48 protein-coding genes, 3 tRNA genes and 2 pseudogenes (1 of these 53 only partly in view) are annotated in these 57,474 nt (G+C 70.0%); 18 read left to right on the top strand and 35 right to left on the bottom strand.

Annotated elements, in window-relative coordinates:
• On the top strand, positions 1–135 hold the final stretch of the coding sequence (locus KQY30_RS17305) for an Lrp/AsnC family transcriptional regulator (RefSeq protein ID WP_254407183.1). The gene continues 513 nt to the left of window position 1, outside the view; 135 of the gene's 648 nt are visible here — the last part of the coding sequence; the start codon falls outside the window, past its left edge; it ends in the stop codon at positions 133–135.
• Positions 136–239: 104 nt separating this feature from the next.
• Here KQY30_RS17305 and KQY30_RS17310 read toward each other — a convergent pair whose 3' ends face one another.
• Together KQY30_RS17310 and KQY30_RS17315 are read right to left on the bottom strand one after the other, a co-directional pair.
• Positions 240–854, bottom strand: coding sequence for a TetR/AcrR family transcriptional regulator (locus KQY30_RS17310; RefSeq protein ID WP_217307608.1), 615 nt, complete (start codon positions 852–854; stop codon positions 240–242).
• Complete coding sequence (locus KQY30_RS17315) at positions 851–2,410, bottom strand: 3-hydroxyacyl-CoA dehydrogenase (protein ID WP_217307609.1); 1,560 nt, start codon at positions 2,408–2,410, stop codon at positions 851–853. The genes KQY30_RS17310 and KQY30_RS17315 overlap by 4 nt, the downstream gene beginning before the upstream one ends.
• Positions 2,411–2,578: 168 nt before the next feature.
• Here KQY30_RS17315 and paaN point away from each other — a divergent pair, with 168 nt between their 5' ends.
• Positions 2,579–4,297, top strand: a complete 1,719-nt coding sequence (paaN, locus tag KQY30_RS17320) for a phenylacetic acid degradation protein PaaN (RefSeq protein ID WP_217307610.1) — start codon at positions 2,579–2,581, stop codon at positions 4,295–4,297.
• Between the two features lie 26 nt (positions 4,298–4,323).
• Here paaN and KQY30_RS17325 read toward each other — a convergent pair whose 3' ends face one another.
• The 7 genes from KQY30_RS17325 to KQY30_RS17355 form a co-directional block, all read right to left on the bottom strand.
• Entirely contained in the window at positions 4,324–5,046 is a 723-nt protein-coding gene (locus tag KQY30_RS17325; protein ID WP_217307611.1) for a TrmH family RNA methyltransferase, read from the bottom strand.
• Complete coding sequence (locus KQY30_RS17330; protein WP_217307612.1) at positions 5,043–6,239, bottom strand: HTTM domain-containing protein; 1,197 nt, start codon at positions 6,237–6,239, stop codon at positions 5,043–5,045. Before KQY30_RS17330 ends, KQY30_RS17325 begins: the two co-directional genes overlap by 4 nt.
• A 194-nt stretch (positions 6,240–6,433) precedes the next feature.
• Positions 6,434–7,141: a DUF5819 family protein gene (locus tag KQY30_RS17335; RefSeq protein ID WP_217307613.1), complete on the bottom strand. Its 708-nt coding sequence runs from the start codon at positions 7,139–7,141 to the stop codon at positions 6,434–6,436.
• A 117-nt stretch (positions 7,142–7,258) separates the two neighbouring features.
• Positions 7,259–7,603 (bottom strand): rhodanese-like domain-containing protein, encoded by a 345-nt coding sequence (locus tag KQY30_RS17340; protein WP_217307614.1) that lies wholly within the window; start codon positions 7,601–7,603, stop codon positions 7,259–7,261.
• A gap of 102 nt (positions 7,604–7,705) precedes the next feature.
• Positions 7,706–8,599 carry a J domain-containing protein gene (locus KQY30_RS17345; RefSeq protein ID WP_254407184.1) on the bottom strand — a complete coding sequence of 298 codons (894 nt, stop codon included), beginning with the start codon at positions 8,597–8,599 and terminating at the stop codon, positions 7,706–7,708.
• Between the two features lie 141 nt (positions 8,600–8,740).
• Positions 8,741–10,282 (bottom strand): DUF2252 domain-containing protein, encoded by a 1,542-nt coding sequence (locus KQY30_RS17350; protein ID WP_217307615.1) that lies wholly within the window; start codon positions 10,280–10,282, stop codon positions 8,741–8,743.
• A 387-nt stretch (positions 10,283–10,669) separates the two neighbouring features.
• Positions 10,670–11,020, bottom strand: a complete 351-nt coding sequence (locus KQY30_RS17355) for a helix-turn-helix domain-containing protein (RefSeq protein ID WP_217307616.1) — start codon at positions 11,018–11,020, stop codon at positions 10,670–10,672.
• Positions 11,021–11,150: 130 nt separating this feature from the next.
• Between KQY30_RS17355 and KQY30_RS17360 the strand changes: the two genes are divergently transcribed.
• Positions 11,151–11,768 (top strand): FMN-dependent NADH-azoreductase, encoded by a 618-nt coding sequence (locus KQY30_RS17360; RefSeq protein WP_217307617.1) that lies wholly within the window; start codon positions 11,151–11,153, stop codon positions 11,766–11,768.
• 164 nt (positions 11,769–11,932) lie between these two features.
• Here KQY30_RS17360 and KQY30_RS17365 read toward each other — a convergent pair.
• Positions 11,933–12,019, bottom strand: a tRNA-Leu gene (locus KQY30_RS17365).
• Positions 12,020–12,459: 440 nt separating this feature from the next.
• Between KQY30_RS17365 and KQY30_RS17370 the strand changes: the two genes are divergently transcribed.
• From KQY30_RS17370 to pknB, 6 genes and pseudogenes are all read left to right on the top strand, one after another.
• Complete coding sequence (locus KQY30_RS17370; RefSeq protein WP_217307618.1) at positions 12,460–13,335, top strand: DUF3662 and FHA domain-containing protein; 876 nt, start codon at positions 12,460–12,462, stop codon at positions 13,333–13,335.
• A 10-nt stretch (positions 13,336–13,345) separates the two neighbouring features.
• Positions 13,346–13,858, top strand: a complete 513-nt coding sequence (locus tag KQY30_RS17375) for an FHA domain-containing protein (RefSeq protein ID WP_046507034.1) — start codon at positions 13,346–13,348, stop codon at positions 13,856–13,858.
• A gap of 141 nt (positions 13,859–13,999) precedes the next feature.
• On the top strand, positions 14,000–15,508 hold the full coding sequence (locus KQY30_RS17380; protein ID WP_217307619.1) for a Stp1/IreP family PP2C-type Ser/Thr phosphatase: 1,509 nt from the start codon (positions 14,000–14,002) through the stop codon (positions 15,506–15,508).
• Between the two features lie 25 nt (positions 15,509–15,533).
• Positions 15,534–16,952, top strand: a complete 1,419-nt coding sequence (locus tag KQY30_RS17385) for an FtsW/RodA/SpoVE family cell cycle protein (protein ID WP_217307620.1) — start codon at positions 15,534–15,536, stop codon at positions 16,950–16,952.
• Positions 16,949–18,414, top strand: a pseudogene (locus KQY30_RS17390) (peptidoglycan D,D-transpeptidase FtsI family protein). The gene KQY30_RS17385 and the pseudogene KQY30_RS17390 overlap by 4 nt, the downstream one beginning before the upstream one ends.
• A 168-nt stretch (positions 18,415–18,582) precedes the next feature.
• Entirely contained in the window at positions 18,583–20,601 is a 2,019-nt protein-coding gene (gene pknB, locus KQY30_RS17395; protein ID WP_217307621.1) for a Stk1 family PASTA domain-containing Ser/Thr kinase, read from the top strand.
• 175 nt (positions 20,602–20,776) lie between these two features.
• Here the strand turns inward: pknB and KQY30_RS17400 are convergent, their stop codons facing one another.
• From KQY30_RS17400 to KQY30_RS17420, 5 genes are all read right to left on the bottom strand, one after another.
• A complete protein-coding gene (locus tag KQY30_RS17400) occupies positions 20,777–21,487 on the bottom strand; it encodes a class E sortase (RefSeq protein ID WP_254407612.1) in 711 nt (236 codons plus the stop codon).
• A gap of 172 nt (positions 21,488–21,659) precedes the next feature.
• The gene (locus KQY30_RS17405) at positions 21,660–23,081 is read right to left on the bottom strand and encodes a class E sortase (RefSeq protein WP_217307623.1); all 1,422 of its coding nucleotides are present in this window, start codon (positions 23,079–23,081) and stop codon (positions 21,660–21,662) included.
• Positions 23,078–23,716, bottom strand: a complete 639-nt coding sequence (locus tag KQY30_RS17410; RefSeq protein WP_217307624.1) for an aminodeoxychorismate/anthranilate synthase component II — start codon at positions 23,714–23,716, stop codon at positions 23,078–23,080. The genes KQY30_RS17405 and KQY30_RS17410 overlap by 4 nt, the downstream gene beginning before the upstream one ends.
• Complete coding sequence (locus KQY30_RS17415; protein ID WP_046507056.1) at positions 23,713–23,886, bottom strand: hypothetical protein; 174 nt, start codon at positions 23,884–23,886, stop codon at positions 23,713–23,715. Before KQY30_RS17415 ends, KQY30_RS17410 begins: the two co-directional genes overlap by 4 nt.
• Before the next feature lie 147 nt (positions 23,887–24,033).
• Positions 24,034–24,801: a DUF881 domain-containing protein gene (locus tag KQY30_RS17420; RefSeq protein ID WP_217307625.1), complete on the bottom strand. Its 768-nt coding sequence runs from the start codon at positions 24,799–24,801 to the stop codon at positions 24,034–24,036.
• A gap of 137 nt (positions 24,802–24,938) precedes the next feature.
• On the opposite strand from KQY30_RS17420, the gene crgA reads away from it, so the two are divergent.
• Entirely contained in the window at positions 24,939–25,196 is a 258-nt protein-coding gene (gene crgA, locus KQY30_RS17425; protein ID WP_046507063.1) for a cell division protein CrgA, read from the top strand.
• Between the two features lie 362 nt (positions 25,197–25,558).
• Here the strand turns inward: crgA and KQY30_RS17430 are convergent, their stop codons facing one another.
• Positions 25,559–26,488 carry a rhomboid family intramembrane serine protease gene (locus KQY30_RS17430; RefSeq protein ID WP_217307626.1) on the bottom strand — a complete coding sequence of 310 codons (930 nt, stop codon included), beginning with the start codon at positions 26,486–26,488 and terminating at the stop codon, positions 25,559–25,561.
• Positions 26,489–26,673: 185 nt separating this feature from the next.
• Positions 26,674–27,201: a peptidylprolyl isomerase gene (locus KQY30_RS17435; protein WP_217307627.1), complete on the bottom strand. Its 528-nt coding sequence runs from the start codon at positions 27,199–27,201 to the stop codon at positions 26,674–26,676.
• 436 nt (positions 27,202–27,637) lie between these two features.
• Here KQY30_RS17435 and KQY30_RS17440 point away from each other — a divergent pair, with 436 nt between their 5' ends.
• Positions 27,638–28,333 carry a DUF5324 family protein gene (locus KQY30_RS17440; protein WP_217307628.1) on the top strand — a complete coding sequence of 232 codons (696 nt, stop codon included), beginning with the start codon at positions 27,638–27,640 and terminating at the stop codon, positions 28,331–28,333.
• A gap of 38 nt (positions 28,334–28,371) precedes the next feature.
• Here KQY30_RS17440 and KQY30_RS17445 read toward each other — a convergent pair whose 3' ends face one another.
• Both KQY30_RS17445 and KQY30_RS17450 read right to left on the bottom strand, forming a co-directional pair.
• Entirely contained in the window at positions 28,372–28,866 is a 495-nt protein-coding gene (locus KQY30_RS17445) for a DUF6344 domain-containing protein (RefSeq protein ID WP_254407185.1), read from the bottom strand.
• A 180-nt stretch (positions 28,867–29,046) separates the two neighbouring features.
• Positions 29,047–31,203, bottom strand: coding sequence for an acyltransferase family protein (locus KQY30_RS17450; protein ID WP_254407186.1), 2,157 nt, complete (start codon positions 31,201–31,203; stop codon positions 29,047–29,049).
• A gap of 280 nt (positions 31,204–31,483) precedes the next feature.
• On the opposite strand from KQY30_RS17450, the gene KQY30_RS17455 reads away from it, so the two are divergent.
• Positions 31,484–32,458, top strand: coding sequence for a ParB N-terminal domain-containing protein (locus KQY30_RS17455; protein WP_217307630.1), 975 nt, complete (start codon positions 31,484–31,486; stop codon positions 32,456–32,458).
• Positions 32,459–32,559: 101 nt separating this feature from the next.
• Here KQY30_RS17455 and KQY30_RS17460 read toward each other — a convergent pair whose 3' ends face one another.
• A complete protein-coding gene (locus tag KQY30_RS17460; protein WP_217307631.1) occupies positions 32,560–33,096 on the bottom strand; it encodes a peptidoglycan-binding protein in 537 nt (178 codons plus the stop codon).
• 402 nt (positions 33,097–33,498) lie between these two features.
• Between KQY30_RS17460 and KQY30_RS17465 the strand changes: the two genes are divergently transcribed.
• The gene (locus KQY30_RS17465) at positions 33,499–34,248 is read left to right on the top strand and encodes a D-Ala-D-Ala carboxypeptidase family metallohydrolase (RefSeq protein WP_217307632.1); all 750 of its coding nucleotides are present in this window, start codon (positions 33,499–33,501) and stop codon (positions 34,246–34,248) included.
• A gap of 88 nt (positions 34,249–34,336) precedes the next feature.
• Positions 34,337–35,722, top strand: a complete 1,386-nt coding sequence (locus KQY30_RS17470; RefSeq protein ID WP_217307633.1) for an ABC transporter substrate-binding protein — start codon at positions 34,337–34,339, stop codon at positions 35,720–35,722.
• Positions 35,723–35,818: 96 nt separating this feature from the next.
• On the opposite strand, the gene KQY30_RS17475 is transcribed toward KQY30_RS17470, so the two are convergent.
• Together KQY30_RS17475 and KQY30_RS17480 are read right to left on the bottom strand one after the other, a co-directional pair.
• On the bottom strand, positions 35,819–36,286 hold the full coding sequence (locus KQY30_RS17475; RefSeq protein ID WP_217307634.1) for a peptidoglycan-binding protein: 468 nt from the start codon (positions 36,284–36,286) through the stop codon (positions 35,819–35,821).
• Positions 36,287–36,397: 111 nt separating this feature from the next.
• Positions 36,398–36,841, bottom strand: coding sequence for a peptidoglycan-binding protein (locus tag KQY30_RS17480; RefSeq protein ID WP_217307635.1), 444 nt, complete (start codon positions 36,839–36,841; stop codon positions 36,398–36,400).
• A 584-nt stretch (positions 36,842–37,425) separates the two neighbouring features.
• Between KQY30_RS17480 and KQY30_RS17485 the strand changes: the two genes are divergently transcribed.
• Positions 37,426–37,878 carry a peptidoglycan-binding protein gene (locus KQY30_RS17485; protein WP_217307636.1) on the top strand — a complete coding sequence of 151 codons (453 nt, stop codon included), beginning with the start codon at positions 37,426–37,428 and terminating at the stop codon, positions 37,876–37,878.
• Between the two features lie 224 nt (positions 37,879–38,102).
• Positions 38,103–38,306, top strand: coding sequence for a hypothetical protein (locus KQY30_RS17490; protein ID WP_217307637.1), 204 nt, complete (start codon positions 38,103–38,105; stop codon positions 38,304–38,306).
• Between the two features lie 134 nt (positions 38,307–38,440).
• Here the strand turns inward: KQY30_RS17490 and KQY30_RS17495 are convergent, their stop codons facing one another.
• On the bottom strand, positions 38,441–39,436 hold the full coding sequence (locus KQY30_RS17495; protein WP_217307638.1) for a helix-turn-helix transcriptional regulator: 996 nt from the start codon (positions 39,434–39,436) through the stop codon (positions 38,441–38,443).
• 232 nt (positions 39,437–39,668) lie between these two features.
• Positions 39,669–39,741, bottom strand: a tRNA-Ala gene (locus KQY30_RS17500).
• Between the two features lie 187 nt (positions 39,742–39,928).
• Between KQY30_RS17500 and KQY30_RS17505 the strand changes: the two genes are divergently transcribed.
• Positions 39,929–40,477 (top strand): transcriptional regulator, encoded by a 549-nt coding sequence (locus KQY30_RS17505; protein ID WP_046504124.1) that lies wholly within the window; start codon positions 39,929–39,931, stop codon positions 40,475–40,477.
• Between the two features lie 185 nt (positions 40,478–40,662).
• Positions 40,663–42,188: pseudogene (locus KQY30_RS17510) on the top strand (serine/threonine-protein kinase).
• A 45-nt stretch (positions 42,189–42,233) separates the two neighbouring features.
• On the opposite strand, the gene KQY30_RS17515 reads toward KQY30_RS17510, so the two are convergent.
• The 11 genes from KQY30_RS17515 to dnaA form a co-directional block, all read right to left on the bottom strand.
• Positions 42,234–43,646: a hypothetical protein gene (locus tag KQY30_RS17515; protein ID WP_217307639.1), complete on the bottom strand. Its 1,413-nt coding sequence runs from the start codon at positions 43,644–43,646 to the stop codon at positions 42,234–42,236.
• Between the two features lie 328 nt (positions 43,647–43,974).
• Entirely contained in the window at positions 43,975–44,109 is a 135-nt protein-coding gene (locus KQY30_RS17520; protein WP_208857699.1) for a DLW-39 family protein, read from the bottom strand.
• Between the two features lie 181 nt (positions 44,110–44,290).
• A tRNA-Ile gene (locus tag KQY30_RS17525) sits at positions 44,291–44,364 on the bottom strand.
• 58 nt (positions 44,365–44,422) lie between these two features.
• Complete coding sequence (locus KQY30_RS17530) at positions 44,423–45,034, bottom strand: DUF3566 domain-containing protein (RefSeq protein WP_217307640.1); 612 nt, start codon at positions 45,032–45,034, stop codon at positions 44,423–44,425.
• A gap of 87 nt (positions 45,035–45,121) precedes the next feature.
• Positions 45,122–47,776 carry a DNA gyrase subunit A gene (gene gyrA, locus KQY30_RS17535; protein ID WP_302185320.1) on the bottom strand — a complete coding sequence of 885 codons (2,655 nt, stop codon included), beginning with the start codon at positions 47,774–47,776 and terminating at the stop codon, positions 45,122–45,124.
• A gap of 86 nt (positions 47,777–47,862) precedes the next feature.
• Positions 47,863–49,941: a DNA topoisomerase (ATP-hydrolyzing) subunit B gene (gyrB, locus tag KQY30_RS17540; RefSeq protein WP_302185321.1), complete on the bottom strand. Its 2,079-nt coding sequence runs from the start codon at positions 49,939–49,941 to the stop codon at positions 47,863–47,865.
• A 571-nt stretch (positions 49,942–50,512) separates the two neighbouring features.
• The gene (locus KQY30_RS17545; protein ID WP_254407187.1) at positions 50,513–51,106 is read right to left on the bottom strand and encodes a DUF721 domain-containing protein; all 594 of its coding nucleotides are present in this window, start codon (positions 51,104–51,106) and stop codon (positions 50,513–50,515) included.
• Positions 51,103–52,320, bottom strand: coding sequence for a DNA replication/repair protein RecF (gene recF, locus KQY30_RS17550; protein ID WP_217307642.1), 1,218 nt, complete (start codon positions 52,318–52,320; stop codon positions 51,103–51,105). The genes KQY30_RS17545 and recF overlap by 4 nt, the downstream gene beginning before the upstream one ends.
• Positions 52,321–52,415: 95 nt before the next feature.
• Entirely contained in the window at positions 52,416–53,303 is an 888-nt protein-coding gene (gene gnd, locus KQY30_RS17555) for a phosphogluconate dehydrogenase (NAD(+)-dependent, decarboxylating) (RefSeq protein ID WP_046494339.1), read from the bottom strand.
• Between the two features lie 78 nt (positions 53,304–53,381).
• Complete coding sequence (gene dnaN, locus KQY30_RS17560; RefSeq protein WP_046494338.1) at positions 53,382–54,512, bottom strand: DNA polymerase III subunit beta; 1,131 nt, start codon at positions 54,510–54,512, stop codon at positions 53,382–53,384.
• A 959-nt stretch (positions 54,513–55,471) separates the two neighbouring features.
• Positions 55,472–57,232, bottom strand: a complete 1,761-nt coding sequence (dnaA, locus tag KQY30_RS17565; RefSeq protein ID WP_217307643.1) for a chromosomal replication initiator protein DnaA — start codon at positions 57,230–57,232, stop codon at positions 55,472–55,474.
• Positions 57,233–57,474 lie beyond the last annotated feature (242 nt).

The raw sequence follows: 57,474 nt of genomic DNA on the forward strand, positions 1-57,474 counted from the left end.
CCGGACAACCGATCACTGCGCGAACTGGTCCTGACCAGGCTCCAGTCGATCCCCGAGGTGCTCTCCACCCGCACGCTGCTGGTCTTCGAGGAAACGGACCTGGGGTCCGGGACGACCGCCGGTCCGACGCTCTAGAGAAGACCCGCCCCGCCCAGAAGCGCCCCGCCCAGGAGCCGCCCGTCCAGAAGCACCCCGTTCGGGAGTGGCCCGTCCAGGACGGCCCGTCCAGGAGGGCTCGTTCAGGACAGGCCTTCGGCGCCCTCGCGTTCGGTGCGCAGCCCGGCGAAGGCCATCCGTACCACCGCTTCCGCCACCTCTTCGCGGCTGTACCCGCCCGCCGCGTGCGGCCGGTACCACTCCACCAGGGAGTTGACCATCCCGAAGAGCAGCCGGGTCGCCAGCCGCGTGTCCATGTCGGCCCGCAAATCCCCGTCCGCCGCGGCCGCCTTGAGCAGATCCGCGACCCGGTGGTCGAACTCCCGGCGCCGCTCCATGGCCCAGCGCTCGGTCTGGGTGTTGCCCCTGACCCGCAGCAGCAGCGTCACATAGGGCAGCTCGGCCATCAGCACCTCGACCGTACGGCGGGTCACGTACTCGACGCGCTCGACGGCCCGCCCACGGGTCGCGCCGTCCTCGTCGAGGATCCCGAAGAGCCCGTCCAAGGCGCGGCTGACTGCCCGGCGCAGCAGCTCCTCCTTGCCGACCACATGGTGGTATATCGAGGACTTGGAGATCCCGGCGGCCTTGGAGAGATGCTCCATGGAGGTGCCGTCGTAGCCGCGCTCGTTGAAGACCTGGACCGCGACGGTCAGCAGGGTCTCGGGCGTATAGGTGTCACGTTTGGCGGTGGTCATGCTCCATCCTCCTCCCCGTGCTCGCCCTGCTCGCCCCGCTCTTCTCGCTGTTCCTGCGCGACGGCCAGCCGGCGCAGTGCCTGGGAGGGGGCGTAGCGGCCGGTGGGGTACTCCTCGTGCAGGGCCTCCAGCGCGTACAGCACCCATCGCGCGCCCAGTTCCTGGCCCCAGTCGAGAGGGCCGCGCGGGTAGTTGACGCCCAGTCGCATCGCGGTGTCGATGTCCTCGGGGGTGGCGACCGCGCGGGCCGCCGCGTCGAGCGCGAAGTCCACGAGCATCGCCACCGTACGGGTGACGATCATGCCGGGGATGTCGGCGATCACGCTGACGTCCTTGCCCAGTGCCTGGAAGAGCCCGATGGCCTCGTTCAGGGCCGCCTCGTCGACCTCGGCGGCCGGCGCCAGGGCGATCCGGGTCGCCGTACGGTAGTCCAGCGCGAGATCGAAGTGGATGACGGGCATGTCGGCGTCGTCGGCGGCCGTACCGTCCGACAGGAAGAGCCGCGTGCCGTCGGACAGCTCGATCCAGCCCGGATGGCCGGGGACGGCGTCTTCTTTGAAGAGGACCTCGATTCCCGCCTCCTCGATCAGGCCGGGCAGCGCATCCGCGGCGAAGAGCTCGCCCTGGACGGTGACGGACGAGGGAGCGGGCGCGGGTCCGGCCGTCCGTGCCTCCACGGACGGCGCGTCCTCGCCGTACGGGAACCATCCCCGGCCCGACTTGCGGCCCAGCCGCCCCGACTCCACAAGCCTGCGCTGCGCGAGGGACGGCGTGAACCGCACATCCTGGAAGAAGGACTCCCATACGGACCGGGTGACGGCCTCGTTGACGTCCTGGCCGATCAGATCGGTCAGCTCGAAGGGGCCCATCGGGAAGCCGCCGCTCCCGCGCAGCACCGCGTCGATGGTGGCCGGATCAGCGGCGCCCTCCTCGTACACCCGGAAGGCCTCGGCGTAGTACGGACGGGCGATGCGGTTGACGACAAAGCCGGGGGTGTCGGCGCAGCGCACGGGCGTCTTGCCCCAGGCGCGCGCCGTCTCGAACGCGGTCAGCGCCACCTCCTCGTCCGTCGCGAAGCCGCTGACGACCTCCACGAGCGGCAGGAGGGGCGCGGGATTGAAGAAGTGCAGTCCGACCAGGCGGCCGGGGACGCGCAGGGCGCCCGCGACGGCGGTGACCGAGAGGGAGGAGGTGTTGGTGGCGAGGAGGCAGTCGTCGGAGACGAGGTCCTCCAGGGCCGCGAACAGTTCGCGCTTGACGGAGAGCTGCTCCAGTACGGCCTCCACGACCAGCGCGGAGTCGGCCAGCTCGGCGAGTTCCGCGGCCGGGCGGAGCCGGGCCACCGCGGCATCGCGCGCCGCGGCGTCGAGCCGGCCCTTCTCGACCAGCCGGCCGAGCCGTCCCGCGAGGGCGGTGGCGGCCTGCTCCGCACGGCCCGGCACGGCGTCGTAGAGCCGTACGGGATGTCCGGCGACCAGCGCCACCTGGGCTATTCCCTGCCCCATCGTCCCGGTGCCGACGACCGCGACAACACGGCCGGGCTCAATTGCTGTCATGGGAGCAATCCTTCCGTATGAGCGGGCACCGGCGGGGCCATGAGTCTCCCCGGGGTGAGTTGTCCACAGGTTCGCCGGGCCCCCTTGTCCCGACCGATCGTTCGGTTACTCTAACCCTGTCCGTCAGCACATGTCCCCGTCTCAGCCCGACCGAGGAGTGGGTCCGTCATGGCCGCCCAGCTCAGCCCCCAGCAGCTCTCAGAAAAGCACCGGCCCACACTCGACCGGGCCCTTGAGGCGATCCGCAGCCGCGCCTACTGGTCGCCGCACCCCGAACATCCCAAGGCGTACGGCGAGACCGCGCCGGCCGAGGGTCTGGCCGCCTTCCAGGCCCTGCGCGGCACCCGCTTCGAGCTGGACCAGCCGGGCACGGACGGCTGGACCGGCGGCGAGATCTCGCCGTACGGCCCGGCGCTGGAGATCGAGTATCCGCACGCGGACGTGGATGTCCTGCTGCCCGCCATGCGCGTGGGCATGGGCGCCTGGCGCGACGCCGGGCCCGAGACCCGCGCCCTGGTCTGTCTGGAGATCCTCGCGCGGATCAGCGCCCGCACGCACGAGTTCGCGCACGCGGTGATGCACACCAGCGGGCAGGCGTTCATGATGGCGTTCCAGGCGGGCGGGCCGCATGCCCAGGACCGCGGCCTGGAGGCGGTGGCGTACGCGTACGCGGAGCAGACGCGCACCCCGGCCGCCGCCGACTGGTCCAAGCCGCAGGGCAAGCGTGACCCCCTGGAGCTGCGGAAGACCTTCACCGCCGCCCCGCGCGGCATCTCGCTGCTGATCGGCTGCAACACGTTCCCGACGTGGAACGGCTATCCGGGCCTGTTCGCCTCCCTGGCCACCGGCAATCCCGTCCTGGTCAAGCCCCATCCGCGCGCGGTGCTGCCCCTGGCGCTGACCGTACGGGCCGCCCGCGAGGTGCTCGCCGAGGCCGGCTTCGACCCGAATCTGGTGGCGCTGGCCGTGGAGCGGCCGGGCGAGGGCATCGCCAAGCCGCTGGCCACGCGCCCGGAGATCCGGATCATCGACTACACCGGCTCCACCGCCTTCGGTGACTGGCTGGAGACCCACGCCCGCCAGGCGCAGGTCTACACGGAGAAGGCCGGTGTCAACACGATCGTCATCGAGTCCACCGACGACTACAAGGGGATGCTGTCCAATCTGGCCTTCTCGCTGTCGCTCTACAGCGGCCAGATGTGCACCACCCCGCAGAATCTGCTGATCCCCCGGGACGGCATCACGACGGACGCGGGCGAGAAGTCGTACGACGAGGTGGTGGCCGATCTCGCGGCCTCGGTGAGCGGGCTGCTGGGCGACGACGCCCGTGCCGCCGGGCTGCTGGGCGCGCTCGTCAACCCGGATGTGAAGGCCCGGCTGGAGGCCGCCGCCGCGCTGGGCGATGTCGCGCTCCCCTCGCGCGAGATCAGCAATCCGGACTTCCCGGACGCCGTGGTCCGTACGCCCGCGATCGTCAAGGCCGACGGCTCCCGCAAGTCCTGGGAGAAGGCGGGGGAGAGCGGGGCCGAGGGCGCCGCGGAGGTGCCGTATCTCACCGAGTGCTTCGGCCCGGTGTCGTTCGCGGTCGCCATGGACTCCACGGACGACTCGGTGGAGCTGCTGCGCCGCACGATCCGCGACCGGGGCGCCATGACGGTCGGCGCGTACACGACCTCGCCGGAGACGGAGCGCGCGATCGAGGAGGTCTGTCTGGAGGAGTCGGCGCAGCTCTCGCTGAATCTCACGGGAGGCGTGTTCGTGAACCAGACCGCGGCCTTCTCGGACTTCCATGGCTCCGGCGGCAATCCCGCGGCGAACGCGGCACTGTGCGACTCGGCGTTCGTGGCCAACCGCTTCCGGATGGTGGAGGTCAGGCGCCAGGCATAGGGCGGCGCTCCGGGGCCGCCCGCGGATCAGGGTGCGGGCGGCGCCGGGGTGTCGGAAGCGGCGGTGTCCGGGATGACGGCATGCCGCTGGATCCAGGCGTGCATGGCGATCGCCGCGGCGGCTCCTGCGTTGATCGAGCGGGTCGAGCCGAACTGCGCGATCGAGCACACCATCGCGGTGTGCTCACGGGCCTCCTCGGTCAGACCGGGGCCCTCCTGCCCGAAGAGCAGCACACAGCGGCGCGGCAGCTCGGTCCGCTCCAGCGGTACGGACCCCGGCAGATTGTCGATCCCGATGACCGGCAGCCCCTCCGCCGCCGCCCAGGCGGTCAGCCCTGCGGCGTCGGAGTGGTGGCGCACGTGCTGGTACCGGTCGGTGACCATCGCACCGCGCCGGTTCCAGCGCCGCCGCCCGACGATATGGATCTCCTTCGCAAGGAAGGCGTTGGCGGTGCGGACCACCGACCCGATGTTGAAGTCGTGCGTCCAGTTCTCCACCGCCACATGGAAGTCATGGCGCCGGGTGTCGAGATCGGCGACAACGGCCTCGCGCGTCCAGTACCGGTAGCGGTCGACGACATTGCGCCGGTCCCCGGCCGCCAGCAGCTCCGGGTCGTACCGCTCGCCGCGCGGCCAGGGGCCGGGATGCGGCCCGACGCCGATCTCCGGGCCGAAGCCCTCGTCGTACTGGACGGGTTCCAGGTCCTCCGGGGCCGGCCCGCGGACCTCCGCCGTTGTCTCACTGCTCACCCGACGAGAGTACGGGTCTGCTCCGGACTGTCGCTCCGCTGCTCGGGCAGGGACACTCCGGGCCGGGCGAACAGCCGCTTCCCCAGACCCGAGACCCGGTCGCCCAGCCACCGCAGGAAGGGCGTCGGCAGGAACACCGCGTCGGCGGCGATCATCGCGAGCGAGAAGAAGGGCAGTCCGAGCACCACGGCGATGGCGGCGTGCTCCAGCATCATCAGGGCCAGCAGTACGTTCTTGACGCGCCGGTTGAGGAGCGTGAAGGGGAACGCGACCTGCACCATGACCGTGCCGTAGGTCACCAGCATCACGATGACACCGCTGGCCGCGAGCAGGGAGGAAAGCTCCGGCCAGGGGCTGAAGTAGTCCAGTTTGAGCGGATAGTAGAGGGCGGTTCCGTCCTGCCAGCGCGAACCCTGGATCTTGTACCAGCCCGCTGTGGCGTACACCAGACAGACCTCGGCCATGATCACCACAAGTGCGGCATTGTGGAGGAGGTTGGCGAGGACATCCAGCAGGGCACGCGGCTCACCGTCCGGCGCGTAGCGGTTGGCCGCCCACCACAGGCCCTGCCCGACCCAGACGCCCCAGAAGACGATCACCAGCCACAGGTCGGCGTGGATCCGGTCCGTCGCCGAGCCTATGACCAGGAACACCCCGAGACAGCTCCACAGCACCGGTCCGATCCGGTCCCGCCGGACGCCGTCCGCCCCGCGCGCCGCCCGCCTGGCGTCCAGCGACCAGACCTGGCCGCAGCGCGTCAGCACGAGATAGATCGCCATGAGATGGATGACGTTGTCCCCGCCGTCGCCCATGAAGATGCTGCGGTTCTGGAGCGACAGCACGCCGAACATGAAGAGCACGGACATGGTCCGGGTGCGCCAGCCGATCAGCAGCAGCGCGCTGGACAGCACGGCGACGGCGAAGACGATCTCGAACCACACCACGCTGTCCGACCACATCAGCCCGGTGAAGGCGCCGTTCTTCGCGATGAGCTGCTGGGCCATGTCCCAGCTCCACGGGCCGTCAGGTCCGTACAGCTCACGCCGGTGGGGCAGTTCGCGCAGCAGGAACAGCAGCCAGGCGCCGGCGAAGCCGATCCGGACGACGGCGCTCTGGTACGGGCCGAGGGCGGCGGCGGTGACGCGCTGGACGGCACGGACGGCCGGCCCGGCCACCTGTAGCGGCCTCCCCACGGCCCGTGGGCCCGGCTGCGGGCCCGGCCGGCCGGCCGACCGCTGATCGGTCGGCTGCTGATCGGTCGGCTGCTGATCGGGCCGCCCGGCCGGCGGCTCGTGCTGCCGGTCATCGGGGTGGCCACCGGACCCTCTTGGCTGGTCCGTCGGCTGGCCGGCCGGCTGGTCCGTCGGCCGTTCGGCCGGGTGCGCGCTCACTGTTCCGCCTCCGTACGGCCGTTCCGTACGCCCTCGGGAAGGTCCGTGGCGCTCACCGTCCACCAGGGATAGAGCCGGTACGTCGGACGCGTATCGGTCTTCTCGGTGCTCCAGGGGGGCGCCGCGACCGTGGTGGCGGCGGACCTGAGCTGAATGCGTTCCACGGGACCACCCAGGTCGTGATCCTCGAGGCGCAGCATCACGATGCGGCGGACATAGCTCTCGGAGAGCTGCCCGCGCAGGCCGTTGGGGCGGTTGTCGTTGTCGTGCGAGCCGGTGAAGAAGTCCCAGGCGCGGCGCAGTTCGTTCTGGTCGACATGGCTGGGAAGGAGATTGCCGCGGATCGCCTCACCGTCCTCGGCGGAGAGATCGATCCAGCCGGTGGTCGTCCGGGCGCCGTCGGGCTTCGCCACCTCGGCGCGCGCCTGGACGGCGATGTTCTGCTGGAGCGGGTTGGGCGCGAAGAGCTTCCAGTTCTGTTCGAACTCGGGGTAGACCCACTCGTCGACGGCCTTGCCGTGCTGTTTGGTGATCGTGTTGGACGGGGCGGCATGCAGAAAGACCATGGCCAGATGCGTGCAGGCCAGCAGTCCGAGGACCGCGAGCCCCGCGGCGGCCACCACCTGGCCGGGAAGGGACAGGCCGGCTATCCCGGCGCCGGGTGGCGGCCCGGCCTTCACACCCTTGTCGTCGTACGAATCCATCCCGCCCCGATCCCCGCCCGCGCCCACTCAGTCGTCCAGAGGGTTGACACCCTACGGGCCGGGCCCAGGCCCTGTCCGGGTCCGGGTCCGGAGTCCCGAACCGGGACCGGCAGGGGCTCAGAGCACAAATGCCGCGGTGCCGTTGTCCGTGACCATCGGCCGTCCCGCGCCGTCCCAGGCGAGCATGCCGCCGTCCACGTTGACCGCGTCCAGGCCCTGCTGCACCAGATACTGGGTGACCTGTGCGGAGCGCCCGCCGACCCGGCACATCACATAGGCCTTCCGGCCCCCGGCCACCGCCTCGGTCACCTCGCCGAAGCGCGCCACGAAGTCGCTCATCGGCACATGCAGCGCGCCCTCGACATGACCGGCCGCCCACTCGTCGTCCTCCCGGACGTCCAGCACCAGTCCGTCGGACGGGACCGCCGCGACATCGACCGAGGGCAGCGGGGCGAAGTTCATGAGCTGTGCCTTCTCTCGTACGGGCCGGGACCAGGACCGGGGCGTGGACCACGCCGGGTGTGCGGAACAGAACCCGGCCAGGTGTGCCGGACTCCGGAAAACCTACTCCACCAGCCCGGCCAGTTCCGTCTCACGTCCGGCGACCTCGGCGAGCAACTGCTCGGCGATCTCCTCCAGCAGCCGGTCCGGGTCGTCCGGCGCCATCCTGAGCATCGCGCCGATCGCGCTCTCCTCCAGCTCCTTGGCGACCAGCGTCAGCATCTCCTTGCGCTGTGACAGCCACTCCAGCCGGGCGTAGAGCTCCTCGCTCTCGCTCAGGCGCGGCGCCTTCAGCACCGGCCCCGCGGCCCACTCCGCGGCCAGCTCCTCCAGCAGCGTCTCGTCCCCCCGCCCATAGGCCGCGTTCACGCGAGTGAGGAACTCCTCACGTCTGGCGCGCTCCGCGTCGTCCCGTGCCAGGTCCGGGTGGGCCTTGCGCACCAGCTCGCGGTAGATCTTGCGCGCCTCGTCGCTCGGCCGGACCCGCTTGGGTGGACGTACGGGCTGCTCGGTCAGCATCGCCGCCGCCTCCGGCGAGAGGCCGTCGGAATCGAGCCAGTCGTGGAACAGCTCCTCGACCCCCGGCATCGGCTGCACCATCGCGCGGGCCTCCCGCGCCTTGCGCAGATCCTCGGGGTCGCCGCTCCTGGCCGCGCGGGCCTCGGCGATCAGCGCGTCCAGCTCGTCGAGTCGCGCGTACATCGGGCCGAGCCGCTGATGGTGCAGCCGGGAGAAGTTCTCCACCTCGATCCGGAAGGTCTCCAGCGCGATCTCGAACTCGATCAGCGCCTGCTCGGCAACGCGCACGGCCCGCTCCAGCCGCGCTTCGGGCCGGTCCGCCCCGGCGGTCTCGCCGACGCCCTCCGCCGTACCCGCCGAGTCGTCCGCCCTGTCCGCCCCGTCCGGCGTGTCCGCCGCGCCGGGCCCGCCCTCCGGGGCCTCCGCCGCATCGCTCATGCCCGCCGCCACCGTGGATTCCGTCGCATCCGGCACGTCTCGTACATCCCGTTCGTCGTCGTTACGGATCGTCGGCTCCCGTCCCGCGTCACCCGTCCAGCGTACGGGGCGAGCCGCGGCGGTCCGCTCCGCTGCCGGCCGTCACACACCCAGCTCGGCCGCTATCCGCCCATTCCGCACAGCCGCCACCAGCTCGGCGTGGTCCGCCTCCGTGCGGTCCGCGTACACCACGGCGAAGCCGGCCACAGCCGTGTCCAGCTCGTCGTTCTTACCGCAGTAACCGGCTATCAGCCGGGGGTCCACGCTGTGCGCGTGGGCCCGGGCCAGCAGCGCTCCGGTCATTCTTCCGTAGTCGTCTATCTGGTCGGCCGGCAGTGCCGCGGGGTCGACGCTCCCCTTCCGGTTCCTGAACTGCCGCACCTGGAAGGGCCTGCCCCGCACGGTCGTCCACCCCAGCAGGCTGTCGCTCACCACCTGCATCCGCTTCTGTCCCAGCACCACCCGACGCCCCTCGTGCGCCACCACGGGCGCCTCGAATCCGGCGGCCGGCAGATGGGGCAGCAGGGCCGAGGGCCGTGCCTCCTTCACCTGGAGCACCAGCGGCTCGCCCCGGTGGTCGAGCAGCAGCACCACATACGACCGGGTCCCGACGCTGCCGGTGCCGACCACCCGGAACGCCACGTCGTGTATCGCGTACCGCGCGAGCAGCGGCAGCCGGTCCTCGGGGAGCGTGCCGAGATACTCCTCCAGTGAGGCGGCCACCGCCGCGGCCTCCGCGTCCGGCACCCGCCGCAGCACGGGCGGCGCGTCCACGAAGCGCCGCTGGGCGTCCGCGCCGACGGCCCCGCTCGCGTCCGGCACCGCCTCGGTCGACCTGGCCGCGAACCGCGCGCTCGTGTTGTTCCGCGCCTTCCCCGCCACGCGCTCCAGAGTGCCGGCCAGATCACGCGCGTCCGCGTGCGAGACCAGCTCCTCGTCGGCTATCGCGTTCCACGCGTCGAGGACGGGGAGCTTGGCCAGCAGACGCATGGTGCGCCGGTAGGCGCCCACCGTGTCGTACGCCCCGCGCCGGCAGGTGTCCTCGTCCGCGCCCGCCGCACGGCCGGCCAGCACCAGCGAGGTGGCGAGCCGCTTGACGTCCCACTCCCAGGGGCCCGTCACGGTCTCGTCGAAGTCATTGAGATCGATCACGAGCCGACCGCGCGCGTCCCCGTACAGACCGAAATTCGCCGCGTGCGCGTCGCCGCATATCTGCGCGGCGGCGCCGGTGACCGGGGTGCCCACCAGGTCATGGGCCATCAGTCCGGCCGCGCCGCGCAGAAAGGCGAAGGGACTGGTGGCCATCCGCCCGACCCGCAGCGGCGCCAGCTCGGGCACCCGGCCACGGCTCGACTCCTCGACGGCCCGCACGGCGCCGGGCCGGCCCGCGGCGAACACGACGGAGTCGTGCGAGGACCTCGGCACCCGGGCCCGCAGCGCCTTGCCCAGCTCCTTGGACGTCCGCGCCACCGCGTCCCCCCGAGCCCCGTGCCCCCGAGCCCCGTCCACCCCGGCCCCGCTCGCCTGCGCGCCCTCCCCGGCCCCCGTCGCCGTACGCGTCGCGAAACCCGGCACCACCGGAATGCGCCCGCCCGCGGACACCAGCGCGGACACCACCGCCGACTCGACCCCGACACCGCCCATGGCGTGCCGCCTCCCCCGTACTCGAACCCGCCGAACTCGCAGCACTCGGCACTGGCTTGAAAATCGCTTGAGATCAACCGCAGACGACGGTACCGCCGGGCCGTGACAGCCGTCTCCCCCTGTGGATAACCCCGAAGCCCCGCCGGGGACCCGCCGCACGCGCGCCCGATGCCCTGCCGCACGCCCCGCCGAACGCCCCGCGCCGAACGCCCGCGCCAAGCCACGCCCCGCGCCTCAACCCCTCAGACGCGCACCCTCAGCCCCGCCCAGCCAACGCCCCACCCAGCCAACTCCCGGCCCGGCCAACGCCCGGCCCGCCCAACACCCCACCCGCCCAACGCCTCAGAACCGCCGCACCCGCCACAACCGCCCCGAACGCCCTACGCCCTAACACCCGCCCTCGGACGGCTCCCGCAGATTCGATTCGGCCCACAGCCGCAGCTCCTTCAGCGCCGGCTCCATCGCCGCGCCCGCGTCCGTCAGCCGGTACGCGACCCGCAGCGGCGGCCCCTCGTCGACCTCGCGCACCACCAGGCCTGCCGCCGCCAGTTCGGTCAGCCGGTCCGAGAGCATGCGCTCGCTGATGCCGGGAACCGCCCGCCGCAGCTCGGCGAAGTAGACCGCCCGCTGCATGAGTACGGAAATGATCGGGCCCGACCACCGCTTGCCGAGCAGTTCGAAGACGCGCGTGATGCTCACGTCGACCTTCTTGCACTCCTCCGCGCCATGGTCCGCCATGCCCACAGCGTACCGGTTTTCCGAGCCGGGATGAAAAAAAGTAAGTGACTGTGTTATCCATAGGTGCGAACGGAAACTCCGCTCGCCTACCCATTCGGTACGCCGTTTCAAGCCCCCCATGGAGAACGTCATGGCCACGCTTCTGCACATCGATTCAGCCGTCTTCCCGGAAGGCTCCGCCTCGCGCGACATCACCGCGACCTTTGTCACGTCCTGGCTCGAGCAGCACCCCGAGGGCAAGGTCGTCTACCGCGATCTGGCCGCCTCCCCGCTGCCCCACCTGGACATCACCGCCGCGTCGTCGGGCGCTGGCGATGCCCTGCGCGCCGAACTTGCCGCCGAACTGGCCGAGGCGGACGCGGTCCTCATAGGCGCGCCGATGTACAACTTCTCGATTCCGTCGACCCTGAAGGCCTGGCTGGACCAGGTGATCATCGTCGGCCACAACGCGGGCCTCCCCGACAGCCCGCTGGCCTCCACGCCGTTCACCATCGTGGCCAGCCGCGGCGGTTCGTACGCTCCCGGCACCCCGCGCGCGGACTTCGAGTTCGTCCAGAACTACCTGGAGAAGGTGCTGACCGGGATGTTCGGCGCCACGGAGATCGACTTCATCGTCCCGGAGCTGACGCTCGCGCACACCAAGCCGGAGATGGCCGAACTGGTCCCGCTCGCCGAGGCGTCCCGCGCCAAGGCCCAGGAGGAGGCCACCCAGAAGGCCAAGGCGCTCGCCGCCCGCCTCGCCGCCTGACCGCGCGGCCTTTCCGGGAGAGCCCGCCCCGCCGCCCGGCCCCGCCGGGCTTCCGGGAGAGCGGGCCTCCCGGAAAGGCAGCAGGCACGACACGCAGCGGGCATGGCACATGGCCGGCACAACGAAGAACCCCCGCTCCGGAGAGATCCGGAGCGGGGGTTCTGTGGTGCGCGAGGGGGGAGTTGAACCCCCACGCCCTTGCGGGCACTGGAACCTGAATCCAGCGCGTCTGCCTATTCCGCCACCCGCGCATTGGGTGTGTCGTCCGGTCCCTCACCTGCTGGTGTGTGTCCCTGGCGACATCGAGAAGATTAGCACGGTGGGGCGGGTGGCTTCACATCCCTTTGTTCGCGCGACCCCGGGACGACCCCAGCACGACCCCAGGACGACGCCGGGGCGACCCCGGCGCGGTCCCGGCCCCGGAACCGCCGCGTCCCGGCCCCCGGAACCCCGCCGTACCCCGCCCCGTACCCACCCCCGACCCGCCCCCCGGACAACGATCGGCCAACCGTCGCCCCCCGCTCCTCCTGAGTGCACCCCGGGTGCGGGACACTGTCATGAAGCCGCCTCTACGATCCGTGTGAGAGGGGACACTCATCGACGGGGCAGACAAGGGGAACCAGCCGATTTCCCGACGCGTGGATACGATCAGTAAGCAGTACCAGGACGGCAACGACGGAGGAGGTGCCACATGGGAGTCATGAAGCGTTTCGAACAGCGTCTCGAAGGTTTGGTCAACGGCACCTTCGCGAAGGTGTTCAAGTCCGAGGTCCAGCCCGTGGAGATCGCGGGTGCCCTCCAACGCGAGTGCGACAACAACGCGACGATCTGGAACCGTGAGCGGACGGTCGTCCCCAATGACTTCATCGTGGAGCTGAGCGCGCCGGACTACGAGCGCCTCAGCCCGTACTCCGGCCAGCTCGGTGACGAACTGTCCGGGCTGGTCCGCGATTACGCGAAACAGCAGCGCTACACCTTCATGGGCCCGATCAAGGTCCATCTGGAGAAGGCCGAGGACCTCGACACCGGTCTGTACCGGGTACGGAGCCGCACGCTGGCGTCGAGTACGTCACAGCCGCAGGCACCCGGCGGCGGGGCTCCCCTCGGCGGTCCCGGCGGATACGCGGGCTCCGCGCCCTCCGCCGCTCCTCCCGGCCGCGCCCCCGGTGGGTACGGCTATCCGCCCGCCGCCGCGCCGCCGATGCCGACCGCACCGCCCCCAGGCGGCCACGCCCCCGCCGCGAGCCGCCTCCCCGGGGCCGGGCCGGGCGCTCTGCCGGGGGGTCAGGTGCGGCGCTGGATCGAGATCAACGGCACCCGCCATCAGATCTCCCGCGCCACGCTCGTACTGGGCCGCAGCACCGACGCCGACGTACGGATCGACGATCCCGGGGTCTCGCGCCGGCACTGCGAGATCCGGACCGGAACGCCCTCGACGATCCAGGACCTCGGGTCCACCAACGGCATCGTGGTAGACGGACAGCACACCACCCGCGCTACGCTCCGCGACGGCTCGCGGATCGTCGTGGGCAACACCACCATCGTTTACAGGCAAGCCGAAGGGTGAAGCGGGGGCAATGTCAGAGCTGACCCTGACGGTCATGCGGCTAGGTTTTCTGGCCGTTCTGTGGCTGTTCGTGATCGTGGCCGTCCAGGTCATCCGCAGTGATCTGTTCGGGACACGGGTCACCCAGCGCGGCTCGCGCCGCAGCGGCGACGCCCGCCCGCAGCAGGCCCGCCAGTCGGCGGCGCCGCCCCAGCAGCGCCAGCAGCAGGGCGGCAGGCAGCGCCGCGGCGCGCCCACCAAGCTGGTCGTCTCCGAGGGCAGCCTCACCGGCACCACGGTGGCCCTCCAGGGCCAGACCATCACCCTGGGCCGCGCGCACGACTCGACGATCGTGCTGGACGACGACTACGCGTCCAGCAGGCATGCCAGGATCTACCCGGACCGGGACGGCCAGTGGATCGTCGAGGATCTCGGGTCCACCAACGGCACGTATCTCGACCGGACCCGGCTCACGACACCGACACCGATCGCGCTGGGCGCTCCTATCCGCATCGGCAAGACCGTCATCGAGCTGCGGAAGTAGTACGACAATGAGCGAGCGGAGCGAGCGAGCCGCGGCGGTCCCGGCAGCGGACCGCAGCAGGCTCCCGACCGGAGGGTGGGCAGTGTGGCTCGAGACCGGCTGGCGCGACAGTCGACGGGCGAGCCGACGGGCGAGGTGCGCATGAGTCTGTCTCTGCGCTTCGCCGCCGGATCGCACAAGGGCATGATCCGGGAGGGCAACGAGGACTCCGGCTATGCCGGACCGCGGCTGCTTGCCATCGCCGACGGCATGGGCGGCCAGGCCGCCGGTGAGGTCGCGTCCTCCGAGGTGATCTCCACCCTCGTCCAGCTCGACGACGACGTTCCGGGCTCCGACATCCTCACCTCGCTCGGTACGGCGGTGCAGCGGGCCAACGACCAGCTCCGGGTGATGGTCGAGGAGGACCCCCAGCTCGAAGGCATGGGCACCACGCTCACCGCCCTGCTGTGGACCGGCCAGCGGCTCGGCCTCGTCCATGTCGGCGACTCCCGCGCCTATCTGCTCCGCGACGGCGTCCTGACCCAGATCACCCAGGACCACACCTGGGTGCAGCGGCTGGTCGACGAGGGCCGGATCACCGAGGAAGAGGCCACCACCCATCCGCAGCGCTCCCTGCTGATGCGCGCGCTGGGCAGCGGCGACCATGTCGAGCCGGATCTCTCCATCCGCGAGGTCCGCGCCGGGGACCGCTATCTGATCTGCTCCGACGGCCTCTCCGGCGTCGTCTCCCACCAGACCATGGAGGAGACCCTCGCCAGCTACCAGGGCCCGCAGGAGACCGTACAGGCCCTCATCCAGCTCGCGCTGCGCGGCGGCGGCCCCGACAACATCACCTGCATCGTGGCCGACGTCCTGGACGTCGAGTCCAACGACACCCTGGCCGGGCAGCTCAACGACACCCCGGTCGTCGTCGGCGCGGTCGCCGAGAACCAGCTTCCGCTGAACTCCGCCGAGAACGCCGCCGCGATGCAGACCCCCGCGGGCCGCGCGGCCGGCCTGGGCCGCTCCGTACCGCCGCAGCCCGGAGGCGGCTTCGGCCCGCCCGGCAGCGGCGGGGACGCCGGTTACGGAGGCATGCCCGCCGACGGGGCCTTCGGCGCGTACAGCGACGACGACTTCGTCAAGCCGCGCGGCGGCCGCAAGTGGCTCAAGCGGTCCTTCTACACGGTGCTCGCCCTGGCCGTCGTCGGCGGCGGACTGTACGGCGGCTACCGCTGGACGCAGACCCAGTACTACGTGGGTGCCAACGAGGAGCATGTGGCGCTCTACCGGGGCATCAGCCAGGATCTCGCCTGGCTCTCCCTCTCGGAGATCGAGAAGGACCACCCCGAGATCGAACTCAAGTACCTCCCGCCCTACCAGCGCAAGCAGGTCGAGGAGACCATCGCCGAGGGCAGCCTCGCCAACGGCCGCGACAAGATCCAGGAACTCGCCACCCAGGCGTCGGCCTGCAAGAAGGACGAGCAGCGCCGTCAGGCCGACCGAGAGGCCGATGTGGTCACCGGCGAAGGCCAGGCCGGCGGCACGACCGGTACGAACACCTCCGGCCGGACCACCACCATCAAGCCGAAAGCCGCGACTCCCACTCCGGGCCCCAGCCTCTCGGAGGAGGAGCAGAAAGTGGCCTCGAACTGCGGGAAGCAGCAGTAGCCGGCCGTAGGGGGCCTTTCACCACATGAGCGTTGTCACCAATACGACCACCATCGGCGCGATCGAAGCACCGAGCCGCCGCAACACCGAACTGGGGCTGCTCGCCTTCGCCGTCGTCATCCCGGTGTTCGCGTATCTGAACGTGGGGCTCGCCCTCGACGGCAAGGTACCCGCCGGGATGCTGGGGTACGGGCTGGGCGTCGGCCTGCTCGCCGGGATCGCCCATCTCGCGGTGCGCAAGTTCGCCCCGTACGCCGATCCGCTGCTGCTGCCGCTGGCCACCCTGCTCAACGGGCTGGGTCTGGTGCTGATCTGGCGGCTGGACCAGTCGCCGCGGCTGATCCGGCGCGCCGAGGCGCTCTTCGGCGCGTACAGCCCGGACGCGCCCAAGCAGCTCATGTACTCGGCCATCGCGGTCGCGCTGTTCGTCGCCGTACTGATGGTCCTCAAGGACCACCGGATCCTTCAGCGCTACACGTACATCTCGATGGCGGCCGCCCTGGTGCTGCTGATCCTGCCGATGTTCTTCCCCGCCGTGAACGGCGCCAAGATCTGGATCAGCATCGGCGGCTTCACGATCCAGCCCGGTGAGTTCGCGAAGATCATCATCGCGATCTTCTTCTCCGGCTATCTGATGGTGAAGCGTGACGCGCTGGCCCTGGCCAGCCGCCGGTTCATGGGCATGTACCTGCCGCGAGGGCGTGACCTGGGCCCGATCCTCGCCATCTGGGGAATGTCGATCCTCATCCTGGTCTTCGAGACCGACCTGGGCACCTCGCTGCTCTTCTTCGGCCTCTTCGTGATCATGCTGTACGTCGCCACCGAGCGCACGAGCTGGATCGTGTTCGGTCTGCTGATGTCGGTCGCGGGCGCGGTCGGCGTCGCCTCCTTCGAGCCGCACGTCCAGTCCCGTGTCAACGCCTGGCTCGACCCCTTCGACTGCTACCAGACGGATGTCACCGGCGCCTGCCAGCAGATCGGCGACGCCCTGCTGTCCTTCGGCTCGGGCGGCACCCTCGGCACCGGCCTCGGCCAGGGCAACTCCGACCTCATCGGCTTCGCCGCCAACGCCGACTTCATCCTCACCACGGTCGGCGAGGAGTTCGGGCTCGCGGGCACGATGGCGTTCCTGATGATCTACGGGCTGATCGTGGAGCGGGGCGTACGGACCGCGCTCGCCGCCCGCGACCCGTTCGGCAAGCTGCTCGCCATCGGCCTCTCCGGCGCGTTCGCGATCCAGGTGTTCGTCGTCGCCGGCGGTGTGATGGGCCTCATCCCGCTGACCGGTATGACCATGCCGTTCGTCGCGTACGGCGGCTCCTCCGTGCTCGCCAACTGGGCGCTGATCGGCGTCCTGATCCGTATCAGCGACACCGCGCGCCGGCCCGCACCGGCCCCCGCTCCGTCACCCGATGCCGAGATGACCCAGGTGGTCCGACCGTGAACAAGCCGCTGCGACGCATCGCGATCTTCTGCGGGCTGCTCGTCCTGGCCCTGCTGATCCGGGACAACTGGCTCCAGTACGTACGCGCGGACGAGCTGAACTCGCACAAGTTCAACCGCAGAGTGCTCATCGAGCGGTACAGCAACGAGCGCGGCAACATCATCGTCGACGGCAAGGCGATCACCGGCTCCGTCAAGACCGACGACAGCGACTTCGCGTACAAGCGCACCTATGTCGACGGCCCCATGTGGGCGCCCGTCACCGGCTACGCCTCGCAGGCCTTCGACGCCAACCAGATCGAGAAGCTCGAGGACGGCATACTCACCGGCAACGACGACCGGCTCTTCTTCGACCGCACCATGGCCATGTTCACGGGCAAGAAGAAGAAGGGCGGCGACGTCGTCACCACCCTCAGCGGCGCCGCCCAGAAGGCCGCGTACGAGGGCCTCGGAAAGTCCAAGGGCGCGGTGGCGGCCATCGACCCGCAGACCGGCAAGATCCTGGCGCTGGCGTCCACTCCGAGCTACGACCCGTCCACCTTCGCGGGCAACAGCGAGAAGGACTCCAAGGCCTGGGTCGCCCTCGACAAGAAGCACAACCCCGACGACCCGATGCAGAACCGGGCGCTGCGCGAGACCTACCCGCCCGGCTCCACCTTCAAGGTGGTCACCGCGGCCGCCGCCCTGGAGCACGGCAAGATCACGGACATCGACGAGCCGACCGATTCGCCGCTCCCCTGGATCATGCCCGGCACCACCACCCCGCTCGTCAACGAGGGCAACATCCCCTGCAAGGACGCCACCCTCCGGGAGGCGCTGAGCTTCTCCTGCAACACCGTCTTCGGCAAGCTCGGCTCCGATCTCGGCAAGGACAAGATGCTGGAGACCGCGAAGAAGTTCGGCTTCAACGCCGAGCAGTTCACCCCGGTACGTTCCAACGCGTCCTTCTTCCCCGAAGAGATGAACTCCTCGCAGACCGCGCTCTCCTCCATCGGCCAGTTCGACACCCGGGCCACCCCCTCCAGATGGCCATGGTCGCCGCGGCGGTCGCCAACGACGGCAAGCTGATGAAGCCGTACATGATCGACCAGCTCCGCGCGCCCAACCTGGACGTGCTCAGCAAGACCGAGCCCGAGGAGCTGAGCCGCCCGCTCACCCAGGAGCACGCGCAGATGCTCCAGAGCATGATGGAGACGGTCGTCAAGGACGGCACCGGAAAGAACGCCCAGATCGCGAATGTGACGGTCGGCGGCAAGACCGGTACCGCGCAGCACGGCGAGAACAACAGCAAGAACCCGTACGCGTGGTTCATCTCGTACGCCAAGACGGACAGCGGCTCCCCCGTCGCGGTCGCGGTCGTCGTCGAGGACGGCAATGCCAACCGCGACGACATCTCCGGTGGCGGCCTCGCGGCCCCCATCGCCAAGAATGTGATGAAGGCGGTCATCGACAGCAGGAGGTGACGCCGGTCACGGCTCGCCTCCTTACACGCACATTGCGATACCGGTCGTATATCAGGTCACCGTTACGGGCCAATCGCATACGGCGTGCCCGGTAGCGTAGGCGCGAACAGCACACCGCCGGACCACACACCGGTGCGGTCGGGACTGACGGAGAGGGCTGGAACAGTTATGGAAGAGCCGCGTCGCCTCGGCGGCCGGTACGAGCTGGGCTCGGTGCTCGGCCGTGGTGGCATGGCGGAGGTCTACCTCGCGCACGACACCCGGCTCGGCCGCACCGTCGCCGTGAAGACGCTGCGGGCCGATCTCGCCCGCGACCCGTCCTTCCAGGCCCGGTTCCGCCGAGAGGCCCAGTCGGCCGCCTCGCTCAACCACCCGGCGATCGTCGCGGTCTACGACACCGGCGAGGACTATGTGGACGGGGTCTCCATCCCGTACATCGTGATGGAGTACGTCGACGGTTCGACCTTGCGCGAGCTGCTGCACTCGGGGCGAAGACTGCTGCCCGAGCGCACGCTGGAGATGACCATCGGCATCCTCCAGGCGCTGGAGTACTCGCACCGCAACGGCATCGTCCACCGGGACATCAAGCCCGCCAACGTGATGCTGACGCGTACCGGCCAGGTCAAGGTCATGGACTTCGGCATCGCCCGTGCGATGGGCGACTCCGGTATGACGATGACGCAGACCTCCGCGGTCATCGGCACCGCCCAGTACCTCTCGCCGGAGCAGGCCAAGGGCGAGCAGGTCGACGCGCGCTCGGACCTCTACTCCACCGGCTGCCTGCTCTACGAACTGCTCACGGTCCGGCCGCCCTTCATCGGGGACTCCCCGGTCGCGGTCGCCTACCAGCACGTACGGGAAGAGCCGCAGACGCCCAGCGTCTTCGACCCCGAGATCACGCCCGAGATGGACGCGATCGTACTGAAGGCCCTCGTCAAGGACCCGGACTACCGCTACCAGTCCGCCGACGAGATGCGCGCCGACATCGAGGCCTGCCTCGACGGCCAGCCCGTCGCGGCCACGGCCGCCATGGGCGCGGTCGGGTACGGCGGCGGGTACGGCGGCCATGACGCCCAGCAGACCACCGCGCTGCGCCAGAACGACCCGGCCGGCCAGACGACGATGCTGCCGCCGATGAACCCGGACGAGGGCGGCTACGGCGGATACGACGACCGCCCGGACCGGCGCCGCCAGAAGAAATCGAACACCTCGACGATACTGCTGGTGGCCGCGGGCGTCCTGGTCCTGATCGGCGCGATACTGATCGGACGGTCCTTCTTCAGCGGTGACGGCGGCACCAGCCAGGTGACCGTCCCGCAGCTCGTCGGCAAGACGCTCGCGGAGGCCGAGACGCTGGCGAGCAACGCGAGCGTGAAGGTCGCCCAGTCCGGTTCCGAGCGGTGCGAGGTGCCCAAGGGCTCCATCTGCAGCCAGAACCCGGCGAGCGGCAAGATGGACCAGGGCGAGACGGTCCAGGTCGTCGTCTCGGAGGGCGCGCCGCAGGTCAAGGTCCCGGACGTCACCCAGAAGGACGTGGACAACGCGACGTCCATACTGGAGGACGAGGGCTTCGAGGTGAAGACCGAGCAGGTCGAATCGGACGAGGACCCGGGCACGGTGCTTGAGCAGGACCCGGAGGGCGGCTCGCAGGCGGAGAAGGGCGCGACGATCACGCTGAAGATCGCGAAGACGGGCCAGGTCACGGTGGCTCCGGTGGTCGGCGCCCAATTCGACGCGGCGAAGGCCCAGCTCGAAGGTCTCGGCTTTGTCGTCGAGCGGAACGACGTGGACTCGGAGCAGCCCGCGGGCACGGTCGTCAAGCAGAACCCGGATGAGAACACCAAGGCGGACAAGGGCACGACCGTCACGCTGGACGTCTCCAAGGGCCCGCAGCAACAGCAGGTCCAGATCCCCGGTGACATCGCGGGTGGCAACAAGTCGCTCCAAGAGGTCCAGCAGATCCTGGGCGCCCTCGGCCTCAATGTGGCCCCCGCGCCCAACTCGTCCAACGACCCCAACTCCAGGGTCCTGACCACCCAGCCGGGGCCGGGCAGCATGGTGAACAAGGGCGACACCGTCACCGTGTTCGCCGCGGGCGGCGGCCAGGGCAACAACGGTGGTGGCGACAACGGCGGCGGAGGGTTCTTCGGCGGCCCGTCCGGCACCAGCGCCCGCAAGGAAAACTAGCGGTACCGGCCACAGCGGCCCGTACGAAAGCCCCGGCACCCACAGAGGGTGCCGGGGCTTTCCGTTGTCCTGAGCGTCCTGAGGCCGTCCTGAGGCTGAGCGGCTTGAGCCGTCCTGAGCCGTCTTCTGAGCCGTCCTGAGCGCCGCCTGGCGGGTGGGGGCGCCCCTCCCGGCGCTAGCGCAGCTCCGGCGGTGGCGTGCGGTTCTTGTCGACCTTGTCCGTGCGGACCAGTTCGGCCCAGACGATGTAGCGGTAGTCCGAGGTGTAGATCGGCGTACAGGTCGTCAGGGTCAGATAGCGGCCCGGCTTGGTCTTCCCGGACTCCTTGGGGACCGGCTTGAGCACATCCACGTTGTACTTCGAGGTCCTCGGGAGTTCCTTGTAGACCTTGTAGACGAACCAGGTGTCGCGGGTCTCGAAGACCACCGGATCACCGGTCTTGATCTTGTGGATGTTGTGGAACCGGGCGCCGTGGCCGTCCCGGTGCGCCGCCAGCGTGAAGTTGCCCTTCGGGTCCCAGGGCAGCGCCGACTTGACCGGCTCGGTGTAGTAGCCCGCCACACCGTCGTTCAGCAGCGAGGTGCCCGTGCCCTTCTTGACGAGGATCTCCCCGCCGCCCATCGCCGGGACATGGAGGAAGCCGATGCCGTCCTCGGAGTCGTACACCGGAGGCTTGCCGCCCTTGGTGCCTTCCTGCGCCCAGTGGTCGCGTACGTCGTCGCCCTGCTTGGCGGCCTCCCGGTCGGCCAGCACGTTCGTCCACCACAGCGAGTAGACGACGAAGAGGCCGAGTATGACGCCCGCGGTGATGAGCAGCTCGCCGCAGACGCTGACCACGGCCGCGAGGGGACTGCGAAAGCGGCGTCGTGGGGCGGGCCGGGCTATCGGCGCGCGCGCGGTCGCGGAAGCCTCGGAAGAGTCGGCCGCCGTGCGGTCCGGCGACGGCGTGCCCGTCTCTCGGTCGTTCTCGGTGCTCGCTGACACAGCGCCCCGTCCCCGTTCGTCTTCGCCGGTCCGCCGGCCCTGTCGTGAGTCCGATCGATCCAAACGAAAGACCCTAGCCGACGAGAGCGTCGGGCTTGCCTTCACCGCGTGGCCGTTCTTCCACCATTTTGCCCCACACGATCATGCGATAGGTACTGGTGAATTCGGGCGTGCAGGTCGTCAGCGTGATGTAGCGTCCCGGCCCCGTGAACCCGGAGCCCGGCGGCACCGGACCGATCACGCTCACATTCGACGGCGAGGTCTGCGGCAGGATGCTCGTCATGTCGTACGTGTAGTACGCGTCCTGCGTCTCGACGACGATCTTGTCGCCGGGCGTGAGCTGGTTGATATAGCGGAACGGTTCGCCGTGGGTGTTGCGGTGGCCGGCCACCGCGAAGTTGCCCTGCTTGTCGGAGGGCATCGCCGTCTTGAGGCTGCCTTCCGCGTAGTGGCCGACCATGCCGCGGTCCAGGACCTTCGCCTTGCTGATGCCCTCCGCGATCGGGACGACGACATCCAGCTTGGGGATGTGCATGATGGCGAAGCCCTGGCCGGGCTCGAAGACCCCGGGCTGCCGGCCCTTGGCCCAGCCCTGCTGGATCTTGTTGGTCTCGTTGCCGGCGATCTGGTCGGCTCGTACGTTCGTCCACCAGAGCTGATACGTGACGAACAGCAGCATCAGCACGCCGAAGGTGATGAACAACTCACCGACGGCCCGGCTGGCGACAACCGCGAGGCTGTCCTTGGCTGCGCGGGCCGCGCGGCGGGCCTCGACCCGGGAGAGCGGCCGGGCGGGTGTCTCCCCCTCGGAACCGGATGCGGATGCGGAGCCGGGCCCGGAGCCGGACGCGGACGCCCCGGACGCCGATCTCGCGGGCTCGGCCCGTCTGCGGCCCCGGCCGCCCTTGGCGGCTGCCTTACGGCGCTCCGCGCGCCCGCCGGTACGAGGGGCCGGCTCGGACGGCCCGGCCGCGTACTCCGGCTGCTCCGGCCCCGGATCGGGCGGCACTTCGACCACGGGGAGAGCCACCGTACGGTCGTCCATCGGAGCCGGGGACGACACGGGGGACGGCACGGGCGGCGGCGGAGCCATGGGCGCAGGGGAAGGCGCGGGTCCTGGAGAAGACGCGGGCGCCGGTGCCGGGACCGTCGGGCCTTCCGTGTAGTACGGATTGGTCTGGCCGGCCGGGGGCTCCGCCGCGTACTGCCGGTAGTAGTCACCGGACCACTCGGACTCCGGGTCCGCGGCCTGCCGCGTCTGCTCCCCCGGCTGGAACAACGGCGGCTCCTGCTCGGGCGGCCGTGCGTGCCGGCGGTGCCCGCGCCGCTGCCCCGGCAGCGGCGCGTTCAACGGGTCGTGCAATGGGTCGGTCAGCGGGGCGGCGGGCTCCGCCGGTCCCTCCGCGGCCGCCTCGAACGCGCCGGAGGCCTCGTACGCTCCCTGCTCGTACGAGCCTCCGTAGCCTGCCTCGTGTTCGGGGCGGAGTGCGGTCACGCCAGCGCCTTGCCCACCACCGGCGCCAGATCCGCCGACCGGTCCGGCGCCCCCGGATCACCGCACCGCGCAAGCCAGTTGGCCAGCATCAGATGACCGTGTTCGGTGAGGACGGACTCGGGGTGGAACTGCACGCCCTCGACGGGCAGTTCGCGGTGGCGTACGCCCATGATGATCCCGTCCGCCGTACGCGCCGTGACCTCCAGCTCGGCCGGCAGCGCCGTGGGCTCGGCCGCCAGCGAGTGGTATCGGGTCGCGGTGAACGGTGAAGGCAGCCCCTCGAACACGCCCTTGCCCTCATGGGTGACCAGCGAGGTCTTGCCGTGCAGCAGTTCGGGCGCCCGGTCGACAACTCCGCCGTACGCCACGGCCATCGACTGCATACCGAGGCAGACGCCGAACACCGGCACCCCGGTGGCCGCGCAGTGCCGCACCATCTCGACACAGACACCGGCCTGTTCGGGGGTGCCGGGGCCGGGCGAGAGCAGCACTCCGTCGAAGCCGTCCTGCGCGTGCGAGGTGGCCACCTCGTCATTGCGCCGCACCTCGCACTCGGCACCGAGCTGGTACAGGTACTGAACGAGGTTGAAGACAAAGCTGTCGTAGTTGTCGACGACGAGGATCCGCGCGCTCATCCGGCCGCCCCCGCCCCGTCGACCGTCACGTCGTTGAAGGGCAGCAGCGGCTCCGCCCAGGGGAAGACGTACTGGAACAGCACATAGACGACCGCGAGCGCCAGGACGAGCGATATGGCCGCCCGAAGCCACACGTTGCCCGGCAGATGACGCCAGATCCAGCCGTACATGCTGTCCCTTCCGTTCGGTACCGCCCCAGGCGCTACTGCACCAGACTAAACGGCGGCGGTGACACATGGGCGGCGCATCCGGCAGGTGCACTGAGGTTCGGGGGAGGTTCGGGGCGGGGCCGGGGGAGGTCCGGCGCGGATCGCGGGCTACCCGACCGGTTCCGCGTAATGGAGATCGACCGTGCCCGTGTAGCCGGGAAGCGTCTCCTCGCCGTGCTCGTCGACCTTCCAGCCGAGGCCGTACGCCTTCACATAGAGCTGGTAGTTCTGGATCGCCGGGGAGTCGGTGAGGGCCTTGCGGAGGGCGTCCTGGTCACCGACAGCGGTGATCTTGTAGGGCGGTGAGTAGACGCGGCCCTGGAGGATCAGCGTATTTCCCACGCACCGGACCGCGCTGGTGGAGATCAGCCGCTGGTCCATGACGCGGATGCCCTCGGCGCCGCCCTGCCAGAGGGCGTTGACGACGGCCTGGAGATCCTGCTGGTGGATGACGAGGTCATTGGGCTGGGGCTCGGGGTAGCCGGGGTTGGCCGTCGCGTTGGGCGGGGCGTCGTTGAGGGTGACGGTGAGGGCGGGGCCGGTGAGCCTCTTGGTGCCCGCGGCCTTCTCCAGGGCGCTCAGTCTGGCGTTCTCGGCCTCGGTGGAGCCGTCGTCGCGGCCGACGAGCGCGTCGATGTCCCGGCGGACCGCCGCGGTGGTGTCACCCAGTTCGGCGTTCTTGCGGTCCCGCTCGTGAATCAGGTCGGAGAGCTTCAACAGCGAGGCGTCCGTACGGATGTTGGTGCCCTTGGCCGTGTTGAAACTGGTCACGAAGATCAGCCCGGCGAGCGCGAAGACGGCAGCCGTGAGCAGCCGGACGGGCCGCCGCGGGGGGCGCCGGACCGGCCCTGGGGAAGAGTCGGCTGAATTGCTCAACGTACCCTTATCTCCTTAGGCGCCGCGGAAGCACTACGCTAACGGACGCCCGGTGCGGCGGTTCCCCCTGCTCTCCGCCCCGGCACCCGTAACAGTTACCTGCGCGGTCACGCAGCGCATCGACAGGAGAGTCCCTCGTGCCGAAGTCACGTATCCGCAAGAAGGCCGACTTCACGCCGCCTCCGGCGGCGAAGCAGGCGACCGCCATAAGGCTGACCAACCGGAGCTGGGTGGCCCCGGTCATGCTGGCCATGTTCCTGATCGGACTGGCCTGGATCGTGGTCTTCTATGTGACCGAGGGCGATCTCCCGCTGTCCAGCTTCGGGAACTGGAACATCGTGGTCGGGTTCGGCTTCATCGCCGCCGGCTTCGGTGTCTCCACCCAGTGGAAGTAGCGGGCCCGCGAACCCCGCGACTCCGCAGCCGTACCGCCGCGGTCGTCGCCGTCGTCACCAGCCCGTCGTCACCCTGAGTCCCCACTTATCCACAGCCTTGTCCACAGCAGGGGAAAAGGTCTGACGATCTGTGGATAACTCCACGGGTTCTTGGCGGCGGTGTGACCACGTCCGCCCTTCGGACGACGTGCCCGCCCCTTGTCGCCGCTGGTCAACCCAGCATTGACGACAAGGGGCACGCACGTTCTCCACAGGATGCACAAGATCCCGCACACGCTGTGGACAACTGTGCAGTACGGACGGTCAGCTCGGACGTGTGCACGGACGAGTAGTGCCGACGGTACGGGCGGCCCCCGGGCCGCTCAGAACGCCGCGGGCAGCGCGGGCAGCGCTGCCGTCCTCGCCACCACCACCGCGACCGTCGCCGCCAGCACCAGCGCGCAGGTCCCGTACTGCACCAGCGCCCGCCGCTCCCGGGGCGCGTGCACCATGCCGATGGCTATCACCGTGCCCGCCACCAGCCCGCCGACATGCGCCTCCCAGGCGATACCGGACCAGGTGAAGGTGAAGAGCAGATTCAGCGCCAGCAGGGCGAAGACCGGCCGCATGTCGTAGTTGAGCCGGCGCATCAGCACGGCGGTGGCGCCGAGCAGTCCGAAGATGGCGCCGGAAGCGCCCAACGAGGGCTGGTTCGGTGCGGCGATCAGATACGTGAAGGCGTTCCCCGCGAGTCCGGAGAGCAGATAGAGCGCCAGGAAGCGGCCGCGGCCGAGCGCCGCCTCCAGCGGCCCGCCGAGCCACCACAGGCCCAGCATGTTGAACCCGAAGTGCCAGATCGCCTGGTGCAGGAACATCGCCGTCAGCAGCCGGTACCACTGGCCGTCCGCGACACCGACGAGCCCGCCCGCCGCCGGGTCGAAGGCACGGCCGACCAGGTCGAGATCACTGACCAGGCTGTCGCCCACCGCGAGCGCGGCGATGAAGACCGCGGCATTGATGCCCAGCAGGATCTTGGTGATCAGCCGGGGATCGGCCACGATCGTCCCGCCGGCGAGCGTACGGGCCTGACGCGGGGCAGACCCGCGCCCCGTGCCCGTACCCGAGCCCTGCCGGACGCACTCCGGGCACTGGAAGCCGACCGCGGCGTCGACCATGCACTCGGGGCAGATGGGGCGCTCGCAGCGCGTGCACCGTATGCCCGTCTCCCGCCCCGGATGCCGGTAGCAGTCGGGCAGGCCCTCACTGACGGCGGGCTGGTCCTGGCCTCCATGGCCGCCTGGCGGGTGGTCCATCGGTCCCCTCGGGTCCTGGTGACGGCGGGCGGGTACCGGGCAGTGCACGGCGCACTGCCCCGCCCGCCCGGTATGTAACCACTACGGACGGGCGGGGCGGGAGGTTCCCGCGATCCCGGGAACCCGAGCGGTCCGGACGCCGGCGGCTGTCCGTGACCCTCGGTGGGAGCGGTCCGTACGCTGCGTCAGCGCGTCTCGACGACGACCGACTCGATCACCACGTCCTGCACCGGACGGTCGGTGCGCGGGTTGGTGCGGGTGCCGATGATGGTGTCCACGACCTTCTTGCCGGCCTCGGTGCTGACCTCGCCGAAGATGGTGTGCTTCCGGGTCAGCCAGGCGGTCGGCGCCACGGTGATGAAGAACTGCGAGCCGTTCGTCCCCGGGCCGGCGTTCGCCATGGCCAGCAGGTACGGCTTGTCGAAGGCCAGGTCCGGGTGGAACTCGTCCTCGAACTCGTAGCCCGGGCCACCGGTGCCGTTGCCCAGCGGGTCCCCGCCCTGGATCATGAACCCGCTGATCACCCGGTGGAAGATGGTGCCGTCGTACAGCCGGTCCTTGCTCTTCTTGCCGGTCTCGGGGTGGGTCCACTCCCGCTCGCCCTGCGCGAGCTCGACAAAGTTCTTGACCGTCTTCGGCGCGTGGTTCGGCAGAAGCCGGATCTCGATGTCGCCTTGGTTGGTCTTCAGGGTGGCGTAAAGCTGCTCGGCCACGATCTGCCTTCCGTAAGTCTGCTCTGACCCTCACGATCCTCGCACGGACGGCGCGGATGATGTCCGGCCACTGCCCTTGAAAGGGCTTTGCGCCCGTCTTGGGGCGATTTCGGGGCCGTATGGGGGCACGATGGAGGGAAGGCACAGCGGGCATGGCGAAGTGACGCCCGGCGGTGGTGTCACGCCGGTACGGAGGCACAGCGGCACACGGGAACGCCGGAGGGCCGTGAAGCCGTCCGTGCGCGGGTGCCATGACCGAGGCGATGCCCCGGAGCGATGAACACGGGAGCGATGAGCCGGAGCGATGAGCCGGAGCGATGAGCCCGGGAGCGATGACCCGGATGCCCGCATCACATGCCGAGACCGAGTCCGGCAGGCATGATCTCGAAAAGGGTGGACAGGCGAAATACGGAACGCCACCGAGGAGGATGATCCTGTGACCCGCATGGACAGCGTGCGCGCCGCTACCGGTTCGGCGAGGGAGAGCGTGCAGCACGCCGCGGAAGCGGTGGCCCCCTATGCCGGTACGGCCAAGGAGCAGGCCGCTCTATATGCCCACGAAGCGCGGGTGAGGCTCGCGCCGACGATGACGAAGGCCGCTCAGCAGGCTCGTACTCAGTACGGCGCCCATGTGGCGCCCAGGGTGCCCCCAAAGGTCGATGTCGCCGCTCACCGAGCCGCTCAGCGCACACGCCAGGCCGCCCGTCAGGCGGCGGACTACACAGTGCCGAAGGTCGGACAAGCGGTGGCCGTGGCGCAGCCGATGGCCGGACAGGCAGCGGCGCGATCCGCGGCCGCCCTGGCCGCTCTGCGCGGACAGGTCACGGCGGATGAGATCAGGAAACTGGCCAGGAAGCACGAGCGACGGGCCAGGGCCGCACGTATCGCCAAGGGCCTGGCGGTCCTCGGCGTGCTGGCCGGTGGGGCTTTCGCGGCGTGGAAGTGGTGGGACAAGCAGGCGAATCCGGACTGGCTGGTGGAGCCGCCGGCCGCTACGGAGGTCTCGGAGCGCGGGCCGATGACCAACGCCGGTGGCAGCCATGTGGTGGACCCGCTCGATCCCGAGGTGCAGGCGAAGGCGAAGCAGGCCGAGGCGGAAGCGGAGGCGGAGCGGCGGAAGAACCGTCCCTGAACGCTCTGTTGAACTCGTCCCCGAACCCGTCCGGCGTGTCACGTCGTCGAAGCCGCGCCGGCGCCGACGAGTGCCGCGTCCGCGGCGGCAACGGTCGCGCTCGCGGCATAGGTCTCGATCGGCGTGCCCGCGGGGAGATGACGTACCGACGGGGAGGAACCGTGCGCCTCGGCGGTGATGCGCTGTCTGATCGTCGGCGGCAGCGACCGATCGCGTGAAGCGCCGGCCGCTCTGGGCACGGTGGTCCGTACGGGTGCGCCCTGCACCGGTGTGGCCCCTGCGGGTGCGGCCCCCACGGGTGCGGCTCCTACGGGTGTGGCTGGTGCGGGCGCGGCCCCTACGGGTACGGCCTCAGCCGCCGCCCCGGCCGTACCGGCGGGCTCCCCGGCCGGCGCGGGCACGGGCTGCTCGGCCGGCTGCTGTACGGCCGTACCGGCAGCGGCGGCCGGGGTCGAGAACCCCAGGGAGGCGAGTACCGCGAAGAACGCGGTGATGAAGACGGTCCACAATTTCTTGACCTTGAGGGCGGCCATGACCCCTCACTTTCAGGTTCGGTTCGGGTTGGGCGATCTACATACCTTCCTCATGATGTGTACGCATCTTGAGAATCGGCGGAGCGACGCCGTCCCTGCGTATTTCTTCGGATCAACACCACTCGTACGGTCCAACCGCCCGCCGCCCCGCCCCCGCCCTGCCCGCGCCCCCTCAGCGATTCAGCGATTCAGCCTCGCGCCGAAGAGTTCGGTCAGCCGGTCGCCCAGCACGGGTGCGATCGCCGCGGCATACGCTTCCGACACATGGCTGTCGTCGCGGTAGACGACCGTGTTCCCCACGAGCACGGGGCAGTCGCCGGCGCGGTTGCACAGCCAGGGCTCGGGATCGATCAGCGAGACACCGGCCGACTTCACCGCGTCCTTGACCTCTTTCCTCCGCACCGGGTCATGGACCGCCTGGGGCAGGCGGTTCGTACAACGCCCCAGCCGCAGCGGATAGGACGCCGCGCAGTCGACCGCGTCCGCCTTCGGCCAGGGGGTGTCGAGCAGTACGGCGACCCGGGCGCCCGATTTCCCGAGCGCGCCGAAGGTCTCGCGGAACCCGTCGGTCCACTGCCGCACGGGGTCGGCCGCCGGACGGGCCGGGGTACCCGCGTCCGAGGACGAGACGATCACCAGTGAGGGCCGGAGCGCGTTGATCTTCGTGATCGCCTTGTCGCGCCAGGTGTCGCAGGACGCGTACGGACCACCCTGATAGACGGTGGTCACCGCCGCCGTTTTGCAGGACGCCTTCGTCAGCGACACCAGCTTCCAGTGGTGCTTCAGCGCGAGCTGGTCGAGCGCCGGGAACCACTGGGCCGCGTGGGAATCACCGAAGAGCACGACGACCGTGTCCGAGGAGGGATCTCCATAGACGCACGGGGGCGTCTGCGTGCCCACGTACGCCACATGGCAGCCGTCCCGGTAGACCGCGGACTTCGTTGACTTGATCTTGGTCAGGGCCGGTGAGAGATTGCTGGGCAGGCTCGTACCGGACGTGTCCAGGAGCTGCCGCAGGCGCGGCAGCGGATCCGCCGCGGTCGCGATCTCCCGCTTCAGCTCCGGCGCGGGCTTGCCCGAGCTGATCGCCGGCGGGAAGAGGGAGGCCGTCAGGGCGATCAGCGCGGCGCCCGCCGACAGACCGGCCCCGAGCCCGAGCGCGCGGCCCGTCCGGCCGCGGAACACCGTGTGGAACCGTACGGGGTTCTCCACCAGCCGCAGGGTCGCCCAGGCCAGCGGCAGGGCGAGCGCGGAGAACACCAGCGCCAGCCGGACGCTGCCGGGCCTGCCCAGCGCCATGGGCCCGATGACCAGCAGCGGCCAGTGCCACAAGTACCAGCTATAAGACAGCCCGCCGAGCCAGACCGCCGGCCGCCTGGCGAGCAGCCACCGGGCGTCGTACGGAGCGGGCGAGCAGCCGCCGGCGAGTACGAGCGCGGTCCCGAGAACCGGCAGGAGCGCGTAGACGCCGGGGAAGGGGGTGTCGTTGTCGTACCAGACAGCCGACAGCAGTACGCAGGCCAGACCGGCCCAGGTCATCGGCGCGGCAGCCCTGGCGGGCAGTCGGTCGAGCCGCCCGGCCGCCAGGGCGAGCAGCGCGCCGACGCCCAGTTCCCAGAACCGGGTGTGCGAACCGAAGTACGCCCATGACGCCGAGCCGCCCGTCGCCGTGACGCTCAGCCCGAACGAAACCAGGCAGAGCACGGCGAGCGGCACCGCCAGAAGCTTTCCGCGCCGGCGCGCCAGCCGCCAGCTCACCAGGAGCAGCAGCGGCCAGAGCAGATAGAACTGCTCCTCGACGGCCAACGACCAGAAGTGCTGGAACGGTGACGGGGGACTCCCCTCGGCGAGGTAGTCCGTTCCGTTGACGGCCAGCCGGATGTTCACCGCGTACAGCGCGCTGCTCAGCGCGTCACCCGCGTACTCCTCGAAGCGGACCTTCGACAGGAACAGCCAGGAGCCGGCGAGGGTGGTGAGGACGACGAGCGTCGACGCGGGAAGCAGACGCAGCGCCCGGCGGGCGTAGAACTTCCGGATCGATATCCCGCCCGAGGCGGACAACTCACGCAACAGCAGCAGGGTGATAAGAAAGCCCGATATCACAAAAAAGACATCGACGCCGACATAACCACCGCTGAACCCTCTCACCCCGGCGTGCGAGAGGACCACGAGGGACACCGCCAGCGCACGAAGCCCCTGCACATCGAGCCGCACCGCATGCCCGTCGCGCGACGGCGTACGAACCTCGCGAGCGTGGACGTCGGGTGTCGACACGGCGTCCGGTGTGACCGTGCTCAAGGGCCGCGGGGCATGGCCCTCGCGGGATGGCGTCTTCACTCGATGTCCTTGCGTCGGGCCGATGGGATCCTCTGTGCACTGACCGCCGACTCGCCCAGACAGTTGTGCGGGGGTATTCCACCACCGGAAGATCCGCCGCCGGACGTCGGCCTCTCGGCGGACAGCGCCGTCCTCCGGAGGGATGTGGCAAGAGGCTGTCGGCAGGTGGCTGCAAGCTGCCATCCACGCCGCTTCAACCCGGCATCGGCGGCTGACAGGGTTCTTACCGGCGGAGGCGCGTGCGTGTGCCGCTCCGTGCCGCGGCCCTGGGGGGAGCCCGATGACAACGCGCGACATCAGCGATCCGCACCTCGACGCCCGTGGTGCGGGCAGCACTTCGGCGACGGCGGACCATGGCACGGCGACAGTCGAGATCAGCGCGCTGGCCGAGGGGGACTCACCTCGCCTGGGAGGCCTGGACATGGCACACGTCCGGTTGCTCGCCGAGCGCGTGGACGTGCTGCCGCCCGTTCTGGTCCACAGACCGTACATGCGCGTGGTCGACGGCCGGCACCGGGTGGCCGCGGCTCGGTCGCGGGGCCTGGAACAGGTCCCCGTGCGATGGTTCGAGGGATCCGACGACGAGGCCTTCGTCACCGCCGTACGCCTCAACGCCTCGCACGGACTCCCCCTTGCCGGGCACGAGCGCGCCGCGGCCGTACAGCGCATCCTCGCCTCACATCAGGAGCGGTCGGACCGGTGGATCGCGTCGGTGTGCGGCGTCGCGCCGCGAACCGTCGCCGCACTGCGCGCGCGGACGGCCCCCGAGGGGGCGGCCACGCCCGGCTTCCGCATCGGACAGGACGGACGGCGCCGTCCGCTCTCGGCCCGGGCGGGGCGGGAGCGGGCCCGGGAGATCATGGTGCGCGAACCGGAGGCGAGCCTGCGGACCGTCGCCCGCCGGGCGGGCATCTCCGTGGGGACGGCACTGGACGTACGCCGCCGGCTCGCGGCGAATCCCGAAAACGCTCCCGCTCCGGCCGAGGCACCGGCCGACATCCTGCGGCCCCGGCTGGAGCAGTTGCTGCGGGATCCGTCCCTCCGCTACAACGACCAGGGCCGGACCCTGCTGCGCCTGGCGACCTCGACCCTGGCGTTCATGGAACGGCCCGACTCGATCGCGCAGGCGGCCGCGGGCCACTCGCGGGAGTCGCTGCAACTGGTGGCCCGCGCCTGCGCGGAGGGCTGGCAGCGCTTCGGGGCTCAGGTCGCGGACGAAAGTGCCCGGCAGGACGCGCCGGGGATCGCTGTGTGACGGGCCTCGACCCGACCGCCTCAAGCGCCGCGCCGCCAGGGCCCTCTTTCGGGCTCCGGCGGCGCGGCGACGTACGAACGGTCCGAGGGGCGGCTCAGGGCTCAGGCACACGTCCGACTCGTGTAAGAGGCGACGTGGGTCGATATGCCTTCCGAGAACTCGTAGCGTCCGCTGGAGTTGCGGACGACCGTGATGTCCACGGAGGACCCGTCGTACGTCTCCACCTTGCCGTCACCGGTCAGATCGCGCAGCTTGTCGCCCGCCTTGGCGAACGTGAGCTTCCCGACGATGCCGTCGGGCTCAAGTCCGCGGGCGCGCTGCCAGTTCGAGGTGGCCGCCTCGGTGGTGGTGCCGAAGACCCCGTCGACCTCGGAGTTGAGCAGGTAGCCGTCGGCGTACAGGACCTTCTGCCACAGGCATGTGGCGTTGGAGTACGTGCCGGGGTACCCCCTGGCCAGGGTGCCTTCGTCGTCCCAGTCGTCCGCGAAGGCGCCGGATCCCGAGATGTAGCCGTCGTTGATGTTGGCCGAGGCCGACGTGGTCATGGCGACGTTCAGGCCGAGGGCCGTCACGACGGCCAGGGCCACGGGCACGGTGCCGCGCAGAACGCGCCGGGGGCGGGTGAGGGTCAGGGGCATGGGGCTCTCCAGGGTTCAGAGGAGGAAAGCGCGAGCGGCTCGCTCGCGGACGGGCGGGCCGGCGGCGATGCGTGGGCCGGCCGGCGTCACAAGGAGTCTGCTCCCGTACGGGCGGAGAGGCGCCGGTCGCAGGAGGCAGGAGGTTGCAGGGCAGTGGCAAGATCCTGCCAACCTCCCGCCGGGCTCTCGCCGATCTCCTGACGGCCGGACGTCCCTGTCGGAAGGCCCGGGTCGGCACGCCCTGTTCGGCAGGCGTGCTCCCCGTCGGCCGCGGCCCGGGGGGTGTTCAGTCCGCCGGTTTCCCGATGCCCGGCCCGTGCCTATGTTTGGCCGCGCCAATCGGGGCCGCCCCGCCGTTCGGGGCCTTGGCCCGTACGAATCCAATCGACCGAGGAGATCGGCATGCTCAGGAGAGCTCTGCACTCCGTACTTGCCATTGTCGTGCTCATGACGGGAATCATTGTGGGCGTCGGCGCCACCGCCGGCACCGCGCACGCGGTCGCGTGCCGGACATGGTCCAACCTGCCCCTTGAGCCGGGCGAGTCGAACGAGGACGTCAGGCAACTGCAGATCCGCGTCGCGGGCTGGGTGGCCTCCGGCGAGCGCCTCTCGTACGACGGCGTCTACGGCGCCCGCACGGAGGCGGCCGTCCGCAGATTCCAGGAGGCCTACAACCTGGACGTGGACGGAGTCGCCGGCACCCAGACGATCACCAAGATCAACCAACTGTCGGACAGCGACTGCACCCCCATCCACTTCTCCTACGCCGAGCTCAACCAGTGCAACTCCACCTGGGCGGGCGGAGCCGTCTCCGCGGCCACCGCCAAGAGCAACGCGCTGCGGACCATGTGGAAGCTGGAGGCCATCCGGCACAAGCTGGGTGACAACCCCATCACCGTCAGCAGCGGATTCCGCTCCGACGCCTGCCAGCCGTCGGACAGCGCCCCGACCAGCCGCCACCGTTTCGGTGACGCCGCGGACCTCACGGCCGGCACCGTCGCCGGCCGCTGCGCCTTCGCGGTGAGGGGCAAGACCTCCGGCTTCTCAGAGATCCTCGGCCAGGGATACGAGGGTCACAACGACCACACCCACCTGGCCCACGACCCGTCGCCGTTCTGGAGCGCCCCGGGCTGCGCGTCCTACGGCTTCTGACCGTTTCCGGCCGTTCCCGGTGAACCTCCGGGGCCCGGCGCCGCGCTGCCGGTGCCGGGCCCGTCCCTCTTGGAAAGGCACTGACCCCATGCTGTCCCCCGACAGGCGGCGGTTCCTCGGCACCGGCGCCGCCGCCCTGATCTCCACCGGTCTCGTCGCCACCGGTCTCGCCGGCTGCGGCGGGGACGGGCCGACGGCCGACTCGTACGCGCTCACCGTCCTCGTTCCCGAGGACGGCGCCGACTCCGTCCTCGAAGCGGCCGCCGAGCGCTTCGGCAGGTCCGCCGCGGCGGACGCGGCGAAGTCCTCCGGCACGCCCGCCTCCGTGGAACTCCGCCGGGTACCGGCCGACGCCTATGAGGCCGAACTGCGTGCCTCGCTGAGCAGCGCCGACAGCCCCGATCTCCTCTTCCACTGGGGCAGCGGATCCATCCGTACCGCGGCGGAGGAGTACCGGTTGATCGACCTGTACGACCTCATGCTGGACAACCCGGAGCTCGGGGCGGGCTTCCTCCCCGCGGCCCTGACGGGCAGTTACGTCAACGAGCGTCCTTACGGCGTCCCCGTGCGCGGCACCCGGCCAGTGCTGCTCTTCTACAACAAGGCGCTCTTCGCCGGTCTCGGCCTGCGTCCTCCGTCCACCTGGAGCACGCTCAGGCTGGTGGCCTCCCGCGTCACGAAGGCGGGCATCACGCCGTTCGCACTGGGCGGCTCGGACTCCTGGACGGAGGTGATGTGGCTGGCGTACCTGGTGGAACGCCTCGGCGGCCCCGATGTCTTCCGCCGGATCCAGGCCGGCGACCACACCGGTTGGGGCGACCCCGCGGTCCTGCGGGCCGCGCGGGAGGTGACGTCCCTGGCCGACGCCGGGGCCTTCGGCGACGACTTCGCCACCGTCTCGTACACCGAGGGATCGGCCACCGCCCGGTTCGCCCGGGGGCGGGCGGCCATGCATCTGATGGACTCGCGCGAGCACGCCGCCCTCGTCGGACGGTTCCCCGAGTTCGCCGCGCGGCATCTGGGCTGGCTCCCGTTCCCGGCCGTCGAGGACGGGAAAGGCGACCCGAGGAACCTGGTCGGCACTCCGGCCGGTTACCTCTCGGTCAGCGATCTCACCGGTCGCGGCAGTGAGGCCCACCCCGGTGGAGCCCGGCGCGGTGCGGCCCTCGACTTCCTGAAGACCTTCTCGACCCCGGATCACACCGACGCCCTTCTGAAGGCCGGCGAAGTCCCCGTCACGGCTGACGCCGCACGACGACTCGGGGCGTCACCCCACCCCGAGTTCACCCGCTTCCAGTACGAACTGGTCCGTGCGGCGCCGGCGTTCGCCCTGAACTGGGAGCAGGCCGTCCACCCGTCCTGGCGCACGACCCTGCGGAGCGAGGCCGGAAACCTCTTCGCGGGCCGGTCCACGCCCCTGAAGTTCACCCGGAACCTGCGGGAGCACCGGATACCGGCCGCGCGAAGCCGATGACGTACGGGCCGGTCCGTCACTCAGGGGCCCGGCCCGTCACTCGGAGGTCAGGGGCTGGGGGTCGGGGGCTCGGAGGTCAGCGGCTCGGGGGCTCGTTCACAGACGGGCGCACTTGACGCGTGCGCCGGTCTCGATGCTGTACCAGCCCCACGACATCTTCCCGCGGGTCTCGGGCCCGTACTCCCCGTCGGCCACCGCTCCCATACGGCTCTGCGCGCTTCTCAGCGCCTCCCTGGTCGCGGCCCCGAAGGCACCGTCGAGCGCCAGCCCCGCGCCGTAACAGCCGTTGAGACTCTTCTGGAGAGCCCGGACCCCGGCACCCGAGCTGCCCTGCGCCATCACGCAGTCCGTCGTTCCGCTGCCGGAAGCCGTGTCGTACAGCGGAATCGACGCATACGAGGTGGAGGGGTGAGGCAGCGAGGTCTTCTCCCACGCGGCGTTGCAGTACGGCATCGCGGCGGTCGCGTGCGGGGCCGCGGTGACCAGACCGCCCATCAGCCCCGCCAGCAGGGCCCCCGCCACGGCGAACGCCCTCCCGCTCTTCGGCCTGTTCGACATGCTCATGTTTTCTCCAGTGAGTCGGTACGGGTACGGCGGCGTCGGACCGCCGGCCCGTGCACCGGAGTCCCGTCGGGTGAGGGGACTCCGGTGTACGGGCCCGGCGGCGGCGGGTGATCAGTTCGGGCTGTACAAACGGCAGCCCAGGAAGTGGTCCGGCACGTCCCTCGACCAGGTGGCGTGCCTGATGTTCGCGGCGGTGTAGGGCCCGTACACCCCGTCCGCGGTCACCCCCGCACTGCGCTGGGCGCTCGTCACCGCAGCCCTCGTCAGCGTTCCGTACACACCGTCCACATCCAGGCCGGCGGAATAGCACCGGTTGAGTGTGCGCTGCAGGGCCGCCACGGCCGGTCCGGTGCTGCCCACGGGAAGGAGGCAGTCCACCTCACCGGCTCCAGTCGAGTTGACGGGCATCCTGATGTAGTACGACGGGTAGACGATGTTGCCGGCATCGGTACAGGTGTAGGGCGCGGCGGAGGCGGTCGGCGCGACGGCGACTCCCGTTCCGAGAAGAGCTGTGACCAGGCCTCCTGTGGCGGCGAATGCTCTGAGACGCCTCATTTTCCGCATGGCGGTCCTTTCCTGTGTCGGATCCTGCGGGGTTCCGCGTGTGGGCCGGGGCAGAGTGCTTCCGCCTTCTCGGACATGTCAAAGGTGTCCAAAGTGAGGCACCCCCCGGACTCCGGTGCGGTGGGCGGCGGGACGGAGAGGCGGGACGCGTCGGCCGACAGGGTTCGACCGCTGCCGGTCGGCCAACCGGCCTGGTTCGACCGCTGCCGGTCGGGTTCGACCGCTGCCGGGCGGCGCTTGAACGCCGGTGGCGGAGAGGCCCGGTCGCCCGGAAAGCCCGGACGCCACGAACGGATCGCGAACGCCCCACGCGGTCACGGCCGTTGAACACCTTCCGGCCGGCGGCCGGTCGATGCCACTCTCCCGACCGGAGCGGCAGCGGCTGAGCCGCCGTTCCCGAGTCCGGGAACAGGGTGCCGTCGCTGCCGCCCGTGACCGTCTCGTACGCGTACTCGTACGGACGCGTGCCCACCGCGGCACCGAACCCGCGGGCTTCCAGATCAATCGTCCACAGACGCGCGCACCTTCATGACGCCCACGACCGGCCACGGATGTGCGCAGGAAAGGATCGACGAATGCGACCCAATGCCATGTCGAGGGCTCTCGTCACCACCACCGCGGTTCTCGGACTCACCGCCGGAGGCATAAGCGGGGTGAGCTTCGCGGCGACCGCGCCCCTCGCACCGCGGTCGACGGCCTCGGAGATCACCCCGCTCGCCGTGGTGAACCTCGGGCTGACCACCGCGGAAGCCAAGAAGGTGCAGTGCTTCCTCGATTACCTCTGGGATTACGACGGCGACATCGACGGGGCGTTGGGCACGCAGAGCTGGAAGGCGATGCAGCGGTACCTCGTCGGCTGGGGTTACGAGGGCGCCATCGACGGCATCGTCGGTCCGGGAACGGTGATGGCGCTCCAGCAGTCCCTGCGGAGGCCATGGGGTTACGGCGGCAAGATCGACGGAATCGCCGGGGCCGAGACCAAGGCCGCGTTCAAGCGCTTCGCCGAGAACACGGGCGTCCGCTGCTGAACCAGGGGCTGCCCCGGCACCCGGAGTCCGGTCCTTCGCGGGCAGCGGCGGCGGCACCGGCAGGATGCTGCCGCGCGACTGGCAGGAGGCTGCCCGAGGTCGAGGCGTCCGAAGGCCCTGACGCATGCCAGACTCCGTGTTGCCGCTACGGCAGGGCTGGTCCACCGGGGCACAGCTTGGCCGGAGTGAGAAGCGGTTCGAATGACGAGGGGGACGTTATGAGGATGATCGCTGGAACGGCGCGCAGAGCGCTCGCGGGAGCAGCCGTCGCCGCACTGGCCGTGACCGGGGTGTCCTTGGCAGTGGGACAGGCCGGCGGACCGGCCGGGGTGAGCGTTGTCGCCGACAGCCCGCCGTTGGGGGACGAGTGCAAGGGCCCGGCGAACGGCTGGCAGGGTGACAGGCCGTCGGAGGAGTGCCCCGAGTAACTGAACAAAAGCTCTCGCTGACCGGCGGTGGCCAACAGGCCGCCGCCGGTTCCATGAGCGGACTTCAAGCGTGGGGCGGTACGACCCGGAGCACGGTACGACCCGGAGGATCGGCGGCGCTTCGCGGACCGGCGTCAGATCCAGCCGCGTTCGCGCGCGAGGAGAGCGGCGTGCGCCCGGTTCCCCGCGCCCAGCGTCTGCATCAGGGCGGAGATGTGGCGCCGGTACGTACGCAGAGCCATCCCGCTGGCGCGGGCGCCGGCCTCGTCCGTACCGACCGCGCACATGGACACGAGCACTTTCCGCTGGGTCTCCGAGAGCTCGGCACCCGCGGACTCGGCGGGACCGGTCAGGGAGCTGAACTCGTCGGCCGAGTCCCAGAGGCGTTCGAAATGCCGGATGATGGTGGTGACGAGCCCGGTCTCCCTGGCGCACAGCGCGCCCTTCGACGTGTCCTTGGGATCGATCGGCACCAGCGCCGTGTGCTGGTCGTACACCAGCATCAGTTCGGTCAGCTCGCCCGACACCCGGATCCGAGCGCCGGCCGCGGCCAGTTCGGTGAGGTACGCGGCGGTCGGCGGGTCCTCCAGCGCGGCGGGCCGTACCAGATTCCGGATGGTGACCCCGCGTCGCAGGCACCGCATGTCCAAGGGCCGTGCATGCTCGATGTTCTCGACACTGAGCGCGTCATACGGCTCGGCGGAGAGCACTTCGGTGCGGGCGAAGAAGGCGAGCTCGTCGAGGCGTGTACGGATCTCCTTCACGTCGGAGATCCGTTCAACCGTGGGTACCGTCTCCGGAGCCGCCGTGACGGGCATCTCGCGCGTCAACTCGTCGATGATCGGCCCGAGATGGGTGAGGACGCGTATCTCCGCGTAGAGATCCTCCAAACGCTGCTCGGCGAGCCTGGCGACAACGAGTTGCGGCTCACTGGCCCACGCCGCGCCGCCGTCCTCCCTGATGATCTGTAACGCCCGCAGCCGCCGCACAGCCGACCGCACGGTCTCCGCGCTGTGCCGCAACAGGATGTGGACGTCGTCCAGTTGAGCGCCGGGATTGCGCAACAGGTGCCGGTAGACATGCTCCTCGGCGGCGGACAGCCCGAGGACCCTCATTTCACTCGCTTCCACCAGCACCACTCCATGGTCATGCCATGGGAGAGACGAACCCCCATGCCGCTGCGGCAGTGTTCAGGACATCTTGACCTTCCGTAAAAGAAGTCGCCAGTTTCCGAGGCACGTCGACGGCCCGGCTGAACACGCGAAACGCCCCCGGCGCGGGCAAGGCACAGCGCGGCCGGCGGCATCCTCACCAAAAACCTCCTGACCCGCGTTTCCGCAGGTCAGGAGGGGATACATACGGTGGAGCCTAGGGGAGTCGAACCCCTGACATCTGCCATGCAAAGACAGCGCTCTACCAACTGAGCTAAGGCCCCGGGACGGCTGGGATACGGCCACGCCACGACGCATGGCTCGTCCATCACCGGGAACCAGAGTACCGGGTGTTCCCCGGGATCCCGCAAAAGGATTGGGACTCCCCGTGCGCGACCACGCTCCGTAAGATGCCCCACGAGGTTCGCAGCAGCGAAGCTGCCGCGATGGGGAAGCGATGGGGAGACGCAGATGGACGCCGCACAGCAGGAAACGACAGCGAGAGCCAGAGAACTCCAGAGAAGCTGGTACGGAGAGCCACTGGGGGCGCTCTTCCGCCGGCTCATCGACGATCTTGGCCTGAATCAGGCCAGGCTCGCCGCCGTGCTGGGGCTCTCCGCACCCATGCTCTCCCAGTTGATGAGCGGTCAACGCGCGAAGATTGGCAATCCCGCGGTGGTCCAGCGGGTCCAGGCGCTGCAGGATCTGGCGAGTCAGGTCGCCGACGGCAGTGTCAGCGCGGGGGAGGCCACCGACCGGATGGAGGAGATCAAGAAGTCGCAGGGCGGCTCTGTCCTCACCGGTACCAGCCAGACCACGAACAGCTCCGGCGCACCGACCGTACGCCGGGTGGTCCGCGAGATCCAGTCGCTGCTGCGGTCGGTCGCCGCGGCCGGCGACATCATCGACGCGGCCGACTCCCTCGCCCCGACCCAGCCCGAGCTGGCAGAGTTCCTCAGGGTTTACGGCGCCGGGCGCACCGCGGAGGCGGTCGCCCACTACGAAGCACACCAGAGCTAGCCCGGAGCGGGTCCGGGACAGGGCCGGAGCCGGTCCGGATCCGGCCCGGAGCGGTACGGGACACGAGCGGGTACGGGACACGGGAGAGCCGCACCGGAACTGACGGGAACCGGAGCGGGACGACCGGGCGGGGACCGGGGGCGGCGGGCCCCCGGACACGACGACGTGGGAGCGAGCGCGGCGCAATGGGTGAGGTCTTCGCGGGGCGGTACGAGCTGATCGACCCGGTCGGACGCGGCGGCGTCGGCGCCGTGTGGCGCGCCTGGGACCACCGGCGCCGGCGCTATGTCGCGGCGAAGGTCCTGCAGCAGAGCGACGCGCACACCCTGCTCCGCTTCGTCCGGGAACAGGCGCTCAGAATCGATCACCCCCATGTCCTCGCCCCGGCGAGCTGGGCCGCCGACGACGACAAGGTCCTGTTCACCATGGATCTGGTGAGCGGCGGATCGCTGGCACATGTCATCGGCGACTACGGGCCGCTCCCGCCCCGCTTCGTCTGCACCCTGCTCGACCAACTGCTCTCCGGACTGGCCGCGGTGCACGCCGAAGGGGTCGTGCACCGCGACATCAAACCGGCCAACATCCTGCTGGAGGCCACCGGAACGGCCCGGCCCCATCTGCGGCTCTCCGACTTCGGCATCTCCATGCGCAAGGGCGAGCCGCGCCTGACGGAGACCAACTATGTGGTCGGTACGCCCGGTTACTTCGCGCCCGAGCAGATGATGGGCGCCGAGCCCGACTTCCCCGCCGATCTCTTCGCGGTCGGTCTGGTCGCCCTCTATCTGCTCCAGGCGCAGAAGCCCGATTCCAAGGCCCTGGTGGAGCTGTTCCTCGCCCATGGCACGCCCGGGGCGCCGCAGGGCATCCCCGAGCCGCTGTGGCAGGTCCTCGCGGGCCTGCTCCAGCCCGATCCGAACGCGCGGTTCCGTACGGCCACGGGCGCGCGCAAGGCGCTGGCGTCGGCCGCGGAGCTGCTGCCCGAGCCGGACATCGACGACGAGGTGGTCGAGATCTTCGACCAGATCGGGCCGCTCCCCGCCGCGTTCGGGCCCGACGGGCCCGTCGCGGACGCGGGTTCCGACCTCCGTCCCGAGGTCCGGCCAACGGGCCCGAACAGCGGCTCGTACAGCATCGGCACCCCCCACGCCGGCCCGCACGCCGATCCGCACACCGGTCCCGGTCCCCACGCCGATCCGTCCACCGATCCCCGCGCGGCTCTGCGGACCGGCGGCGAGCCGTCCGTACCGCTGCCTCCTCCCTCGGCGCCGGTCACTCCGACCCCCACCCCCACCTCCATGTCGGAGACCGGCAGCTTCCATCTCCCCCCGCCTCCCGGCCGACAGCAGGAACAGCAGGGGCCTCAGCAGCCCCAGCAGCCCCCGTCCGGGGCCTCCCCCTCCACCAGGCGCCGTTCCAGACACCGCAGCCCGACCTGTCCCAGGCCCGGACGGAGGCGGTCTGGCACGAGCAGGGCCACACCCGGCCGTACACCGCGGAGAGCCCGCAGATCCCGCTCCAGCAGCCACAACCGCTTCCGCAGGCGCAGCCGCACGCGCCATCCCTGCCACAGCCCCGGTCCCAGTCGGCTCCGGCCCGCCACGCCCTGGGAAAGCGGCCGGGACCGCCCCCGAAGGTGGCGGTCCCGGTGCTGCTGCTGGCGCTGGCGTGTTTCGCGGTGGGGTTCTGGGCGCTGACCCAGATCCAGAGCTGAACGGGATCCGCCCCCTCCGACCCGCCCTCGCTCCCGTTCCCGTGGCTACCAGGCGGAGGGCGGACCGTACGACTGCGTCTCCGCCGTCCCCGTTCCGGTCTCCGTGCCGGGCCCCGATCCCGGACCCGCCACCGCCCCCGTCCCCTGCCCGGGGCCCTGGCTCCGGCGTCCGCGCCGCCGCGCGACCAGCGTCCACACCCCCAGCCCGAGCACCAGCGCCGTACCCGCGCCGATCCCGCCCGCCGCGACCACCGCCATCGTGGTGCTGTCGCTCGTCGTGCCGCCCGGCTCGTCCGTACCGTCCGTACCGCCGCCGGCCACGGTGAAATCGCCCGCGGGCCCGTCGTACCCCGGCCCCTGCCGTGCCTCGCCCTCGACGTCCACCCGCATCGTCAGCCCGTAAGGACTGGAACCGAACTCCTCGCCCACCTGCGGATTGAGACTGACCTTCAGGTAGTACCAGCCCGCGAAGCGCATCTCCTTGTCCCCGGAGCGCGAACCGAAACGGTTCTCGTACGCCACCGGGGGCAGCGCGTCGAACGCGGTGGTCTTCTCCTTGCCGGAGTACGACATCGAACCGGCGCTGTCGACGAGCCCCCGCGCCGGGTTGTACAGCGACATCGCCAGCGCGCCGCTCACAAAGCCGCGCCCCGGCGTGGTGCCCAGCCCCGCGGTGGCGAAGAGCTGCTGCCCCCAGTCCACCGGCACCCTGTAGAAGAGCGTCTCGCCCGGCTCGATGGACGCCGTCCACGCGCCGTCGGTCAGGTCCTCGGCATCGTTGAAGCCCGTACCGCCCTCACGCGCCCGCGCCGTACCCCCGGCCGGCGCCGGCGAGGCACTGGGCCAGCCGGAAGGCGCCTCGCTGGGGCCGGCCGCCGTGAGCCCCGGCTCGGCGACATGGTGGATCTCCAGCTCCCAGGGCTCGGGGGAGGAGGTGTCGTCGCTGGTCCGCTCGATGACGGCGTAGTACGGACCGGCCTCCTGGCACGCGTGCGCGCCCTGCTCGATCATCCGGTACGCGTAGGCCGCCAGTGGCCGGGGAAAACGGCCGGACGAGCCGAACTGCGCGTCGTTGGAAGAGCAGTCGCGGCCCTGTTGGTCCTGTACGGACACCTTGATCCGGTCCCCGTAGGCGACGGTCGTACCGAGCGAGGGCACGGCGACCGCTGAAACATACGCGTTCGTCCGAGCGTCGAGATCCAGCCGGTAGATCAGCTTGCCGCCCGGCTCGATCGAGTCGCGGTACGTGGCACCCGCGGCCAGCGACTCCGCCCCGCCGGGGGTCGTCGCGCCCTCGATCTGCCGGGCCCCCGGGTCGAAGACATACGGGCTCGGCTCGCCGTCCGCCGCCACCGCCTGCCCCGGCAGCGCCACCACGGCGCATATCGCCGCCACCGCCATGCCCATCGCCGCCGCCCCGGCCGGCACCGCCCGGCCCCTGCTGCGCTGCCACTTCACGCGCTTCCCCTCGCCCTCTCGGCCGTCAGGGCCTCTCGTTCGGATCCTGCTGGGCCGCCGGACCCGGACCAAAGCCCCTACGCGCCGCAGCAGTCGCGGCGTCCGTCCATCCTGCCCCGGCGGATCCGCCACTGTCCCACCCGGCCGGTTCACCCGTACGACTTTGCTCGCGCAAGCGAACAGTTCGCGCCAGTGAACCGGACCGTGCCCGGTGAACCCGGCCCCATGCCTCGCACCCGGTCCACGCCGCCGCCCGACAGGCCCCCCGACAGCACGAAGCCCCGGCCGCTCGGCGGCCGGGGCTTCCACTCTTCAGGACTGTTGCGTCTCACACACCCGAACCTGCGGGCACGGAGTCGGTCGCCTCCGTCCACAGATCCTGCTCGGCGCGATCCGCCTGGATCTGGCGGTACACGAGGAGCCCGCCAATGGCGGCCAGTGCGATCAGGAGAAGCTTCTTCACCGCGCGACCTCGTCTTTCCTTGACGTAGGGGACTTCTGCCGCCCGACTATACACACCGACCGATACCGATCGGTGACCTGCCCGCAACCCAACTACGGCCTTGATCAGGCAGTAAAACAGCCGGTCGGATAAATGCAATCGGGCCCGCACGGAGATGCTCCGTACGGACCCATTGTCGCGGTGGGGCTAACAGGATTTGAACCTGTGGCCTCATCCTTATCAGGGATGCGCTCTAACCAACTGAGCTATAGCCCCGCGCTGCCCCTGAAGATTAGCGCACTTCAGGGCCAGCCCCAAAATCGATACCCGCTGCTCACTCGTCCTCGGCGAGCGTCAGCTCGACACCGCCCACGAAGCCCGCCGACAGGTTGTAGATGAAGGCTCCGAGCGTCGCCAGGGCGGTCGCCAGAACCACGTCGATCACCGCGATGACCGACGTGAAGACGAGCACCCTCGGCAGCGACAGGAACGACTGCAGATCGAAACCGTTGCTCTCGTTCGAGCCCGTGGCCTCGCTGATCGTCCCGCCGACCGTCGAGAAGACGCCCATCGCGTCCATGACCATCCACAGCACGGCCGCCGCCACGACCGTGCACACGCCCAGCGCGATGGAGAGCAGGAAGCTGACCTTCATCACCGACCACGGATCGGCCTTCGCCACCCGCAGCCGCGCCTTGCGCGTCCGCGGAGTCGTGCGCGCTCCGGTCCTCGGCCTGCGTACCGCCGTGCCCGCGGCCCCCGGCCCGGTCATCGCACCCGGACCGCCGGGACCGGTCATGCCCTGCTGGGGCCCCGGCTGTCCCGCCTGGGTCCCCCCGCCCGGCGTGGGATACGCCTGCGGCGGGTGATACGGCTGCGCGGCCTGCTGCGGCTGCTCAGCGCCATAGGTTTCGTACGGGGGCTGGTGCCCCCGGGTATCGGTCACCGTTACCCCCTGGGAGTCCGTGGCAGGGCCACGGGCACCGTTCGCTCCGGAAGCGGCCGATCCGGCGCCCGTGGCTCCACTCACGCTTTACTCCTCGTGCTCCCCGGCCGAGGACGGATTGCCCCCGGCGACGACCTCGGCCGCGCCCGCCTCGTCGGTCCCCGGGTCCTCTGTCCCGTCGACCTCTTCCGCCTCGCGGCCCGCCTCGGCGTTGCGCGCGATACCCACGACGGCATCGCGCTTGCCCAAATTGATCAGTTGGACGCCCATGGTGTCACGGCCCGTCTCCCTGACTTCGTTGACTCGCGTGCGAATCACACCGCCGCCGAGGGTGATGGCAAGGATCTCATCCGTTTCCTCGACCACCAGCGCGCCGACAAGAGATCCACGGTCCTCCACAATCTTGGCGGCCTTGATTCCAAGACCACCACGACCTTGGACGCGATACTCGTCCACCGCGGTTCGCTTCGCGTACCCGCCATCCGTGGCGGTGAACACGAACGTACCGGGCCTGACGACATTCATCGACAGCAGTTCGTCGCCCTCGCGGAAACTCATCCCCTTCACGCCGGATGTGGCTCGTCCCATCGGGCGCAGGGCGTCGTCCGTGGCGGTGAAGCGGATCGACTGCGCCTTCCTGCTGATGAGCAGCAGATCGTCCTCCGCCGACACCAGTTCGGCGCCGATCAGCTCGTCGTCCGCGCCCGCCTCGGTCTCCCGGAGGTTGATCGCGATGACTCCGCCGGACCGGGGCGAGTCGTAGTCCTTGAGCGGGGTCTTCTTCACCAGGCCCGCCTTGGTCGCCAGGACCAGGTACGGCACGGCGTCGTAGTCCCGGATCGCCAGGATCTCGGCGATCCGCTCGTCCGGCTGGAAGGCGAGAAGATTGGCCACATGCTGACCCCGGGCGTCCCGGCCGGCGTCCGGCAGTTCGTACGCCTTCGCCCGGTACACCCGGCCCTTGTTGGTGAAGAACAGCAGCCAGTGATGGGTCGTCGAGACGAAGAAGTGGTCGACGATGTCGTCTTCCTTGAGCTTCGTGCCCCGTACGCCCTTGCCGCCGCGCTTCTGCGAGCGGTAGTCGTCCGTCTTCGTACGCTTCACATAGCCGCCACGCGTGATGGTGACGACAATGTCCTCCTCGGCGATCAGGTCCTCGATGGACATGTCACCGTCGAAGGGCACCAGCTTGGAGCGCCGGTCGTCGCCGAACTTGTCGACGATGACGGCCAGTTCCTCGCTGACGATCTGACGCTGCTTCTCCGGCGAGGCCAGGATCGCGTTGTACTCGTTGATCTTCTGCTGGAGCTCGTCGTGCTCGGCGACGATCTTCTGCCGCTCCAGGGCCGCCAGCCTGCGGAGCTGCATCTCCAGGATCGCGTTCGCCTGGATCTCGTCGATCGTGAGCAGGCCCATCAGGCCCGTACGCGCGGTCTCGACCGTGTCGCTGCGCCGGATCAGCGCGATGACCTCGTCGATCGCGTCGAGCGCCTTGAGCAGACCGCGCAGGATGTGCGCCCGCTCCTCGGCCTTGCGCAGCCGGAACCGGGTCCTGCGGACGATGACCTCGATCTGGTGCGTCACCCAGTGGCGGATGAACGCGTCCAGCGAGAGCGTGCGCGGGACGCCGTCGACCAGCGCCAGCATGTTCGCGCCGAAGTTGGTCTGCAGATCGGTGTGCTTGTACAGGTTGTTGAGGACGACCTTGGCGACCGCGTCCCGCTTGAGGACGACGACCAGCCGCTGTCCGGTACGCGAGGACGTCTCGTCGCGGACATCCGCGATGCCGCCGATCTTTCCGTCCTTGACCAGATCGGCGATCTTCTGAGCGAGGTTGTCCGGGTTGGTCTGGTACGGAAGCTCCGTGACGACCAGGCACTGTCGGTTCTGGATCTCCTCGACCTCGACCACCGCGCGCATCGTGATCGAGCCGCGGCCCGTACGGTACGCGTCCTCGATGCCCTTGCGGCCGACCACCAGGGCGCCGGTCGGGAAGTCCGGGCCCTTGATCCGCTCGATGAGCGCGTCCAGCAGCTCCTCGTGCGTGGCCTCCGGGTGCTCCAGCGCCCACTGCGCGCCGGCCGCGACCTCCCGCAGATTGTGCGGCGGGATGTTCGTGGCCATGCCGACGGCGATCCCGGCCGAGCCGTTGATCAGCAGGTTCGGGAACCGGGACGGCAGGACCGTCGGCTCCTGGTTGCGGCCGTCGTAGTTGTCCGTGAAGTCGACGGTCTCCTCGTCGATGTCGCGGAGCATCTCCATCGACTGCGGCATCATCCGGCACTCGGTGTACCGCATGGCCGCGGCCGGGTCGTTGCCCGGAGAGCCGAAGTTGCCGTTGGAGTCCACCAGCGGCATCCGCATCGACCACGGCTGCGCCAGCCGGACCAGCGCGTCGTAGATCGAGGAGTCGCCGTGCGGGTGGTACGTACCCATGACGTCACCGACGACACGGGCGCACTTGTAGAAGCCCTTCTCGGGCCGGTACCCGCCGTCGTACATCGCGTACAGCACACGCCGGTGGACGGGCTTGAGACCGTCCCGTACGTCCGGCAGCGCGCGCGACACGATGACGGACATCGCGTAGTCGAGATACGAGCGCTGCATCTCGGTCTCGAGCCCGACGGGCTCCACGCGCAGCGCCAGGCCCTCCACCGCGGTGGCGGTCTCCGGGGCCGCGGCGTCGGGCACGGCGGGCGTGCCGGGGTTGCCGGGGTTGTGAGGGGTGTTCTCGTCGGCCATTGCTGGTCAGTGTTCCTTTCGGCCTTTTCGAATCCGTCGGCTGAGGTCTCGGATCCGTCGGCTGGGATCCGTCAGCGGTGACCGACTCAGATGTCGAGGAAGCGGACGTCCTTGGCGTTGCGCTGGATGAAGGACCGCCGTGCCTCGACGTCCTCGCCCATCAGCACCGAGAACAGGTCGTCGGCCTGGGCCGCGTCGTCCAGGGTGACCTGGCCGAGCACCCGGTGGTCGATGTCCATGGTGGTGACGCGCAGCTCCTCGGCGTTCATCTCGCCCAGGCCCTTGAAGCGCTGGATCGAGTCCTCGCGAACGCGCTTGCCGTTCTGCTTGCCCAGCTCGACCAGGGCGTCGCGCTCGCGGTCGGAGTAGGCGTACTCGAAGTCGTCCCGGCCCCACTTGATCTTGTAGAGCGGCGGGCGCGACAGATAGACGTGCCCGGCCTCGACCAGCGGCCGCATGAAGCGGAACAGGAAGGTCAGCAGCAGCGTGTTGATGTGCTGGCCGTCGACATCGGCGTCCGCCATCAGGATGATCTTGTGATAGCGGAGCTTGTCGATGTCGAAGTCCTCGTGCACACCGGTGCCGAACGCCGAGATCAGCGCCTGGACCTCGGTGTTCTGGAGGATCTTGTCGATCCGCGCCTTCTCGACGTTCAGGATCTTGCCGCGGATCGGCAGGATCGCCTGGTACATCGGGTTGCGGCCGGACTTGGCCGAGCCGCCGGCGGAGTCGCCCTCGACGATGAAGATCTCGCACTTCGACGGATCGTTCGACTGGCAGTCGCTCAGCTTGCCGGGCAGGGACGCGCTCTCCAGCAGGCCCTTGCGGCGGGTGAGGTCCCGTGCCTTGCGGGCCGCGACCCGGGCCGTCGCGGCCTGGATCGACTTGCGGATGATGTCCGCGGCCTCGTTCGGATTGCGGTCGAACCAGTCCGTGAGGTGCTCGTGGACGACCTTCTGGACAAAGGTCTTCGCCTCGGTGTTGCCCAGCTTGGTCTTGGTCTGGCCCTCGAACTGGGGCTCGCCCAGCTTCACCGAGATGATCGCCGTCAGACCCTCGCGGATGTCCTCGCCGGTGAGGTTGTCGTCCTTCTCGCGCAGCAGCTTCTTCTCGCGCGCGTACCGGTTGACCAGACCGGTCAGCGCGGCCCGGAACCCCTCTTCGTGCGTACCGCCCTCATGCGTGTGGATCGTGTTCGCGAACGAGTACACACCCTCGCTGTACTGCGCGTTCCACTGCATCGCGATCTCGACGGAGAGCAGCCGCTCCTTGTCCTCGGCCTCCACGTCGATGACCGTGGGGTGGATCAGCTCGCCCTTGCGCGAGTTCAGGTACTTCACGAAGTCGACGATGCCGCCCTCGTAGTAGTACTTGACCGTACGCGCGGTCTCCGCCTCCGGGCCCTCCGTGACGTCCGCGCCCGCGACATCGGCGCCCGCGACGGCCTTGGCCGACTCGCGCTCGTCCGTCAGGGTCAGGGTGAGCCCCTTGTTGAGGAAGGCCATCTCCTGGAAACGGCGTGACAGCGTCTCGAAGGAGTACTCGGTGGTCTCAAAGATGTCCGGGTCGGCCCAGAACGTCACGGACGTACCGGATTCGCCCGTCTCCTCGTTGCGGAGCAGCGGGGCCGTCGGCACACCGAGCTTGTAGTCCTGCGTCCAGCGGTAACCGTCGGTCCTGACCTCCACCGCGACCTTCGACGACAGGGCGTTGACGACCGAGACACCCACGCCGTGCAGACCGCCGGAGACGGCGTACCCGCCACCGCCGAACTTGCCGCCCGCGTGCAGCACCGTGAGCACGACCTCGACGGCCGGCTTGTTCTCGGACGGGACGATGCCCACCGGGATGCCGCGCCCGTTGTCGATCACGCGCACCCCGCCGTCGGCGAGGATCGTGACGTCGATGGTGTCCGCGTGCCCCGCCAGGGCCTCGTCGACGGAGTTGTCGACGACCTCGTACACCAAGTGATGCAGTCCACGCTCACCCGTCGAGCCGATGTACATGCCGGGCCGCTTGCGAACCGCGTCAAGGCCTTCGAGAACGGTGATGGCACTGGCGTCGTACGAGGCGGTGACCTCGCCGTTCTCACCAGTGGCGGTGGACGGAGTCTTCTCATTGGGGTTGCCGGAATCGGCCACGAAGCGCCCTTTCTGGCACAGCACAGGCCGTTCTCCGAGCTAGCGGGAGCGGCTGCGTCGTTCGGCTTGTGACAGCATCTGTTGACGGTTCCCGCAAGCGCAGCGGGATTTCCCATCAGTCTACCGGTAGCGCCGACCCAAATGGGGGTTTGCCGGTACCTGAGTCCGCATGTGCCGCCCCGAATGAGCCCCTGCCGACTCCCCATATTCGGGAAGGGGCTCCAAGAGGCTCACACGGGCATTGAGCGCTTCGGGCTGTCAACCTCCCGCTACGGTGAGGGACACCTCGCGCCGCCGAGGCGCTTTCGCAGGTCACAGGCGCGTTCGGAGGGTCGCTGGGGGGTGACGGGGGCGCATGCCAGGGGCGCCTGCTCGGTCAAGGCTGGTGAGGTACTTCACCTGAGTTCACCTGTACGGGTGGGAGACCTGTACGAGTGGGTGCACGGGGGCGAGCACGGACGTACGGGCAGCGGTCCGGGCGCTGAAGGCGCTGCGAATGATTCGGTTCGTTTCGTGGGTCCGGACGCGGGATGCCGTGGGTCTCGGTACGGAATGCCGTCGGCCCGGGGGCCGGGGGGCGCGATACGTACGGACCTCAGCCGTAGGTGTCGCCCGGGCCCTTGCTCCCGGGCGCGCGCAGCCGGCCGTACCGCTGCGACGGTCCGCCGGGCCCCAGCACCTTGATCATCCGTACGGTGCCGTGCCCCAGATCCTCGTTCAGCCGGGCCACCAGCCGGGGCGCCAGCAGCCGGAGCTGGGTCGCCCAGGCCGTCGAATCGCACTGGACCGTCAGGACCCGCTCGTCCTTGCCGTCGTCGTACCGCTGCGGCACACAGTGCTTCGCCACGTCCTCGCCGACGATCTGCGGCCAGCGGCCCATCACCCCGCCGACAGCGGCCGGTGTCTCCCAGCCCCGCTCGGTGATCAGCCGGTTGATCGCCGCGCCGAGCGGCAGCGGATCGCGGCCGTCGGCCCCGGCTCCCGAACGGAGCCCGCCGCCCCGTCTGGCCTGCTTCTTCTGCTGTACGGCGGCTCCGCGGGCGCGCGCCTGCTCCTTGGCGGCGCGCAGGGCGACCCGCGCCAGGTCCACGCCCGACGACTCGGGGACGGCCGGGCGCGCCGCGGCCCCGGCAGGTTCCACGGACCGCTGCTCGGCTCCTCCGAAGCCGGTCCCTCCGAAGTCGGTCATACGCGCTCCACCGCTCCGTCCGCCACCAGGAACCTGGCCCCCGCCAGCACCCCCGGAACGTCGTCGTCCACCGCCGCGGTCACCAGCACCTGCTCGCCCGGAACGACCAGTTCCGCGAGCCGCTCCCGGCGCCGCGCGTCCAGCTCCGCGAACACGTCGTCCAGCACCAGCACCGGCTCATTGCCCTCGGCGCGCAGCAGATCGTACGAGGCGAGCCGCAGCGCCAGCGCGTACGACCAGGACTCGCCGTGGCTGGCGTAGCCCTTCGCGGGCATCCGGCCCAGATTCAGCACCAGATCGTCACGATGGGGACCGACCAGCGTCACGCCCCGCTCGATCTCCTGCTTGCGCACCCCGGCCAGCGCGGCCAGAAGCTGGGCGTACAGCTCGTCGCGGGTATACGCGGACGGCGCCGTGTCGGGGCCCGGTCCCGGTCGGGGGCCGTCGGCGGAAGCGTCCGAGGAGTCCGAGGTGGCGAGGACAGACGCGTCCAGGGCTGAAGCGTCCAGGGCGGAGGAACGGTACTCCAGCGCCACCGGGCCGCCCCCCGGCGCCAGTTGCTCGTACGCCTTGTCCGTCAGCGGCTGAAGCGTGGCGATCAGATCGACCCGCTGCGCCAGCAACTCCGCGCCCGCGCGCGCGAGATGCTGGTCCCACACGTCCAGCGTCGACAGATCCATCCCGCGCCCGCCGTGCCGCCGCGCCATCGCCGCGGACTTCAGCAGCGTGTTGCGCTGCCGGAGCACCCGGTCGTAGTCCGAGCGCACCCCCGCCATCCGGGGCGAACGGGCCGTGATCAGCTCGTCCAGAAACCGGCGGCGCTCGCCCGGATCGCCCTTCACCAGCGCCAGATCCTCCGGCGCGAACAGCACGGACCGTACGATCCCCAGCACATCACGCGGTCTGACCTGCGAGGACCGGTTGATACGGGCCCGGTTGGCGCGGCCGGGATTCAGTTCGAGCTCGACCAGTTGCGACCGCTCGCCCTGGGTGACCGCGGCCCTGATCACCGCACGGTCCGCACCCATCCGTACCAGCGGCGCGTCCGACGACACCCGGTGGCTGCCGAGGCTCGCCAGATAGCCGACCGCCTCGACCAGATTGGTCTTCCCCTGCCCGTTCGCCCCCACAAAAGCGGTCACGCCCGGGTCGAGCGGGACCTCGACCCGGGCGTAGGAGCGGAAGTCGGCCAGCGACAGATGCGTGACGTGCATGAGTGTGCGTGGGCCTCCCCCGGTGCTCTGCTTCTTCGACTCGTCCGTCGTTTCCGCGGCTTCTTCTGCCAGGTGCTGCTTGTTCGTTCTCCGTGCTACTTGTTCGGCTCGCTCGTCTCGACCGAGTGCCCGCCGAACTGGTTGCGCAGCGCCGCGATCATCTTCATCTGCGGCGAATCGTCCTGCCGGGACGCGAACCGCGCGAACAGCGACGCGGTGATCGCGGGCAGCGGCACCGCGTGGTCGATCGCCGCCTCGACCGTCCACCGGCCTTCGCCGGAGTCCTGCGCGAAGCCCCGCAGCCGGTCCAGGTGCTCGTCCTTGTCCAGCGCGTCGACCGCGAGGTCCAGCAGCCAGGAACGGATGACCGTGCCCTCCTGCCAGGAGCGGAAGACCTCCCGGACATCGGTGACCGAATCGACCTTCTCCAGCAGCTCCCAGCCCTCGGCGTAGGCCTGCATCATGGCGTACTCGATGCCGTTGTGGACCATCTTCGCGAAGTGGCCCGCGCCGACCTTGCCGGCGTGTACGGCGCCGAAGTCGCCCTCGGGCTTGAGCGCGTCGAGGATCGGCTGCACCTGCGCCACATGCTCGGGAGTGCCGCCGTACATCAGCGCGTAGCCGTTCTCCAGGCCCCAGACACCGCCGGAGACACCGCAGTCGACAAAGCCGATGCCCTTGATGCCCAGCTCCACCGCGTGCTTCTCGTCGTCCGTCCAGCGGGAGTTACCGCCGTCGACCACGACATCGCCGTGCGAGAGCAGGGCCGCCAGCTCGTCTATGGTCGCCTGGGTCGGGGCACCCGCCGGCACCATGACCCAGATCGCCCGGGGCGCCTTCAGTTTGCTGACCAGCTCCTGGAGGCTGTGCACATCGGCGAGGTCGGGATTGCGGTCGTATCCGATGACAGTGTGGCCTGCGCGACGGATGCGCTCGCGCATATTGCCGCCCATCTTGCCGAGACCGATGAGACCGAGCTCCATCAGGCATTCCTTAAGCGTTGAGGCGATTTCGTACCCGGATCCGAGCCTACGCCCGGACCCGGCCACTCACCTGTGGGGTCAGCCGCTCAGGCGTACCGGCATGATCAGGTACTTGTACGCCTCGTCCGCCTCCGCGTCGACGGCCGGCCTGCCGCTGAGGAGCGCCGGCTTGGTGGAGGTGGTGAAGGAGAGCTGGGCCACCGGGGAGTCGATCGCGCTCAGACCGTCCAGCAGGAAGGTCGGGTTGAAGGCGATGGAGATGTCGTCGCCTTCGAGCTGCGCGTCGACGCGCTCCACAGCCTGTGCGTCGTCGCTGGAACCGGCCTCCAGGATGAGCACGCCCTGCTCGAAGCTGAGCCGCACCGGGGTGTTCCGCTCGGCGACCAGGGCCACACGCTTGACGGCTTCGACGAACGGAGCGGTCTCGATCACCGCGACCGAGTTGAACTCGGTGGGGAACAGGGTGCGGTACTTCGGCAGATCGCCTTCGAGCAGCCGCGTGGTGGTGCGCCGTCCGGCGCCCTCGAAACCGATCAGCCCCTCACCGGCACCGGCCCCGGCGAGCGCCAGCGTGACCGTGTCGCCGTTGGTGAGCGCCTTGGCGGTGTCCAGCAGCGTCTTGGCGGGCACCAGGGCGACGGCGGAGATGTCGGGCGACTCGGGCTTCCAGAGGAACTCACGGACCGCGAACCGGTAGCGGTCGGTCGAGGCCAGGGTGACCGTGTCGCCCTCGATCTCGATCCGTACGCCCGTGAGCACCGGCAGCGTGTCGTCGCGGCCGGCGGCGATGGCGACCTGGGAGGCGGCGGAGGCGAAGACCTCACCGGGGACGGTGCCGGTGGCCGTCGGCATCTGCGGCAGCGCCGGGTACTCGTCCACGGGGAGCGTGTGGAGCGTGAAGCGGGAGGAGCCGCAGACCACCGTCGCCCGTACACCGTCGGTGGAGATCTCCACGGGGCGGTTGGGGAGGGCGCGGCAGATGTCGGCGAGGAGCCGGCCGGAGACCAGGACCGTGCCGTCCTCCTCGACCTCGGCGTCCACCGAGACCCGTGCCGAGACCTCGTAGTCGAAGCTGGAGAAGCTGAGCGCGCCGTCCTCGGCCCTCAGCAGAAGGCCCGCAAGTACGGGCGCCGGCGGACGGGCCGGGAGGCTGCGGGCCACCCAGGCCACCGCCTCCGCGAGTACATCGCGCTCCACCCGGATCTTCACCGGAACCGCCTCCTGCTGTTGCTGGCTCGCCCTGCTGGCCTTCGTCGTCGGCTGTGATGCCGGGGACCAGTCTGACGTACGGCACCGACAGTCGGTGCGGTCGCGGGTCAAGTCGGCGCCAGGGGCGGAGGAGGCTCCGGGGCCGAGTTGTGCACAGGCCCTGCTTCGAAACGGATTCCGAGCTAACTCTAAGTGGGAGTAGTAGTAGGGCCTGTGGAAACCGTGGATAACGTCGTTTGCGCAGGTCAGGCCTGATTTTTTATCCACCGGCCCTGTGGGCCGCGCCGTGGACAACTCGGCGATTCTGTGGACAGCCAGAAGTTGTGCACATCCCATGCACAGGACACAGGTAGTTCTCCCCAGTCCTGTCCCCAGCTTTACCCAGGTTCCCCACAGCCCAATCCGCCTTCCTGGTGTGACGCCTTTCACTCGATCCAGCGACGCCGGGCGTTTCGTTGCCGAACAGTGGACAGGGGTGTGGACAGGTTGTGGGCAACGCGGGCCTGCCTGTGGGTTGCCGGTGGACAACTTCGGGCCCGTCCTGTGGAAGATTTTTCTGTCCACAGTCTGTGGAGCGGCGTCACGCACAATTCCACAGGGGGCTGACCTGGCCCAATGGTTCCCGGGCGGCCGAGCCTGTGGACAGGATCTGGACAACTTCGCAGTCCCCAGGCTGTGGACGGAAAATTTCTCCCCAATCTGTGGAGAACACCCGTGACCTGCGCTGTATTCGAACGGAGCTGAGGCGACCCTCAGGCGGCGCCGACGCGCGACGGCCCCGCCGGCGTGCCTCCGGCGGGGCCGCTGAGCCGCTCGGAGTACGGCAAAGGGCGCCCGGGGAGATGTCCCCGGGCGCCCTCGACAGCCGTCGGCGCGCCGCTCTGCTGTGTCCGCCCTTCGCCGGCCGCGTCGGCCCCTCGTCGGCCGCGTCGGCTCAGCGTGTCGGCCGTGCGGCCGTGTCAGCCGTTCTTGATGCGGTTCGTCAGCTCGGTGACCTGGTTGTAGATCGAGCGCCGCTCGGCCATCAGCGCGCGGATCTTCCGGTCCGCGTGCATCACGGTCGTATGGTCGCGGCCGCCGAACTGCGCACCGATCTTCGGCAGCGAGAGATCGGTCAGCTCGCGGCAGAGGTACATCGCGATCTGGCGCGCCGTCACCAGCACCCTGCTCCGCGAGGAGCCGCAGAGGTCCTCCACCGTCAGACCGAAGTAGTCCGCGGTCGCGGCCATGATGGCGGCGGCGGTGATCTCCGGGGCCAGGTCCTCCCCGCCCGGGATCAGATCCTTGAGCACGATCTCGGTGAGCCCGAGGTCCACCGGCTGCCGGTTCAGCGAGGCGAACGCCGTGACCCGGATCAGCGCGCCCTCCAGCTCGCGGATGTTGCGGGAGATACGGGAGGCGATGAACTCCAGCACCTCGGGGGGCGCGTTGAGCTGTTCCTGCACCGCCTTCTTACGGAGGATCGCGATACGCGTCTCCAGCTCGGGCGGCTGGACATCGGTGGTCAGCCCCCACTCGAAGCGGTTGCGCAGCCGGTCCTCGAGAGTGATGAGCTGCTTGGGCGGCCGGTCCGAGGACAGCACGATTTGCTTGTTGGCGTTGTGCAGCGTGTTGAAGGTGTGGAAGAACTCCTCCTGCGTCGACTCCTTGCTCGCCAGGAACTGGATGTCGTCGACCAGCAGGATGTCGACATCGCGGTACCGCTTGCGGAAGGTGTCGCCCTTGCCGTCACGGATCGAGTTGATGAACTCGTTCGTGAACTCCTCGGAGCTGACGTATCTGACGCGCGTGCCCGGATAGAGGCTGCGGGCGTAGTGCCCGATGGCGTGCAGCAGATGGGTCTTGCCGAGCCCGGACTCCCCGTAGATGAAGAGCGGGTTGTACGCCTTCGCGGGCGCCTCGGCGACGGCGACGGCCGCCGCGTGCGCGAAGCGGTTGGAGGCGCCGATCACAAAGGTGTCGAAGAGGTACTTGGGGTTGAGCCGGGGGTGCGGCTCGCCGGGCCCCGGCGCCGGGGCGGGCTGGGCGCCGAGCGGTCCCGCCACCCCGCTGTGCGGACCGCCGGGCGCGCCGCCGTGCCGCGGGCCCGGGGGCTCCTGGAGGTCGTGCCGGTCGGGGCGCTGCTCGTACGGCGAGGAGTCGAGCCCCTGCGGCTGCCGGTAGTCGTGCTGCTGCTGCGGGCGGACGGTGGCGTACGGGTCGTGCTCCTGGTAGCCGCCGAGCCGGGGCTGCTGCCAGGAGAGGTCCTCCTGGGTACGCGGCCAGGCGCCGACGTCGGGGCGCTGCTGCTGGTACTCCGGGTAGGCCGGGCGTACGGAAGGCATGCCGTCGTCCGACGGCCGGGGTCCGTAACCGTCGTACGTGTCGCTCTGCCGCTGCTCGTCGTGGGACGGCCCCTGGTAGCGGTGCTGCTGCGGTACGGCGGGGGCCGGCGGCGCGGGATCCGCCGCGGAGTCGTCGACGGTGATGGCGATCCGGATGGGCCGGCCGCACTCATGGCTCAGTGTTTCGCTGATGAGGGGGGCGAGCCGGCCCTCCAGGACGCGCTTTCCCCATTCATTGGGGACGGCCAGCAGCGCGGTGTCGGCCACGAGCGCGAGCGGCTGGCAGCGTTCGATCCACTGTTTGTCCTTGGGCTCGATGCCTTGCTGGCCCTCCCTGAGGAGCTGCTCCAGCACTCGTGGCCACACTGCGGCAAGATCGGCAGGTACGTCAGCCACAGGGCACGCTCTCTCGCAGGTCCCACGAATATGTGGTTCTCGGGACGGGGTGGGAAGACCGGCAGGAAAGGAAGCCGGAGTCCCGCCACGGTAGTCAGGGCACCCATGTGGTTCAAGTTGTTGTCCACAGCCTGTGCACAATGGGGCCGGGCACAGTGCTGGTTTGACCGGATGGCGTAGCCGCGCGTACCGTGACCAGGTCGAGTTGTCGATGGCTGCTGCCGCCTGCCTCCGATGGGCAA

Origin of the sequence: Streptomyces sp. GMY02 (assembly GCF_019056675.1) — a bacterium.
Classification (GTDB): domain Bacteria; phylum Actinomycetota; class Actinomycetes; order Streptomycetales; family Streptomycetaceae; genus Streptomyces; species Streptomyces odonnellii.

Bases quoted from the DNA above. Each gene is read 5' to 3' on its own strand.
- KQY30_RS17310 (WP_217307608.1), bottom strand. From the start codon at position 854: ATGACCACCGCCAAACGTGACACCTATACGCCCGAGACCCTGCTGACC.
- KQY30_RS17315 (WP_217307609.1), bottom strand. From the start codon at position 2,410: ATGACAGCAATTGAGCCCGGCCGTGTTGTCGCGGTCGTCGGCACCGGG.
- paaN (WP_217307610.1), top strand. From the start codon at position 2,579: ATGGCCGCCCAGCTCAGCCCCCAGCAGCTCTCAGAAAAGCACCGGCCC.
- KQY30_RS17335 (WP_217307613.1), bottom strand. From the start codon at position 7,141: ATGGATTCGTACGACGACAAGGGTGTGAAGGCCGGGCCGCCACCCGGC.
- KQY30_RS17340 (WP_217307614.1), bottom strand. From the start codon at position 7,603: ATGAACTTCGCCCCGCTGCCCTCGGTCGATGTCGCGGCGGTCCCGTCC.
- KQY30_RS17345 (WP_254407184.1), bottom strand. From the start codon at position 8,599: ATGAGCGATGCGGCGGAGGCCCCGGAGGGCGGGCCCGGCGCGGCGGAC.
- KQY30_RS17350 (WP_217307615.1), bottom strand. From the start codon at position 10,282: ATGGGCGGTGTCGGGGTCGAGTCGGCGGTGGTGTCCGCGCTGGTGTCC.
- KQY30_RS17355 (WP_217307616.1), bottom strand. From the start codon at position 11,020: ATGGCGGACCATGGCGCGGAGGAGTGCAAGAAGGTCGACGTGAGCATC.
- KQY30_RS17360 (WP_217307617.1), top strand. From the start codon at position 11,151: ATGGCCACGCTTCTGCACATCGATTCAGCCGTCTTCCCGGAAGGCTCC.
- KQY30_RS17370 (WP_217307618.1), top strand. From the start codon at position 12,460: ATGGGAGTCATGAAGCGTTTCGAACAGCGTCTCGAAGGTTTGGTCAAC.
- KQY30_RS17375 (WP_046507034.1), top strand. From the start codon at position 13,346: ATGTCAGAGCTGACCCTGACGGTCATGCGGCTAGGTTTTCTGGCCGTT.
- KQY30_RS17380 (WP_217307619.1), top strand. From the start codon at position 14,000: ATGAGTCTGTCTCTGCGCTTCGCCGCCGGATCGCACAAGGGCATGATC.
- KQY30_RS17385 (WP_217307620.1), top strand. From the start codon at position 15,534: ATGAGCGTTGTCACCAATACGACCACCATCGGCGCGATCGAAGCACCG.
- pknB (WP_217307621.1), top strand. From the start codon at position 18,583: ATGGAAGAGCCGCGTCGCCTCGGCGGCCGGTACGAGCTGGGCTCGGTG.
- KQY30_RS17410 (WP_217307624.1), bottom strand. From the start codon at position 23,716: ATGAGCGCGCGGATCCTCGTCGTCGACAACTACGACAGCTTTGTCTTC.
- KQY30_RS17415 (WP_046507056.1), bottom strand. From the start codon at position 23,886: ATGTACGGCTGGATCTGGCGTCATCTGCCGGGCAACGTGTGGCTTCGG.
- KQY30_RS17430 (WP_217307626.1), bottom strand. From the start codon at position 26,488: ATGGACCACCCGCCAGGCGGCCATGGAGGCCAGGACCAGCCCGCCGTC.
- KQY30_RS17445 (WP_254407185.1), bottom strand. From the start codon at position 28,866: ATGGCCGCCCTCAAGGTCAAGAAATTGTGGACCGTCTTCATCACCGCG.
- KQY30_RS17455 (WP_217307630.1), top strand. From the start codon at position 31,484: ATGACAACGCGCGACATCAGCGATCCGCACCTCGACGCCCGTGGTGCG.
- KQY30_RS17460 (WP_217307631.1), bottom strand. From the start codon at position 33,096: ATGCCCCTGACCCTCACCCGCCCCCGGCGCGTTCTGCGCGGCACCGTG.
- KQY30_RS17465 (WP_217307632.1), top strand. From the start codon at position 33,499: ATGCTCAGGAGAGCTCTGCACTCCGTACTTGCCATTGTCGTGCTCATG.
- KQY30_RS17470 (WP_217307633.1), top strand. From the start codon at position 34,337: ATGCTGTCCCCCGACAGGCGGCGGTTCCTCGGCACCGGCGCCGCCGCC.
- KQY30_RS17475 (WP_217307634.1), bottom strand. From the start codon at position 36,286: ATGAGCATGTCGAACAGGCCGAAGAGCGGGAGGGCGTTCGCCGTGGCG.
- KQY30_RS17480 (WP_217307635.1), bottom strand. From the start codon at position 36,841: ATGAGGCGTCTCAGAGCATTCGCCGCCACAGGAGGCCTGGTCACAGCT.
- KQY30_RS17485 (WP_217307636.1), top strand. From the start codon at position 37,426: ATGCGACCCAATGCCATGTCGAGGGCTCTCGTCACCACCACCGCGGTT.
- KQY30_RS17490 (WP_217307637.1), top strand. From the start codon at position 38,103: ATGATCGCTGGAACGGCGCGCAGAGCGCTCGCGGGAGCAGCCGTCGCC.
- KQY30_RS17505 (WP_046504124.1), top strand. From the start codon at position 39,929: ATGGACGCCGCACAGCAGGAAACGACAGCGAGAGCCAGAGAACTCCAG.
- gyrA (WP_302185320.1), bottom strand. From the start codon at position 47,776: ATGGCCGACGAGAACACCCCTCACAACCCCGGCAACCCCGGCACGCCC.
- KQY30_RS17545 (WP_254407187.1), bottom strand. From the start codon at position 51,106: ATGACCGACTTCGGAGGGACCGGCTTCGGAGGAGCCGAGCAGCGGTCC.
- recF (WP_217307642.1), bottom strand. From the start codon at position 52,320: ATGCACGTCACGCATCTGTCGCTGGCCGACTTCCGCTCCTACGCCCGG.
- gnd (WP_046494339.1), bottom strand. From the start codon at position 53,303: ATGGAGCTCGGTCTCATCGGTCTCGGCAAGATGGGCGGCAATATGCGC.